Below are 57,671 nucleotides of genomic sequence, written 5' to 3' on the forward strand. Positions count from 1 at the left end.
CAGGACGCGCAGGGCACCAGCAGGGTGTCGGACATGGAGTCGGCTCCGGAATGGGCAATGCCCTTTAGGTGGAGCCGGGAAGGGGAGAAATCAACGGGGAAGGGCGAAGGCTGATCTGTTGGGGCAGCCCGTGCCAGGCGTTCCACCCTCTCCCCCCGCCCCTCTCCCATCAAGGGAGAGGGGAGCAGAGCGGCGCTCTGCACAGGTCATGAGCCCGCGCACGTCAACTCCCTCTCCCCTTGTGGGAGAGAGTTGGGGAGAGGGGGCAGACAGCCGTCAGCCCTTCGCCGCTTCCAGCGCCTGGGTCAGGTCTTCGAGGATGTCATCGATATGCTCGATGCCGATCGACAGGCGCACCAGGTCGCGGGACACGCCGGCGCGGGCCAGTTCCTCGTCGTTGAGCTGGCGGTGGGTGGTCGAGGCCGGGTGGCAGGCCAGCGACTTGGCGTCGCCGATGTTCACCAGGCGCACCACCAGCTTGAGGGCGTCGATGAACTTCGCCGCGGCGGCTTCGCCACCCTTGATGCCGAAGGACATGATCGATGCCGGTTGGCCGCCCATGTAGCGCTGCGCCAGGGCGTGTTCCGGGTGCTCCGCCAGGCCGGCGAACTGCACCCAGCTGACCTGCGGGTGGCCCTTGAGGAACTCGGCGACCTTCTGGGCGTTCTCGCAATGGCGCTCCATGCGCAGCGCCAGGGTTTCCAGACCCTGCAGGATCAGGAAGGCGTTGAACGGCGACAGCGCGGCGCCCATGTTGCGCAGCGGCACCACGCGGCAGCGGCCGATGAACGCCGCCGGGCCGAAGGCCTCGGTGTAGGTCACGCCGTGGTAGGAGACGTCCGGGGTGTTGAGCAGCGGGAAGCGCGCCTTGTTCTCGGCCCAGGGGAACGTGCCGGAGTCCACCACGATGCCGCCGATGCTGGTGCCATGACCGCCGATGTACTTGGTCAGCGCATGCACCACGATGTCGGCGCCGTGCTCGAACGGCCGGCACAGGATCGGCGTGGCCACGGTGTTGTCGACGATCAGCGGCACGCCATGGCGGTGCGCGGCGTCGGCCAGCGCCTGCAGGTCGATGATGTTGCCGGCCGGGTTGCCGATCGATTCGCAGAACACCGCCTTGGTGTTGTCGTCGATCAGCGCTTCCAGCGCGGCGATGTCGTCGTGGGCCGCGAAGCGCACCTCGATGCCCTGGCGCGGCAGGGTGTGGGCGAACAGGTTGTAGGTGCCGCCGTACAGCTTGGCCACCGAGACGATGTTGTCGCCGACGCCGGCGATGGTCTGGATCGCGTAGGTGATCGCCGCCATGCCCGAGGCCACCGCCAGCGCCGCCACACCGCCTTCCAGCGCCGCCACGCGCTTTTCCAGCACGTCGGTGGTGGGGTTCATGATGCGCGTGTAGATGTTGCCGGCCACCTTGAGGTCGAACAGGTCGGCGCCGTGCTGGGTGTCGTCGAAGGCGTAGGAGGTGGTCTGGTAGATCGGCACCGCCACGGCCTTGGTGGTCGGGTCCGGGCTGTAGCCGGCGTGGATGGCCAGGGTTTCCGCTTTCATGGGCGTTCCTTGTGACAGACGGGTTTTTTGTGGTGCGCAGCATGGCCAGAGCGCCCGGGACGGTCAATGACCCGGAGCAAGGGGGGCGCGCCGCAAACTAGATTGATTTGAGCTGGTTTAGAACACAGAGGAATAAATGTTGTAAGCGCTTATCGCGGTTATCAGCGCCCCGACGATGATCAACAGGGTGCGGGCCGGCAGCTTCTTGCACAGCAAGGCCGCGAACGGTGCTGCGAACAGCCCGCCGAACACCAGCCCGGCCACCATCAGCCAGGTGTTCGGTTCGCCGGCGAGGAGGATGAAGGAGGTGGCGCTGGCCAGGGTCAGGAAGAACTCGGCGAAGTTCACCGAACCGATGGTGGTGCGCGGGTCGCTGCCCGAACCGATCAGGCTGCTGGTCACCACCGGACCCCAGCCGCCGCCCCCGGCGGCATCCACGAAACCGCCGAACAGCGCCAGCTTGCCGACATGCCGGGGCGCCTTGCGCTGGAAAACCTGACGGCAGGCCTTGCACAGGATGTACAGGCCCATCAGCAGCAGGTAGGCGGAAATGAAAGGCTTCATCACCGCGCCATCGAATTGGGTGATCAACAGGGCGCCGAGGAAGGCGCCGAGCATGCCGGGCAGCAGCAGGCTGAGGAACAGCCGGCGGTTCACGTTGCCCAGCTTCACGTGGGAAACCCCGGACAGGCCGGTGGTGAACACCTCGGCGATGTGCACGCTGGCGCTGGCGGCTGCGGGGCTGGCACCGGCGCTGAGCAGGAAGCTGGTGGCGGTGATGCCGTAGGCCATGCCCAGCGCGCCATCCACCACCTGAGCGAGAAAGCCGACTGCCACCGCGCTCCAGAAGGTCGGGCTGTGCAGCGTGCGGTCGATGATCTCGAAGCCGCTGAGGCCGCCGTTGTCGCCGAAGAACAAGCGCCAGGCCAGGAAGCTCAGCAGACTGGCGAGAATGACCAGCGCCGCCCACATGGCGATGCGCAGGGCCGGGTGATTGTCCGGGTGGGTGATGGTGTCTTCGATGGGAGGCAGACCCAGCTGGGCATGCTCAGCGTTCAGGGTGGATTCGCTGAGATCGAGGGAGCGGATTTTCATGCGTGAGCCGGGGCCTGACGGTGAGTGATGGAACAGAGCCGGCAGTGACCTTATTTTTCGCGGCTTAGTACGTCCAAGACTGTTTCAGCTGAAACTTATGACGCGTAGTTCTAATGCGGGTGAAACAACCGTAACCTGTGGCGTGCAGAACGTGAGCGGTGCTCAAGAGCAGGCCGGCAGAGTCGATAAGATGCATGCGCTTGAGTCCCCACCGATTTCTCCCGGGCCTTTTGCCCTTCACTGTTCATAAGAGTCGAACGCATGAAAAAGACAGGGATAGCCCTTGCCATCCTGCTGGCCGCCGGTGTGGCGGCTACCGCTGGCGCCTGGTACACCGGCCAGCAGCTGGAAGGCGTGCTGCAGGACAAGATCGCCGAAGCCAACCAGGAGCTGGCGCGCCAGCTGCCGGGCAGCGGCGTCCAGGTCGCACTGGCCTCGCTGGAGCGCGGGGTGTTTTCCAGCGACGTGCGCTACCGGATCGAGCTGGGCGGGGTCGCCCAGGAGTGGCCGGCCTCCGAGCTGTTCCTGATCGAGCGTATCGAGCACGGCCCGCTGCCGTTGTCCCGGCTGCGCGAACTGCGGCTGCTGCCGGTCATGGCGCACAGCCAGGCGCGCCTGGAGGAAACCGCGCTGACCGCGCCGCTGTTCCAGCAGGCCCAGGGAGCCGAGCCGCTGCGCATCCAGACCACGCTGGGCTACGATCTGGAAGCCAGCGTGTGGCTGAACGTGGCGCCGATGCGCTATGCCGATGCCGAAACCAGCGTCAGCTTCAGCGGATTCGAGGGTGAATTCCAGGGCTCCGCCGAGCGTGTGGCGGGCAGCGGGCATTTCGAACGGCTGGAGCTTGTCGCGCTCGGCGCCGAGCCGATGCGCCTGGACCTGCAGGGCTTCCAGCTGACGGTGGACCGCCATCAGGGACCGTCCGGCCTGTTCCTCGGCGAGCAGTCGGTCGCGCTCGACAGGCTCGAGCTGCACTGGCCGGGTCTGGAGGCGCTGGTGCTGAGCAAACTGGCCCAGCGCGACCAACTGAGCCAGACGGACAACCAGCTGGCCGCCACGCTGAATCTGGAGGTGGGTGAACTGGCCTATGCGGGCCAGCCGCTGGGCGCGCTGCGCATGGACTGGAGTGCCAACGACCTGAACGCCGAAGCGGTTGTGGCGCTGGCGGACCTGATTGGCGGCTATGCCGAGACCCTGGAAAGCGATCCCGCGGTCGCGGGCTTCAGCCCCGAGCAGGAAGAGCAACTCAGGAGCGCGCTGGAAGTCCTGCTGGCTGGCAACCCCAGCCTGAACCTGGATCGCCTGTCGCTGAAAACCGCCAACGCGGAAAGCCGCCTGAGCCTCAAGGTCGGGCTGAGCAAACCGTCGATGGGCGAGGCGCTGCCGCCCGAAGCGCTGATCCAGCAACTGATCTCCCGCCTCAACCTGCAGCTGGACGTGCCCAAGGCCAGTATTCGCGATCTGGTGGGCTATCAGGCGTTGCTCGACGCCAGCCTCGACCCGCAGGCGGTGGCCATGGAAGCCGAGATGATGGCCGAGATGGCCGCCGACATGGCGGTGACCACGGAACTGGCCACCCTGCAGGGCGACAGCATCCAGACGCGTCTGGACTATACCGACGGCCAGGTGACCCTGAACGGCCAGACCCGGCCGCTGGAAGAGTTCCTCGCCATGCTGAGCCTGCTGGCGGGCGACGGTGTCGCAATCGAATAGGACTGGCGTGATCGTAGGGAGGTCAGCGCCTTTCTGGCCGCCCTACGTGACGGGACGCGTCACGACGAGCAACTGATCTCCAGATGCTTGCCCCATTCCGGCGGGCGCTCGGTGTAGCGCTCTTTGCCGGGCTGCTCCTCGAAGGGACGACTGAGCACCGCGTGCAGTTCGTGCAGCGGCGCGAAGTCGCCGGCCTCGGCGGCCTCGATGGCCTGCTGGGCCAGGTAGTTGCGCAGGCTGTAGCGCGGGTTCACCGCGTGCATGCGGGCCCGCCGCGCTTCGGCCGAGCCGCCCTCGCGCGCCACCCGGGCGCAGTAGTCGGCGCTCCAGGCATCGAAACCCGCCAGATCCACGAAGTCGTCGCGCAGCGTCTGCACCGCCGCCTCGGCAGGCTGCTCGCCCAGCGCGCGGAAGAAGTTCGGGTAATCCACCGCGCCGCCCTGCATCAGCTGCAGCAGGCGCTGGATCAGCGCCTCGTCGCCGTCCTCGGCGGTGGTCAGGCCCAGCCGGCGGCGCATGTGGTCCAGCCAGTGCGCCTGGTACAGCGGCAGGAACAGCGCCAGGCTCTCGCGCAGGGCCTCCACCGTTACGAACGGCGTCAGCGCCTGGGCCAGCGCCGAGAGGTTCCAGTGGGCGATGGGTACCTGGTTCTCGAAGCGGTAGCGCCCCGCGTCGTCCGAGTGGTTGCAGATGAACCCGGCGTCGAAGTCGTCCAGGAAGGCGTAGGGGCCGAAGTCGAAGGTCAGGCCGAGGATCGACAGGTTGTCGGTGTTCATCACCCCGTGGCAGAAGCCGTAGGCCTGCCAGGCGCCGATCATCGCGGCGGTGCGCTCGACCACCTGGCGAAACAGCGCGGCGTCGTCGGCGCAGTCGGGGAAATGATGGGCGCGGGTGAAGTCCAGCAGCTGGCGCAGCGCCGCGTGCTGGCGCGTGTAGTAGAAGTATTCGAAGTGGCCGAAGCGAATGTGGCTGGGCGCCAGGCGCAGCAGCATGGCGGCGGTTTCCTTGCGCTCGCGCCACACCGGGGTTTCCGAGGCCACCACGCACAGCGCGCGGGTGGTGGGAACGCCAAGGGCCGCCAGGTATTCGCTGGCCAGGAACTCGCGAATGGAACTGCGCAGCACGGCGCGGCCATCGCCCATGCGCGAATAGGGCGTCGAGCCCGCGCCCTTGAGGTGCAGGTCCCAGTGCTCGCCGGCGTCGTTGACCACTTCGCCCAGCAGCAGCCCGCGACCATCACCCAGGCGCGGGTTGTAGACGCCGAACTGGTGCCCGGAATAGACCATCGCCCGGGGCTCGGCGTCGCGCCACAGCGCATTGCCGGAGAACAGGCGGACGAACTCCGGCCGCTGTGCTTCGGCCGGGTCCAGATCGAGCAGCGCCAGGGCCGCCGCGCTGACGACGGCCAGCCGTGGCTCGGCGATGGGCTCGGGCTGCACGGCGGTGGAGAAGTCATCGCCCAGCCGCGCGAAACGGTTGTCGAAGTGCAGCTGGTCCAGGTGTTTCATGGGCAACCTCAGGGTTTGGCCGGCGGTGGAATCGGCTGCTCGGTGGCCGCGCCAGCGGCGCCCAGCACGGCCGTTTGGCCGATCTGCGCTTCCTGCCCCTCCAGGTTCTTCACGAACACGTCGACCTGGCGGAAGGCGATCTCGATGTCGTGCTCGCGGAACAACTGCTCGATGCGCCGGTTGATCTCGTCGGTGGCGCGGCCGCGATCGCCCAGTTCGCGCACATGGATGATCAGGTCGTGGTCCAGGGTGCTCTCGCCGAAGGTCTGGAACAGCACCAGCGGCTCGGGGTCGCGCATGACCCGCACGTTCTCCTGGGCCGCCTGATAGAGCAGGCGACGCACCAGCTCAAGGTCCGAGCCGTAGCCGACACCGACCTTGAGCACCAGGCGGGTGACGGTGTCGCTCAGCGTCCAGTTGATCAACTGGTCGGTGATGAAGGTCTTGTTGGGCACCACCACCACCTTGCGGTCGGCGTCGACGATGTGGGTGGCGCGGATGCGGATGCGGTTCACCGAGCCGGTGACATTGCCGATGGTCACCAGGTCGCCGATGCGCACCGGGCGCTCGAACAGGATGATCAGGCCGGAAATGAAGTTGGCGATGATCTCCTGCATGCCGAAGCCGATGCCCACCGACAGCGCCGCCACCAGCCACTGCAGCTTGTCCCAGCTGACCCCCAGGGTGGACAGCGTGGTGACGATGCCGAAGCCCATGATCAGGTAGGACAGCAGGGTGGTGGTGGCATAGGCGCTGCCCTGCGCCAGGCTCATGCGCGACAGCACCAGCACTTCCAGCAGGCCGGGCAGGTTGCGCGCCAGCACCAGGGTCAGTGCCACGATCAGCAGCGCGCCCAGCAGGTCGAGCAGGCTGATCGGCCGCAGGCTGGCGGTGGCGCCGCTGCCCTGGGTGAACTCGTAGAGGGTGACGTTATCCAGGTAGCTGAACACCGTCAGCAGGTCGGCCCAGACCCACCAGAGCACCGCCAGCAGGCCGGCGAACAGGCCCAGGCGGATCAGCCGCAGGGATTGCTGGTTGACCTGCTCGATGGCCAGCCCGGGCTCCTCGACGGGCGCCGCCATGCCGTCGACGCCCTCCGGCGTCTGCGCCTCGGTTTCGCGGCGGGCCTGCGCGCGCTGCCAGGCCAGGCGCCGGGCCGCCACCGCCAGGCCACGCGCCAGCAGGGCTTCCAGCAGCACCCAGAGCAGCAGGGCGTAGAGGGTGTCGATCAGCCGGCCGCTCAGCTTGAGCGCCGTGTAGTAGTAGCCGGCGAAGATCGCCGCCATCAGCAGCAGGGGCAGCAGGGCGACCAGCGCGCCCAGCAGCCGGCGCAGCGGCGGCGCCTCGCTGCTTTGCGGGCCCTGGAACATCAGGCGGGCCAGCAGCCAGCTCAGCAGCGCGAACCCGACCAGCAGCAGGAGCACGCCCAGCACGTCCTGGTCGAGTAAGCGCGGCTGGTTCTCGGCGAACGCCACCACGCCGACCAGGATCAGCAGCACAAGGCCCAGCCAGCGCATCTGCCGGTGCAGGAAGGACACCTGGGCGCGGCTCCAGCCGAAATGCCGCTCGGCCACTCCGCCCGGGGCGAGGATCTGATACGCGGTGTACAGCACCAGCCAGGCGCCGGCCATGGCATACAGCGCGGCGCCCAGGTGGACGTTCTGGCCGCGGGCGTCGATCTGCAGCGCATAGCCGCCCAGCGCCAGCATGAGACTGACGGGCAGGGCCTGCACCAGGCAGAACAGGATGGCCAGCGGTGTGTGGCGCTGGCTGTCGCGCCCCACCTGGCCGATGTCCTCATGCAGCGCCTGCAGCTTGCGTTGCCAGAACTGGCGCCGGGCGATCAGCAGGCCGCTGAGCAGCAGCGGCAGGAACACCCAGGGTCGGCTCAGCAAGCCGTTGGCCAGTTCGCCGAGGGCGCCCTGCCAGTCCAGGCGCGCCGCCTGCTCGACCAGCCGGCTGGGCAGGCGCTTCCACCAGTCCGGCTGCAGCGGCGGGTGGCTGGGAATCCAGAACAGCTGTTCTTCCAGCGTGTTGCTCAGGCGGCTGGCCAGGTCGCGCAGCTGGCGCTGGTTGAGCTGCAGGCTGACCGCTTCGCCCAGCAGCGCGTTGAGCTCGCGCGCCAGGCGGTCGGCCAGTTCGGCGCGACTGTCGATCAGTTCCAGCAGCGCGGCGCGCAGTTGCTCATTCCCGGGCTCGCCGCTATCGGCGAGCAGTCGATCGACGAAGGCGCGCGGATTGGCCAGCTGCTCGCGGCTCTGGTTGAGCTCGAACTGGTAGAGGCGGATGTCGGCAATCTCGTCCGCCAGCTTGCCATCCACCGCGACCTGCGGCAGGCGGCGCTTCTGTTCCATGAGGATCTGCGCCAGCAGCAGGCTGCCCTTGAGCGCCTCGATCTGCTCGCCGAGCACCTGTTCGCTCTGGGTCAGGCTTTCCAGGCGCTGGCGGGTGCGCAGATTGGTCTGAGTCACTTCGTTGCGGCGATCGGTGATGCGCAGCAGGTGATCGGTCAGTTGCAGGTTGCGTGCGGTTTCATGGGCAATCAGGCGATCCGGGCTGGCGCTGCGGGCTTCAAGGGTGGCCTGCTCGCGGGCCTGCTCGGATTGCGCCAGGCGCTTGGTGTTGATCAGTTCCTGCAGGGCGAGGATCTCCTGCTCCAGGCGCTCGATGCGCGTGGTGAGCAGCTCGCGGCGACGGCTGCCCAGGTCCAGCAGGGTGTCGTTGCCGGCCAGGGCGCGACGGCTGAATTCATTGCTGAGGGTCAGGGTGGCCAGCTCGGCCGTCAGCAGGTCGCGCTGTTCGGCGCTGAGCGCCTGGCCGTCCAGGCGGTCGTCCTTGAGGGCTGCCTGCAGTTTCTGCATGCGCGCCTGGTTGCCGCTGATCTCGGTCTGTGCCCGCTCTGGACGTGTCTGCGCATTGATGACCAGGCTGTTGGCGGCGGTCAACTCCTGTTGCCACTCGGTCAGCTGCTGGTTGCGCGCGTCGAGGATGATCTCCAGCTCGACGATCTGGGCGCCGGCCTGCTCCCGCGCCGGATCGCTCTGTGGCCGGGCCTGCAGTTCCTCATAGGCGCGGCGGGCCTCGCTGATCTGCTCGGGCGCGTCGGCCAGCTCCCGTTCCAGGGCGCTGATCCGCTCGCGCAACTCGTCCTGGCGGGCCAGCTGCGCGAGCGTCTGTTCCAGGGTCTGCTGCACCTGCAACTGCTCGCTCTCCGGCAGTTTGCGATCCGGCAGGGCCGCCAGGGCAGCCTCGACGGACTCCCGGCTGGGCGGTTCGGCAGCATGGAGGGGAAGGCAGACGAGTAGCAGGAGGAACAGCGAACGAATCAGGGGCATGGGCTGGTCGGTGAACGGCGGGCCGGCGCGCAATGCGCGCCGGCCTCTGGCTAGAAGGACGGCCCCGGCGGCAGGGATTTGCTGCCCTCGGGGAATTTCAGACCGATCTTGCGGATGCGCGGACCGTCCATCTTGGCGACGGTCCAGGTCAGGCCGTTCCATTCGACCTGATCGCCTACCACGGGTTCGCTGCCCAGGCGCCGGGCGATGAACTGTCCGAGCGGCATGTCGCCGGCCTCTTCACCCAGGTTCAGCCCGTACACGGCGGCGACCGCGCCCAGCTCGGCCGAGCCTTCGAGGATGAAGTCGCCGAAGAAGTGCAGGTCCTGGCCGCGCTTGGGCGGTTGGCTGAACAGATTGCCGAGGGTGGGCAGGTCTTCTTCCTGGCCGATCACGCAGAGGATGTCACCCACCTGCAGCGTGGTGCTGCCGCTGGGGTGCAGCAACTGCTGGCCACGGAACAGCGCCGCGATGCGGGTGCCGGCAGGCATGTTCAGCGCGCGCAGCGGCGCGCCGATGTACCACTTCTTCTCGCCCAGGCGATAGACGAACAGTTCCCAGGGGCTGGTGGGGTGTACTTCCAGGCCGGTACGGGAAATCGGCGACGGCGACGGCGGCACTTCCACCCGCGCCTTGCGGGCCGCCCACGGCAGGGTGCTGCCCTGCAGCAGCAACGACACCAGCACGATGAAGAAGGCCACATTGAAGAACAGCTGGGCATTTTCCAGCCCGGCCATCAGCGGGAACACCGCGAGAATGACCGGGACCGCGCCGCGCAGGCCGATCCAGGAGATGAAGCTGCGCTCACGCAGGTTGAAGCCCTTGAACGGCAGCAGGCCGATGAACACCGACAGCGGCCGGGCAAAGAAGATCATCCACAGCGACAGCGCCAGGGCCGGTACGGCGATGGGCAGCAGCTCGCTGGGCGTCAGCAGCAGGCCGAGCACCAGGAACATGCCGATCTGGCTTAGCCAGGCCAGGCCGTCGAACATGTGCAGGATGCCGTGGCGGTTGCGGATCGGCCGGTTGCCCAGCAGCAGGCCGCAGACGTACACGGCGAGGATGCCGCTGCCACCGATGGCGCTGGCGATGGCGTAGATCATGATGCCGCCGCTCACCGCCAGCAGCGGGTACAGGCCGCTGGCGATCTCGATGCGGTTGATCAGCTGCAGCAGCAGCCAGCCGCCGGCCAGGCCCAGCACGATGCCCAGGCCGAACTGCTGGATCAGGCTGACCAGGAAGCCGAGGCCGAAATCGGCTTCACCGGTGGCGATCATGGCGATCAGCGACACGGTGAGGAACATCGCCATCGGGTCGTTGCTGCCCGATTCGATTTCCAGGGTGGAGCCGACCCGCTCGTTCAGCCCCTTGCCGTTGAGCAGGTTGAACACCACCGCGGCGTCGGTGGAGCCGACGATAGCGCCGATCAGCAGGCCTTCCAGCAGGGTCAGGTTGAACAGCCAGGCGGCGGCGATGCCGGTCAGGCCGGCGGTGATCATCACCCCGACGGTGGCCAGCGACATGGCTGGCCACAACGCCACGCGGAAGGTGGCGGCGCGGGTGCGGATGCCGCCGTCCAGCAGGATCACCGCCAGCGCCAGGTTGCTGACCAGGTACGCCAGTGAGTAATCGTTGAAGACGATGCCGCCGATGCCGTCGACGCCGGCCAGCATGCCCACGGCCAGGAAGATGACCAGCACCGGGATGCCGATGCGGGTGGAGAACGAGCTCACCAGGATGCTGCTGGCCACCAGAAGCGCGCCAATGAAGAACAGGCCGTTGATGCTGCTGGCGTCCAAAGGCGTCGCTCCTTCTCGTCTGACTGTGTCGGGTTTCGAAGAGCGACGCTATGTCAATAAGCCCTCGAATATCAAGCGCTTAATGCAATTTGAGGGCCATGACGAAAATGCGCCTCAGCGGTCGAGTCCGCCCGCCAGCCGCTGTGTCAGTTCGGCCGCCGGCAACCCCTGCGTGTTGCCGACATGCTGACCGGCCCACAGCGGCGAACAGGCGTCGGATCCCTGGCGCTCCGCCGCGGCGCGCAGCGGGCCGATCGCATTGCCGGCCAGCGGGAACGGGGCAATGCCCTCGGGGCGCGGGCCCAGGGCCTGGATGAGACGGTTGACGATGCCGCGCGCCGGCCGGCCGCTGAACAGCGTGGTCAGCTCGGTGTAACGGGCCGCCGGACTGCCCAAGGCGGCCCGGTGCAGGGCGCTGGTACCGGCTTCCGGGCAGGACAGGTAGGCGGTACCCACCTGCACACCGGCGGCACCCAGGGCCAGGGCGGCGCGCACGCCGCGCGCATCGGCGATGCCGCCGGCGGCGATCACCGGCACGTCCAGGGCATCCACCAGTTGCGGCACCAGCGCGAAGATGCCGAGCTGACGACCCAGGTCCGCGGACAGGAAGTGGCCGCGATGGCCACCGGCTTCCAGGCCTTGGGCGATCACCGCGTCGACGCCGTGCGCCTGCAGCCACAGGCCTTCCTCCACCGTGGTGGCGCTGGACAGGATGCGCGCCCCGCTGGCCTTGACGCGATCGAGCAACTCGGGCGCCGGCAGGCCGAAGTGGAAGCTGACCACCGCCGGCCGATGGCGCTCGACGATGTCGGCCATCGCCGCGCTGAACGGCTGGCGTCCCGGGCCGTCGGGAATGCTCGCCGGATCGACGCCGAACTCGGCGTAGAAGGGCGCCAGCAGTGTGCGCCAGTGCTGCTCGCGCGCAGCGTCCGGGGCCGGTGGCGTGTGGGCGAAGAAGTTCACGTTATAGGGCTGATCGGTGAGCGCCCGGAGCTTGCCCAGCTCGGCATCCAGCGCCTCGGGGGCAAGCAGCGCCGCCGGCAGCGCGCCGAGGCCGCCGGCCTGGCAGACGGCGGCGGCCAGGCGGTGGTCCTGGGAGCCGGCCATGGGGGCCTGGAGGATCGGCAGTCGGCAGCCGAGCAGGGAAGTCAGGGCGTTCATCGTTGCAAAGCTCCTTGCGAGCGAAGGGTGGAAGGACCCGGCACCGCCCACATCCAGCCCAGCGACCAGATGAAGGCGCCCAGGCCCAGGGCAAAACTCTGCACCAGGGTGCCGCCGGCCTGCAGCCACAGCTCGGCCAGCCACGGGCCAGAGAGCTGCGCGCCGCCGTACAGGGCAATCAGCGCGGCCGACAGGCGCGGTCCCTGATGGGGCTGCAGGCTGCGCGCCAGGCGCTGGGTGAGCAGCACACTGCCGATGAAACCGCCGCCCACCAGCGCCGCGCAGAGCAGCACGCCGGTGGCGTTCGGCAGCAGCAGCGGCGCCGCGCAGCCGATGCCCTGCAGCACGTAGGTGCCGAACAGCGCGCCGCGATCGCCCAGGTGCGCGCCCAGGTAGTTCCAGGTCGGCACGGAGAGCAGGCAGGCGAAGGCGGTCCACAGCCAGACCTGGCCGATCAGCGGATCGCCCACCGGCAGCAACTGGTTGGCCAGCGTGGGCAAAAAGGTCATCGGCAGGATGTAGCCCAGCCCGGCGCCGGCGTAGGCCATGAACAGCGGCGTGCTGGCGCGGTCGAACAGCCGCCTCGACGGCGGGGTGGCATCGCCGCGCGGCGCGGCCGGCGGGATGTGCAGGCGCAGCAGCAACAGGCAGCTGAGCAGTGCCAGCGGCACCGCCAGTGCGGCCATCGGCCACCAGCGCGCCGCACCGCGCAGCCACTCGGCGGGCGCTTCGGCCAGCCAACTGGTGAGCAGCAGGCCGGCGGCGAAACCCAGGTACACCAGCCCGCTCAGGGTGGCGCGGCCACGTTGCGCCAGCCATTCCAGCACCAGCGCCGGGGCGAGCACGAACACCAGGCCGTTGCTGATGCCGTTGGCCAGGCGCAGCAGCAGCAGGCCGAACACGTCCTCGCAGGCGCCCTGCGCCAGGGTGATGGCGGCGTTGCCGAGCAGTGCCAGCGGCAGCGCAATGCGCAGGCGCTGTGGCGCGGCCAGCAGCAACGCGAGCAGCGCGCCGAGCAGGTAGCCGATGTAGTTCCAGGTGGCCAGCCGCGCGCCCTGTTCCAGGCTCAGCAGGCCATCGGCGAGCAGGTGGGGCAGCAGCGGGGTGTAGGCGAAACGGCCCAGGGCATGGACAACGACCAGGGCGGCGCTGCCGGCGAACAGGGCGAGGAAAATCTGGCGGGGAGAAGCGGCTGGCATGTTCTTGTACTTCCTTGGGGCAACCACGGCCATCACCTTAGCCGTTGCCCAAGGCGGATCGTTAGTGAAAAATCCTGAGCCTTGCTTTCACTCCGGATGAAACCCCTTGGCTACCTGGGAACGCCTCAACCCCTATCTGCTGCGGCACTTTCTGGCCATCAGTCGTGCCGGCTCGCTGAGCGGCGCGGCCAAAAGCCTGCATTGCGTGCCGTCCAACGTCTCGGCCCGCCTGCGCCAGCTGGAGGAGCAACTCGGCGTCAGCCTGTTCCGCCGCCAGGCCCAGCGCCTGAGCCTGACGCCGGCCGGTGAGCGCCTGCTGCCGCACGCCGAGCAGCTGGAACAGCTGTGCCGGCAGGTGTGGAGCTGCGTGCACGAGGATCCCTGGAGTGGCGAGCTGCGCCTGGGCTCCATGGAAACCACCGCCGCCGTGCGCCTGCCGGAAGTGCTGGCCGCCTTCCACCGCGAGGCGCCGCGGGTCAGCCTCAGCCTGCTGACCGGGGCCAGCCGGCAACTGATCGACGAGGTACTGGCCGGACGCCTGGACGCCGCGCTGATCGGCGGGCCCTACAGCCATCCGCACCTGCTCGGCGAAGAGGTCTGGCGCGAGGAGCTGGTGCTGGTGCTGCCGGCCCGGGCCCGTCTGGACACGCTGGCGCAGGCGCCGGTGACCCTGCTCGGCTTTCCCAGCGGCTGCCACTATCGCGAGCGGCTGGAGCGCTGGAGCGAGCGGCAGTCGCTGCAGATCGCCGCGCGGCAGAGCTACGGCTCGATCGACGCGATCCTCGGCGGCATCGCCGCCGGCATGGGCATCGGCCTGTTGCCGCGCAGCCTGTTGCAGAGCCATGCGCGCGGCCAACTGGTGGCCTGGCAGCCGATCGATGCGGAACTGGCGGCGGCGCCGACCCTGCTGGTGCGCCGCCGTGACGCTGCTCCCCATCCGGCCCTGGAGAGGCTGCGCGAGCTGCTGCACGGGCGCTAGGCCTGCACGGACCTGTAGGAGCGAATTCATTCGCGAGCTTTTGGCTGGCGCCCGCCACCGAAACAGCTCGCGGACAAGTCCGCTCCCACAGAAGCGGCGCCTGACTTGTGGGAGCGGCTTCAGCCGCGAGCTTCTGGGTTCGGCTTGCAGGGCAACATAGAATCTCCCACCAAAGCGGCTGCGGTGCCTAGGCGCTGCCGACCTGGAACTGACCGACCAGACGCGTCAGGTGTTCCATCTGGTCGCGGATCTCGCTGGCCGCGCCGACCGTCTGCCGGGCGGCACGGGTGCTTTGTCCGGCGACCTCGGCGATGGTGTCGATGTTGCGCTGCATGTCGGTGGTAACGCTGGCCTGTTCCTCGGCGGCGGTGGCGATCTGCCGGGTCATGTGGCTGATGGTGCTCACCGCCGCCGCGATGCGTTCCAGCGCGGCATTGGCTTCGCGGGTGCGCTCGACGCTCTGCCCGGCCTCGCGGTGGCTGACCGACATGCCGCCGACCGCCTGGCGGGCCTGCTCCTGCAGATGAACGATCATGCTGCGGATCTCCCCGGTGGACGTGCTGGCCCGCAGCGCCAGGTCGCGCACCTCGCCGGCGACCACGGCGAAGCCGCGGCCCTGCTCGCCGGCCCGGGCCGCCTCGATGGCCGCGTTGAGCGCCAGCAGGTTGGTCTGCTCGGCAATCTCGTTGATCACGTCCAGCACCCGGCCGATGTCGTCGCTGTCGTTCTGCAGGGCGCGGATGACGCCGGCGGAGGTTTCGATCTCCGCGGCCAGCAGGCTGATGCCCTCGGCCATCTGTACCACCACCGCCCGGCCGCTGTCCGCCTCGCTGTGCCCGTCGCGGGCGGCCTGGGCGGTCTCGGCGGTGTTGATGGCGACTTCCTGGACCACCGCGACGATCTGCGTCATGGCGGTGGCCAGCTGGGTGAGCGACTCGCGCTGCTGGCTGACGCCGCGTTCGGTTTGCGTGGCGGCGGCGGCGACCTGGCCGGCACCGAGGCTGACCTCCTGAGTGGCGTCGCGCACCGCGCGGATCAGCTCGCTGAAGCGCGCCAGCATGGCGTTGTAGGCACGCCCCAGCAGCGCCAGTTCGTCGCGGCCGCGCTCGTCGAGCCGCAGGCTCAGGTCGTTGCTGTGTTCGGCCTGCTGGATCAGGCTCACCGCCTGGTGCAGGCGCCGGGCGACCATGCGCACCAGCACGGACAGCACCAGGGTCAGCACCACCACGCCGGCCAGCAGCACCAGGGAGAACCACAGGTTGTAGCGGGTCTCGGCGGCGGCGGAGTCGGTGTCGGCCGCCGCGCTGCGGCTGATCGCCAGGCCCAGGGCCAGCAAACTGTCGATGCCGGCGGTCGATACCGTCAGCCATTGCTGGTCGTCGAGTCCGTAGGCGCCACTGTCGACACCGGCGTACACCCGTTCGCGCGCCGCGCCGAAGCGCTCGACGAACTCGCTCTGCACCTGCGCCCAGGCGCTGTCGATGCCCCTGTCGGCGCCCTGGCGCAGCACGGGCAGGCCGACGTCGTGCAGGTAGGCCAGCTGCCGATCGACGATGCTGCGAAAGCCGAGCAGTTCCTGGCGAATGCCGGCGGGCAGGGGTTGCCCGCTGGTGATCGCCATGGCCAGCTGGGCGCGTTCGCGACCGGCGTATTCGGAGGCGAGCCAGACCGCCTGCTTGAGCTGGGTGTTCTTGAACGCGGCGCTTTGCAATGGGGTGCTCGGCAGGAAGGGCGTGTCGCGCAGCTGGGCTGTGCTGTCGATCAGCGCGGTCATCGCCGCCACCCATTCGGCCGGCGGGATGGCCAGGTTGCCCGGGCCGCTGCGCTCGACCCGCTGGCGCGCCTCCAGCGCCGTGCTCCAGGCCGCGCGCACCTGCTCCAGGCTGGTGCGTAGCGAGCCGTCCGGAGCCTCGTCGACCGCCAGTTCATCGCCCAGCGCCAGGGCCGCTTCGAGGGCCGCATCGCCCTGGGCGCGCAGCCCCGGCAGGCGCTCGAGCAGGGCGGGATCGCTGCCGCCCTCGGCGTAGCGGCTGAGCAGCGCGGCGCCCAGGCCGCGTTCGCGGGCCTGCTCGGCGGCGGCGGCCAGCAGGTGGTCGGCCATCTGGTTGGCAGTGCCATAGGTGGCAGCCATGCGCGAGGCCGGCTGGTTGACGAAGGCCAGTTGCCAGAGGATGACCAGGATCAGCAGCGTGGAAATCAGCATGACCGGCACGGAGAGGGTCAGGCGCAGGGGCAGGAATCGCAGCAGTGCGAGCATTGGATGTCTCCCTTCTTCTTGTTGTTATGCGCGACGCTGAGGCAGCTCCGGATGCGCCGGGCGCGGCGGCGGCCTGTTAAACTGCGCCACCGCAGGAGTCCCGACCCATGAACTACCGTCACGCCTTCCACGCCGGCAACCATGCCGATGTGTTCAAACATGTCACCCTGACGCGGCTGATTGCCTTGATCGCACGCAAGGACACGCCGTTTGCCTATGTGGATAGCCATGCCGGCGTGGGCCTCTACGACCTGCGCGGCGACCAGGCCAGCCGCACCGGCGAATGGCTGGAAGGCATCGACCGCCTGTGGCTGGCCGAGGATTCACCGGCGCTGCTGGACGACTATCTCGGCGTGCTGCGGGCCATGAATCCCTCCGGCGAGCTGCGCCATTACCCCGGTTCGCCCGAGCTGGCGCGGGTGCTCAGCCGCGAGCAGGACCGCCTGCACCTCAACGAGAAGCATCCCGAGGACGGCGAGCTGCTCAAGGACAACATGCGCGGCGATCGCCGCGTCGCCGTGCACCGTGGCGAAGGCTGGCACGTGCCGCGTGCCTTGTTGCCGACCCGCGAGAAGCGCGTGCTGCTGCTGATCGACCCGCCCTTCGAGCAGCCCGACGAGCTGGAACGCTGTGTGCAGGCCCTCGACGAGGCCCATGGGCGCATGCGCCAGGCTGTCGTGGCGATCTGGTACCCGATCAAGGACCGCCGCCAGCTCAAGCGGTTCTACCAGCGCCTGGAGAAGAGCGCCGCGCCCAAGCTGCTGCGCGCCGAGCTGTACGTGCACAGCCCAGACGACGCCGAGCGCCTGACCGGCTCGGGGCTGGTGATCAGCAACGCGCCCTGGGGCCTGGAGGACGAACTGCGCGAGCTGCTGCCCTGGCTGGCGCAGACCCTGGCGCAGAGCCAGGGTGGCTGGCTTCTGGATTGGTTGATTGCCGAACGGTAAGGACGAGATGACAAGCGACTATTCGATCTATCGGGAACTGGTGGCCGCGATGATGCGCGGCGAGGAAACCCTGCCCAGCCTGCCGCAGCTCACCTTGCAGATCCGCGCGGCGTTGGCCCGTCCGGATACCAGCCAGACCGAGCTGGAGCACCTGATCAGCCGGGATCCCGGGTTGGCTGCGCTGCTGGTCAAGCATGCCGGTGGGGCGCTGTACCGACGCGCCCGGCCGGCCAAGACCCTGCGCGAGGCCATTGACCTGCTCGGCCTGCGCCAGGTGGGCAGCATCACCCTGGCGCACAGCCTGAAGAGCCTGTGCGCTCCGCGCAGCGCGGCCTACAAGCTGTTGTACCTGGATGCCTGGCGCAACCAGGTACTCAAGGCCAGCACCTGCGCGGTGCTGGCCCGCGAGCTGGGCGGCGTGGTGCCCGAGCAGGCGCTGCTGGCCAGCCTGCTCAGCGGCGTGGGCAGCCTGGTGCTGCTGTCGGCGTTCATGGAAGACCGCGAGCCGGTCAGCCTGGAGCATTACCGCGCGCTCTGCGAGGAGTACGCTCAGAAGCTGGGCGTACTGCTGCTCAAGCGCTGGGATCTGGAACCGGCGTATATCGATGTGGTGCGCCAGGCGGGTGACTGGCAACTGGATGCCGGGCCGCGCCTGCAGGCCATCGATCTGGTGAACCTGGCGCTGTATCACGCCACGCTGCAACGCGAGCCGAACCGGTCACTGCCGCCGCTGAGCGAGCTGCCGGCCTGGCGCAAGCTGCCCAGCCCGGAAAACCAGCTGGACGACCGGGGCCGGCTGGCGCTGATCGACCAGCAGCGCGAGCAGATCCAGAGTCTGGCGCGCAGCTTCGGCGGCTAGGGCAGGCACACCCCGGTGCCGCGCAGCCCGCAATACCCATAGGGATTGCGCTCCAGATACTGCTGGTGTTCGGGCTCGGCGTAGTAGAACGCCGGTGCCTCGATGATCTCGCTGCTGACCGGCCCGTAGCCGGCTCCGGTCAGCGCCTTGGCATAGGCGTCGCGGCTGGCCAGCGCGGCCTCCAGCTGCGCGGGGCCGTGGCAGTGGATTACCGAGCGGTACTGGGTGCCGATGTCGTTGCCCTGGCGCATGCCCTGGGTCGGGTCGTGGGATTCCCAGAACAGGCGCAGCAGGCTGTCGTAGTCGATTCGCTGCGGGTCGAACACCACCAGCACCACTTCCGCATGGCCGGTCAGCCCGCTGCACACTTCCTCGTAGGTGGGATTGGGCGTCAGGCCGCCGGCATAGCCCACCGCGGTGCTCCACACGCCGGGCTGCTGCCAGAAGCGCCGCTCGGCGCCCCAGAAACAGCCCATGCCGAATACCGCCTGCTGCAGATAGTCCGGGAACGGACCGCGCAGGGGATTGCCCAGCACCCGATGGCGTTCCGGCACCGGCATGGGCGTGGTGCGACCGGGCAGAGCCTGTTCGGGGGTGGGCATGGAGAGGGAGTGGGCTGGCATGGCGCGGTACCTCATGAACTCTGTGATAGACAACCTAAGCCGGCTGGCGCGGAGAGTGAACCCGGCACCCTACGCCACTTCGGGGGAGGCGCGGTCGCCGCCGATCAGCGCTTGCCGAGCCGCTGATCCAGTCCGGCCAGCAACCGCTCCAGGGCCCCCTGGTTGGCCCTTAGTACGCCAAGCCCGCCATCACGCATGGCCTGGGCCTGCTCGGGCTGCTCCAGCAGCGTGCCGACCGCCAGCGCCAGGCCGGCGGCATCGCTGACTTCGCGCAGCGCCCCGGCATCGCACAACTGCTGGGAGATCTCCAGGAAATTGAACAGGTGCGGGCCGCTCAGCACCGGCTTGCCCAGCGCCGCCGGCTCCAGCAGGTTGTGACCGCCGTTGGCCACCAGGCTGCCGCCGACGAACGCCACATCGGCCAGCGCATAGAGAAACAGCAGCTCGCCCATGGTGTCGCCGAGCAGCAGGTTGTGCTCGGCGGTCACCGATTCGTTGCCCGAGCGCCGGCAGGTGGCGAAACCCTGCTTGCGGCACAGCTCGAAGACATCCGCGAAGCGCTCCGGATGGCGCGGCACCAGGATCAGCAGCGCGTCGGGATGGCGTTCCAGCAGCTTGCGATGGGCGATCAGGATCACCTCGTCCTCGCCGCCGTGGGTGCTGGCGGCAATCCACACCGGCCGTTCGCTGGCGGCCCACTGGGCACGCTGCGCGGCGGCGCGTTCCACCAGGGCCGGGTCGATGCGCAGGTCGAACTTGATCGAACCGGTGACGCTTACCCGCTCCGCGCGGGCACCCAGTCGGCGGAAGCGCTCGGCCTCCGTCTCGGTCTGCACCGCCAGCCAGTCCAGTTCGGCGAGCATCGGCGCGGTCAGCTTCCTGAAGCGTGCATAACCGCGCGCCGAGCGCTCGGACAGCCGCGCGTTGGCCAGCACCACGGGGATGCCGCGCCTGGCGCACTGGTGGATGTGGTTGGGCCACAGCTCGGTTTCCATCACCACCGCCAGTTTCGGTTGCAGGCGATCAAGGAAACGCGCCGCCGCCCAGGGCAGGTCGTAGGGCAGGTAGCAGTGCTGCACCTGGTCGCCGAACAGCGCGCGGATGCGCTCCGAGCCGGTCGGCGTCATGCAGGTCACGGTGATCGGCAGCCCGGGATGGCGGGCCATCAGCGCGCGGATCATCGGCGCGGCGGCGATGCTCTCGCCGACGGAAACGGCATGCACCCAGATGCCGCCGGGACGGAAGGCCGGCAGGCCGAGGGAGAAGCGCTCGCCGGTGCGCCGGGCATAGGCCGGCGCCTTGCGCGCGCGCAGCAGCAGGCGGATGGCCACCAGCGGCAGGCCGAGATGAAGCAGCAGGGTATAGAGGAGTCGGTTCATGGCGCGCAGCTTAACAAAGCGCACCGCTGGGGCGTGAGAGGGGCACCGGCGCCGCACGTGCCTGTCCATACCGGCACAGGAAACTGGGAGCCCCGCACGCCATGCCAGACACGCCGCTCAGCCTCGCCTACTACCTGCCGCAGTTTCATGTCATTCCGGAAAATGACGCCTGGTGGGGCGCCGGATTCACCGAATGGCGCCACTTGAAGAATGCTCGAACCCATTACCGCTGGCAGCGCATCCGTAGGCCGGTTCCGCCCCTTGGGGAATACAGCCTGCTGAGCGGCGATGCCATCGAGCTGCAGTACCGTATCGCCAGCGCGCATGGCATCAGCGGCTTCCTGATCTGGGATTACTGGTTCGGCGATGGAAAGCGACTGCTGGAAACGCCCGCGCAACTGATGCTCGATCTGGACCTGAAGGTGCGCTACTGCTTCGCATGGGCGAACCATGACTGGCTGGACAAGAGCAACGGACGCCTGTTGCAGGCTCAGCATTACCTGGGGCGCAACGACTACCGGCGCTACTTCTACGCGAACCTGTCGCATTTCCAGCGTGAGAATTACATCCGGGTCGACGGGCGCCCGGTGCTGGCCATTTTCAAGCCCGCCGACATTCCAGATCTGCCGGTGCTGGTGGAAACCCTTCAGGAGCTGGCGATCCGCGAAGGCTTCGCGGGCCTCTACCTGCTGGCCGACCACACCGCACCCGACCGTCCCTACACCCGCTGGTTCGACCGCCATTACGACTCCTCGGCCTTCCTGCAACGCGAATGCCTGCATGGTCCCCTCGACCGGGTGCGCAGTCATCTGGCGCGGCGCTGGCGCCGGCACTGGCTGGGGCCGGTGAACTACGACTACCTGAAGATGATCGATGCCCTGGATAAGCCGCATCCCCGGCAGTTGCCCATCCTGTTGACCGGCTGGGATACCACACCTCGCCATAAGCAGCGTGGCGTAGTGTCACGCAACTTCGACGTGGCGGGGCTGCGCCAGCACCTGCAACGCATCGGGCAACGGCTCGCGGATCAGTCCGGGCCGCCGATGCTGATCATCAAATCCTGGAACGAGTGGGCCGAGGGCAACCTGCTGGAGCCGGACGACCAGTTCGGCTTCCAGTTGCTGGAGGCCTACCGGGACTGGCTGGCCGCCGGGTTCGAGTCGGCAGCGGCTGAAGACCGGTGTGGGGCCGGGTTGATCCCGGCCGGGGGTGTTTCGACCGACTCTTAAAGGGCGGCCGGCGTAAAGCCGGCCCTACAGGTTACGAGGGTGATGATTCCCCCGGGTCCTTCGCGGCTGAAGCCGCGCCCACACCGGTGGGCACGGTTTATACTGCCGGCCCGTTTCGATCACGAGCCCGCACCATGTCCGAAGCCCTGAGTACCGATGTCCTGATCGTTGGTGGCGGCATTGCCGGCCTGTGGCTGAATGCCCGGCTGCGGCGCGCCGGCTACGCCACCCTGCTGGTGGAGAGCGACCGGCTGGGCGGCGGGCAGAGCGTCAAGTCGCAGGGCATCATCCACGGTGGCACCAAGTACGCCCTGCACGGCGCGCTGACCGGCTCCTCCGAGGCCATCGCCGACATGCCGGGCCGCTGGCGCAAGGCACTCAACGGCGAGGGCGAGCTGGATCTTTCCGGCGTGCGCCTGCTCTCCGACGCCCACTATCTATGGTCGCCCGGCAGCCTGGCCGGCAACCTGACCAGCTTCTTCGCCAGCAAGGCCATGCGCGGCCGGGTCGACGCGGTGAAGGGCGAACAGCTGCCGCCGGCGCTGCAGCACCCGCAATTCAAGGGCAAGGTCTACCGGCTGGCCGAACTGGTGCTCGACGTGCCCAGCCTGATCACCCGCCTGGCCGAGCTGGCCGCCGACGGCCTGCTGGCCGCCGAGCGTATCGAGGCGCTGCACGAGGACGGTGCGCTCACCGGCCTGCGCGTCGATGGTCGCGAAATTCGTGCCCGGCGCATCGTGCTCAGCGCCGGCGAAGGCAATGCCGCGCTGCTCGCCGCGCTCGGTCTGGAGCAGCCGAAGCAGCAACTGCGCCCGCTGCACATGGTGCTGGTCAAGGGGCCGAACCTGAAGCCGATCTACGCCCACTGCCTGGGCGGCGGACCCAAGCCGCGCGTCACCATCACCACGCACCCGGCCGCCGATGGCCAGTGGGTCTGGTACCTGGGCGGCGACCTGGCCGAAGCCGACGGCGTGGCCCGCGACGAGGCCGCGCAGATCGCCGCGGCGCGCAAGGAAATCGCCGACCTGCTGCCCTGGGTCGACCAGCAGGCGCTGCGCTGGGCCACCTTGCGCGTGTCGCGCGCCGAGCCGGCACAGTCCGGCCTGGTGCGCCCGGACAACGCCTTCCTCGCCGAGCAGGGCCGCCTGCTGGTCGGCTGGCCGACCAAACTGGCGCTGGCGCCGGACTTCGCCGACCGCGTATTCGCCAGTCTGGAGCGCGACGGCGTTCGGCCGTCGGCGCAGTCCGCCTTGCCGGCGTTGCCGCGCCCGGCGGTGGCCCGCCCGGTCTGGGAGGAACTGCTGCCGTGAGCGATCTCAAGCAGCTGCATGATCTGCATCGCCCGCTGGGCAGCACCGGCCTGACCGTTTCACCGCTGGGGCTGGGCACCGTCAAGCTGGGCCGCGACCAGGGCGTGAAATACCCCAACGGCTTTCGCATTCCCGACGATGCCGAGGCTCGCCAGCTGCTGGCGCTGGCCCGCGAGCTGGGCATCAACCTGATCGACACCGCGCCAGCCTACGGCACCAGCGAGGAGCGCCTCGGCCCGCTGCTGCGTGGCCAGCGCGACCAGTGGGTGATCGTCAGCAAGGTGGGCGAGGAGTTCGAGAACGGCCAGTCGCGCTTCGACTTCTCGCCGGCGCATACCCGGTTGTCGGTGGAGCGCAGCCTCCAGCGGCTGGAAACCGAGCATATCGACCTGGTGCTGGTGCATTCGGACGGCAACGACGTGGCCATCCTGCGCGACAGCGGGGTCTACGAGACCCTGGCCGAGCTCAAGCGCGAGGGCAAGATCGGCGCCTTCGGCATCTCCGGCAAGACCGTGGCGGGCGGCCTGCTGGGGCTGGAACGCGGCGATTGCGCGATGGTCACCTACAACCTCAACGAACAGGCCGAAAAACCGGTGCTGGACTACGCTGCCAGTCACGCCAAGGGCATCCTCATCAAGAAGGCCCTGGCCAGCGGCCATGTCTGCCTGGCGCCGGGGACGGATCCCGTGCGCGCCAGCTTCGAGCTGCTGTTCGGTCACCCGGGTGTGTGCAGCGCCATTGTCGGCACCATCAACCCGCTGCACCTGGCCCACAACGTCGCGACGGCTGCCGCCGTCATCCGTTCCATCCGCTAAGGCCGCAATCGCGGCCGCTTCCCCGCAAGGAGGCACCATGCCGCGAACCCTGCTCAGCAAACTTCCCGGTGACTTCAAGACCCTGCCGCTGCGGGTCGAGGCCAGCAGCGAGGGGTTGCGTTACCAGAGCCTCGGCCTGCCGCTCAACTTCGGCCAGATGCTGGCCCGCCGGCGGCCGGTCGCCATCGATGACCCGCATTGCTTCAGCGTCGAACTGGCCAACCTCGGCGTCTCGGTACGCCTGACACTGCACTGGCAGGGCCGCGATTACTGGATCCTGGTGCGCCAGCAGCGCGCGGATCGCCAGGACGACGTGCTCAAGCTGATTTCCGGCTACGTGCCGGCCCACGAGCTGGGCCTGCCGCTGTTTACCGCCATGCAGGAAATCGCCGAGGAGTGTCTGATCGAGCACGCCGATGGCTGGCTGGCCGGGCGCTTCGCCGATGCCTGGCTGCCCATGCCCTACCGCGACAGCCTGCGTTACCTGGCCAACAGCCATTTCAGCCTGCAGGCGCTCGGCGGTGGTGACAGTCCGGTGCGTTGCGGCGCGTTGTGCCTGGCCGGCGAGCCCCACGCCTACGTGCACCAGCCCACCGCGTCGCTGCAGCTGGTTTACGACCTGCGCCTGAAACTGCCGGACGATTGCCAGCGGCCCAGCCTCTACCACGTGGACGAGTGCCTGGAGGAGGATCGCCTGGTGGCCCGCCTGGACCGCGACCGCCCGGACATCTACCTGCTGGAACCGCTCCACGGCGAACTGCACAGCCTGCGTAACGGCCGCCTGCAGTCGGTGGACACGCGCGATCTGTGGCTTTCGGAAAGCTTTGCGGTCCAGGAAGGCTGGCTGATCCGTGACGAGCGGGTGGCGTTCGAGCAGTGGCGCGCGCAACGCCAGGCGGCGAGTTAGCCAGAGCCAACCGTGCAGGCCTTGCCTGAAAGCTCGCGAACAAATTCGCTCCCACGGGATTAGTGCGGGTTCTTTTGTGGGAGCGGACTTGTCCGCGATTTGCGGTTCGTCAGGCGTTCACGGTGTAGCCGCGCAGGCGCTCCAGCAGCTCGCGGCCGTCGATGGGCCGGTCGAACAGGTAGCCCTGGCCGGTGTCGCAACGCTGGCGGCGCAGGAAATTCAGCTGCTCCTGGGTCTCGATGCCTTCGGCCACCACGCGCAGGCGCAGCTTGTGGGCCATGGCGATCACTGCGGCGGTGATTTCCATGTCGTCCTGGTTGCCCGGGATGTCCTTCACGAAGCTGCGGTCGATCTTGATGGTGTCCAGCGGAAACTTCTTCAGATAGCTGAGCGAGGAATAGCCGGTGCCGAAGTCGTCCATGGCCAGGGTGAAGCCCAGCGCCTTGAGCTGATGCAACTGCTCGTGATTGGCCTGGCTGGCGTCCAGCAGCAGGCTCTCGGTCAGCTCCAGCTCCAGGCGCGACGCCTCGATGCGCTCCTGCGCGAGAATGTCGCGCAGCGCGTTGACCAGTTCGGTGTCGTGGAACTGGCGGGGCGACAGGTTGATGGCGATGCGCACCTCGCCCATGCCGGCGGCGTCCAGGCGGTGCAGCATGCGGCAGGCCTCGCGCACCACCCATTTGCCGATCGGCACGATCAGCCCGGTTTCCTCGGCCAGGCCGATGAAGGCGTCCGGCGGGAACATGCCCTCGGTGGGATGCTGCCAGCGCAGCAGCGCTTCCAGGCCGGTCAGGCGGTCGGTCTTCAGGCACAGCTTGGGCTGGTAATACAGCAGCAGCTCGTTGCGCTCGATGGCGTGGCGCAGGTTGTGCTCGATGAACTGGCGGCGATGGGCTTCGGCATCCAGCTCCGGGGTGAACATCTGCCAGCGGTTCTTGCCGCTGGTCTTGGCCTTGTGCAGCGCCAGGCCGGCTTGTTGCATCAGCTGCTGGGCATGGCCGTCGGGCTCGATATTGCGCACCAGGCCGATGGAGGCGGTGACGTTGATCAGCTGGTTGGCCACGAACAGCGGGCGGCTGAGCAGGTGCAGCAGTTGCCGGGCCACTTCCTCGGCATTCATGTCGGCGGCGTCGAGCAGGGCGGCGAACTCGTTGCTGGCGAAGCGCGCCAGACAGGCCTTGGGCCCCAGCGCGTTGCGCAGGCGCCGCGACAGGCTGGTCAGCACCTTGTCGCCGGTCTCGTGGCCGAGGGTCTCGTTGATGCGTTTGAAGTTGTCGATGTCCATCAGCAGCAGGCTGAAGGGCGCGTCTGGCGCTTCGCTCAGCTGCTGCTCGAGGCGATCGATGAAATAGGGGCGATTGCCCAGCCCGGTGAGGCTGTCGCGCAGGGTCTGCTGTGCCTGGCGCTGATAGTTCAGCTTGTTGAGCGTGACGTCCTCGCACAGGCCGAGCAGGTGGGTGGTGACCCCTTCGGCGTCGCGGACCCGGGACACCCACATGTGTCCCCAATAGGGTTCCAGGCTCTTGCGCTGGCTGCGGAACTCCACCTGCCAGCTGTCGTTGTCCGGCTTCTGGCGCAGCGCGGTGCGCACCAGTTCCGGCAGGCTGGCCAGGGCGGGAATTTCGTCCAGCAAGCGACCCTGCAGTTCGCTGGGACTGTACTGGGTGATGGCCTCGAAGCGCGCGTTGGAGAAGACCACGCGCCCGTCGATGTCGACCAGCAGGAAGGCTTCGGCGCTCTGTTCCAGGGCGCGACGACACAGGTCGGCGGTGGTAGTCACGGCGTCACCTGGGTGAAACGCAGGGCGGGGAGAGACAAGATCAGATCCATACGATCCATGAGATGCGAACGATTCCCTAGTGTAACGGCTGAGCGCGTTACTGGCACGTGGCCATTATCCCGCTCCCGGCCGGCAAAGGCATAGCGTCGGATACGGGCGAGCGTGCTGCGAATCACAAAACGGGAGATGGCCGGCCGCGTGGCGGCGGCAAAAAAAAGCCCCGCCTTGCGGCGGGGCTGGAGAGACGAGCGTGGCGTGCTCGTTTGAGGAAAGCGGCCGGGCCAAAGCCCGGCGAAGGGTTACAGCAGCAGCGTGCGGATATCGGCGAGCAGCTCGGACAGGCGCTTGGTGAAGCGCGCGGCGGCGGCGCCGTTGATCACGCGGTGGTCGTAGGACAGTGACAGCGGCAGCATCAGGCGCGGCTGGAAGGCCGCACCGTCCCATACCGGCTGCAGGGTGGCCTTGCTGACGCCGAGGATCGCCACTTCCGGCGCGTTGACGATCGGCGTGAAGCCGGTGCCGCCAATATGGCCGAGGCTGGAGATGGTGAAGCAGGCGCCCTGCATGGCGTCGGCGCCGAGCTTCTTGTTGCGCGCCTTGTCGGCCAGCTCGGCGGCCTCGCCGGCCAGCTGCAGCAGGCTCTTCTGGTCTACGTCGCGGATCACCGGCACCAGCAGGCCGTCCGGGGTGTCCACGGCGAAACCGATGTGCACGTACTTCTTGCGGATCAGCGCGGCGCCACTGGGCGCCAGCGAGCTGTTGAAGTCCGGCATTTCCCTGAGCAGGTGCGCGCAGGCCTTGAGTAGCAGCGGCAGCACGGTCAGCTTCACGCCGGCCTTTTCCGCCGCCGCCTTCTGCGCGGTGCGGAAGGCTTCCAGTTCGGTGATGTCGGTCGACTCGAACTGGGTCACGTGCGGCACGTTCAGCCAGCTGCGGTGCAGATTGGCGGCACCGACCTGCATCAGGCGGGTCATGGCCACTTCTTCGATTTCGCCGAACTTGCTGAAGTCCACCGCCGGGATCGGCGGGATGCCCGCACCACCAGCAGCCGTGGCCGGCGCGGCCTGGGTCTGCTGCATCATCGCCTTCACATAGCCCTGCACGTCTTCCTTGAGCACGCGGCCGTGCGGACCGGTCGGGGTGACACGGGCCAGGTCGATGCCGAACTCGCGGGCCAGTTGGCGCACCGCCGGACCGGCATGCACCTGGGAGGCGGGCCGCCTGGGCGGCTCGACCAGCGGGGCGATGCTGGCCAGCGGCGGGTTGTCGCCGCTGGCGCTGGGCGCCGGTGCTTGCGCAGGCTTCGGCTGTTCAGCCGCCGCCGGAGCAGGCGCCTTGGCAGGTGCTTGCGTGGCGGCTGCTGGCGCCTCGGGTTGTGCCGCCGCAGCCGGCGCGGCGCCTTCCACCTTGAGGGTGAGGATCAGGTCGCCGGTGCCGACTTCGGCATCCAGCTGCACGGCAATGGCTTCCACCACGCCGGCGGCCGGCGAGGGGATTTCCATGCTGGCCTTGTCGGACTCCAGGGTGATCAGCGACTGCTCGGCGCTCACCGTGTCGCCGGCCTTGACCAGCACTTCGATGACGCGCGCCTTGCCGGCCGAACCGATGTCCGGCACGCGGATTTCCTGGCTGCTGGCCGGTGCCGGCGCGGCGGCGGGTGCCGTGGCTTTCTCGGCGGCAGGCGCGGCGGCCGGCGCTGCCGGTGCAGCGGCCTCGGCCTTGGCGGCGGCGGCCGGCTCGGGAGCCGGCGCGCTGGCGCCGGCATCGTCGCTATCCAGCTCCAGCAGTTCGTCGCCTTCCTTGAGGCGGTCGCCCAGCTTGACCTTCAGGCTCTTCACCACGCCGGCCTTGGGCGCGGGAATCTCCATGCTGGCCTTGTCGGATTCCAGGGTCAGCAGGCTCTGCTCGGCCTCGATGCGGTCGCCCACCTTGACGAACAGCTCGATGACTTCGCCTTCGCCGCTGCCGATGTCCGGGACACGAATCAGTTCACTCATGGTTCGCTCCTCAGCAGTCCAGCGGGTTGGGCTTGTTGGTGTCGATGCCGAAACGGGCGATGGCTTCGGCCACCACCTTGCGCTCGATCTCGCCACGGTCGGCCAGGGCTTCCAGCGCGGTCAGCACGACCCAGTTGCGGTCCACTTCGAAGAAGTGGCGCAGCTTCTCGCGGGTGTCGCTGCGGCCGAAGCCATCGGTGCCCAGCACCTTGTATTCCTTGACCGGCACCCACTGGCGAATCTGGTCGGCGAACAGCTTCATGTAGTCGCTGGAGGCGATGACCGGGCCCTTGCGGCCGCCCAGGCACTGCTCAACGTAGGTCTGCTGCGGCTTCTGCTCCGGGTGCAGGCGGTTGTGGCGCTCCACCGCCAGGCCTTCGCGGCGCAGCTCGTTGAAGCTGGTGACGCTCCACACGTCGGCGCCGACCTTGTACTCCTCGCGGAGGATCTTCGCCGCTTCGCGCACTTCGCGCAGGATGGTGCCGCTGCCGAGCAGCTGCACGTGACAGGCGGCTTCCTTCTTGTCCTCTTCGAGCAGGTACATGCCCTTGATGATGCCGTCCTCGACGCCCTCGGGCATGGCCGGTTGGGTGTAGGACTCGTTCATCACCGTGAGGTAGTAGAAGACGTTCTGCTGCTCCTCGGTCATCTGGCGAATGCCTTCGCGGATGATCACCGCCAGCTCGTAGCCGTAGGTCGGGTCGTAGCTGCGGCAGTTGGGGATGGTGCTGGCCAGGATGTGGCTGTGACCGTCCTCGTGCTGCAGGCCCTCGCCGTTGAGCGTGGTGCGTCCGGCGGTGCCGCCGACCAGGAAGCCGCGCGCGCGGCTGTCGCCGGCGGCCCAGGCCAGGTCGCCGATGCGCTGGAAGCCGAACATCGAATAGAAGATGTAGAACGGCAGCATCGGCTGGTTGTGCGTGCTGTAGGCGGTCGCGGCGGCGATCCAGCTGGACATGGCGCCGGCCTCGTTGATGCCTTCCTCGAGGATCTGGCCCTTCTTGTCCTCGCGGTAGAACATCACCTGGTCCTTGTCGACCGGCTGGTACAGCTGGCCGACGGAGGAGTAGATGCCGAGCTGACGGAACATGCCTTCCATGCCGAAGGTACGCGCCTCGTCCGGCACGATGGGCACGATGCGCGAACCGAGGTCCTTGTCCTTGACCAGCTGCGCCAGGATGCGCACGAAGGCCATGGTGGTGGAGATCTCGCGATCGCCCGAGCCGTCGAGGATGGCCTTGAGGGTCTCCAGCGGCGGGGTCGGGATGCTGAAGCTCTTGGCGCGCCGCTGCGGTACCGGGCCGCCGAGCTTTTCACGGCTCTTGAGCAGGTACTTCATTTCCGGGCTGTCCAGCTCGGGCTTGAAGAACGGCAGGTCCTCGAGCTGGTCGTCGGGGATCGGCACACCGAAGCGGTCGCGGAACACCTTCAGGCTGTTCAGGTCGACCTTCTTCACGTTGTGGGCGATGTTCTGCGCCTCGCCCGAGCCGGTGCCGTAGCCCTTGATGGTCTTGGCCAGGATCACCGTCGGCTGGCCGGTGTGGTGCACCGCCGCGTGGTAGGCGGCATACACCTTGAACGGGTCGTGGCCGCCGCGATTGAGCTTCCAGACCTCGTCGTCGGAGAGGTCTTCGACCATCTTCAGCAGCTCGGGGTTGGCGCCGAAGAAGTGCTGGCGCACGAAGGCGCCGTTGTTGGCCTTGTAGTTCTGGTAGTCGCCGTCGACCACCTCGTCCATGCGCCGCTGCAGGATGCCGTCCTGGTCCTTGGCGAACAGCGGGTCCCACAGGCGGCCCCAGATCACCTTGATGACGTTCCAGTCGGCGCCGCGGAAGTTGCCTTCCAGCTCCTGGATGATCTTGCCGTTGCCGCGCACCGGGCCGTCCAGGCGCTGCAGGTTGCAGTTGATGACGAAGATCAGGTTGTCCAGCTTCTCGCGGCCGGCCAGGGAAATGGCGCCCAGGGATTCCGGCTCGTCGGTCTCGCCGTCGCCCAGGAAGCACCAGACCTTCTGCTTGCCGGCGGGGATGAAGCCACGGCTCTCCAGGTACTTCATGAAGCGTGCCTGGTAGATGGCCTGGATCGGGCCCAGGCCCATGGACACGGTGGGGAACTGCCAGAAGTCCGGCATCAGCCAGGGGTGCGGGTAGGAGGACAGGCCGTTGCCGTCCACCTCGCGGCGGAAGTTGTTCAGCTGGTCTTCGGTGATGCGGCCTTCCAGGAAGGCGCGGGCGTAGACGCCGGGCGCGGCGTGGCCCTGGAAGTAGATCAGGTCGCCGCCGTGTTCTTCGGTCGGGGCCTGGAAGAAGTAGTTGAAGCCGATGTCGTACAGGGTGGCGCTGGAGGCGAAGGTGGAGATGTGACCGCCCAGGCTGGAGTCCCGCTTGTTGGCTCGCGCCACCATGGCCAGTGCGTTCCAGCGCACCAGCGAGCGCACGCGGCGCTCCATGAACAGGTCACCGGGCATGCGCGCCTCGTGGGTGACCGGGATGGTGTTGCGATAGGGCGTGGTGATCGCGTAGGGCAGCTGCGTGCCGCTGCGCGAGGCCCGCTCGCCCATGCGGGTGATCAGGTACTTGGCGCGGTCCTCGCCTTCTCGGTCGAGGACCGATTCCAGGGCGTCCAGCCACTCCTGGGTTTCGATGGGATCATGGTCTTGCATGGCTTGCTCCAGGACTCCAGGCGACCTTTTGAGTCGCCCCGATGACACCGCTGCGTCGTGGCTGCGGGGTCTTTTGTTGTTCATTGTGTACCGGGGACAATCGGCGCTTGTAGTTTTACTACAAAAATCGCTGACCCAACAGTCATCGCGAAAATTATGTAGCTCAACTACACGAGTGACCGCCGTCCCTGGACAGGTCCTGTCCGCGAAAGGGAAGCATAGCCGGGATGCCCGCGGATGGGCCGGGCCACTGTCTGTGCAGGAGGGCTTCGGCCGCGAGTTGTTGCGTGACGCCCCCCGCATGTGCGCTTCTTGCTTGCGACCGCGCGCCGCTTGACTAACCCCCCCGCGATGCCCTCTGCTGGCGCCCTGTTCGTCCCCTCGCACAAGGAATCCCCCATGAGTCTGCCCTCCCTGGTTGCCATCCCGGCGTCGCTGGCCGATCTCGCCGAGCGGCCAGCTGCCGCGCTGCGTGCCCGCCTGGCTGAGCGAGGGCGGGCGGACGACTGGCCGGCGGCGCGCCGGGAGGCCTTCGCCCGCGCCTGCGCGGCCAGCGATTTCGTCGCCGAGCAGGCGCAGCGGGATGTCGAGGCGCTGCTCGAGCTGGCGGAGTCCGGCGAGCTGGAGCGCAGCCTGCGTCCCGGTGAGTTGCGCGCTCAGCTGCAGACGCTGTTGGCCGACTGCGAGCAGGAAGACGACTTGGCCCGCCGCCTGCGACGTTTCCGCAACCGCCAGCAGCTGCGCATCATCTGGCGCGATGTGAATCGTCTGGCCGACTTGGGTGAAACCTGCCGCGACCTCTCCGATCTGGCGGACGCCTGCATCGACCTGGCCTACCACTGGTTGTACCCGCGGCATTGCGAGCAGTTCGGCACGCCGATGGGGCGCCGCTCCGGCACGCCGCAGCAGATGGTGATCCTCGGCATGGGCAAGCTGGGTGCCCACGAACTGAACCTGTCCTCGGACATCGACCTGATCTTCGGTTTCCCCGAAGGCGGCGAAACCGAAGGGGTGCGCCGTTCCCTCGACAACCAGGAATTCTTCAATCGCCTCGGCCAGCGGCTGATCAAGGCGCTGGATGCCATCACCGTCGACGGCTTCGTGTTCCGCGTCGACATGCGCCTGCGTCCCTATGGCTCGGCCGGCGCGCTGACCCTGAGCTTCGCCGCGCTGGAGCAGTACTACCAGGACCAGGGCCGCGACTGGGAACGCTACGCGATGATCAAGGCGCGCGTGGTCGGCGGCGACCAGCTCGCCGGCGCGCAGCTGCTGAAGATGCTGCAACCCTTCGTTTACCGGCGCTATCTGGATTTCTCGGCCATCGAGGCGCTGCGCAGCATGAAGCAGCTGATCCAGCAGGAGGTGCGCCGCAAGGGCATGAGCGAGAACATCAAGCTCGGCGCCGGCGGCATCCGCGAGGTGGAGTTCATCGCCCAGGCCTTCCAGCTGATCCACGGTGGTCGCGACCTCAGCCTGCAGCAGCGACCGTTGCTGCCGGTGCTGGCCGTGCTGGAGGCCGAAGGCTACCTGCCGGCGCCGGTGGTGGCCGAGCTGCGCGACGGCTACCGCTTCCTGCGCTACGTCGAGCACGCCCTGCAGGCGCTGGCCGACAAGCAGACGCAGATGCTGCCCGAGGATGCCCGCGAGCGGGCGCGGGTCGCCTTCATCATGGGCTTCGATGACTGGACATCCTTCATGGCGCGTCTGGAGCAGTGGCGCGAGCGCATCGACTGGCATTTCCGCCAGGTGATTGCCGACCCGGACGAGGACGCCGAGGAGCAGGCCGGCGGCGGCGAGTGGCTGGCGCTGTGGCAAGGCGATCTGGAGGAGGACAGCGCCATCCGCCAGCTGGCCGAGCTGGGCTTCGCCGGCCCGGAACACGCCTGGCGACACCTGCACGACCTGCGCGGCGGCAGCCAGGTGCGCAGCATGCAGCGCCTGGGCCGCGAGCGGCTGGATGCCTTCATGCCGCGTCTGCTGGCGCAGGTGGCCGAACAGGACGATCCGGACCAGGTACTGGAGCGTGTCATGCCGCTGGTGGCGGCGGTGGCGCGGCGCTCGGCCTACCTGGTGCTGCTGTCCGAGAACCCCGGCGCGCTGACCCGGCTGCTGCAGCTGTGCGCCGCCAGCCCGCTGGTCGCCGAGCAGATCGCGCGCTTCCCCCTGCTGCTCGATGAGCTGCTCAACGAAGGCCGCCTGTACAGCCCGCCGCAGGCCCCGGAGCTGGCCGCCGAATTGCGCGAGCGGCTGATGCGCATTCCCGAGGACGACCTCGAACAGCAGATGGAGGCGTTGCGCCACTTCAAGCTGGCGCACAGCCTGCGCGTGGCCGCCTCGGAGTTCGCCGGCACCCTGCCGCTGATGAAGGTCAGCGATTACCTGACCTGGCTGGCCGAGGCGATTCTCGAACAGGTGCTGGCGCTGGCCTGGCGGCACACGGTGGCCCGGCACGGCACACCCAAGCGCGCCGATGGCGGCGACTGCGACCCGGACTTCATCATCGTCGGCTACGGCAAGGTGGGCGGCATCGAGCTGGGTCACGGCTCGGACCTGGACCTGGTGTTCATCCACGACGGCGACCCGCAGGCGGAAACCGACGGGGCCAAGCCCATCGACGGCACCCAGTTCTTCACCCGCCTGGGGCAGCGCATCATCCACCTGCTGACCGCGCAGACCACCTCCGGCCAGCTCTACGAGGTGGACATGCGCCTGCGTCCCTCGGGCGACGCCGGGCTGCTGGTCAGCTCGCTGGCGGCTTTCGAACGCTACCAGCAGCAGGAAGCCTGGACCTGGGAGCACCAGGCGCTGGTGCGCGCCCGGGTGCTGGTGGGCAGCCCGCGGGTGGCGCAATGCTTCGAACAGGTGCGCGGCGAGGTGCTGGGCCGCGCCCGCGATCTGGACAAGCTGCGGGCCGAAGTCAGCGAAATGCGCGCCAAGATGCGCGACAACCTGGGCACCCGCGCCACCGATGCCGGTCGCGGCGAAAACGCCTTCGACCCCGCGCAGAGCTTCGATCTCAAGCAGGATGCCGGTGGTATCGTCGATATCGAATTTATGGTGCAATACGCGGCCCTGGCCTGGTCGCACCAGCATCCGGAGCTGCTCCGCTACACCGACAACATCCGCATTCTGGACGGCCTCGGCGCGGCCAACCTGCTGCCCGAAACGGACGTCCAGCTATTGCAGGAGGCCTACAAGGCCTACCGAGCCGCAGCCCACCGCCTGGCCCTGCAGAAACAACCCGGCAAGGTGCCGGGCGATCAGTTCCCCGACTCGCGCCGCCTGGTACAGCGCATCTGGCAGGAACTGGGACTGAACTGACTTCACGCAGGCGGCCGTGGGCCGCCTCACTTGACCTTTGAGGAATGCAACGATGTCGATGGCTGACCGCGACGGTGTGATCTGGTACGACGGCAAACTGGTGGAATGGCGCGGCGCGACCACCCATGTGCTGACCCACAGCCTGCACTACGGCATGGGCGTGTTCGAAGGCGTGCGTGCCTACGAGACCCCGCAGGGCACCGCGATCTTCCGTTTGCAGGCGCACACCGACCGCCTGTTCGATTCGGCCCACATCATGGGCATGAAGATCCCCTACACCAAGGAAGAGATCAACGAAGCCACCAAGGCGGCGGTGCGCGAGAACGGCCTGGCCAGCGCCTACATCCGTCCGCTGGCGTTCTACGGTTCCGAAGGCATGGGCATCCGCGCCGACAACCTGAAGGTGCACGTGATCGTCGCCGCCTGGCACTGGGGCGCCTACATGGGTGAGGAGGCGCTGGAGCGCGGCATCAAGATCCGCACCAGCTCGTTCACCCGTCACCACGTGAACATCTCCATGACCCGCGCCAAGGCCAGCGGCCACTACATCAACTCGATGCTGGCCCTGCAGGAAGCCGTTTCCGCCGGCGCCGACGAGGCGCTGCTGCTGGATCCGGAAGGCTACGTGGCCGAGGGTTCGGGCGAGAACATCTTCCTGGTCAAGGACGGCGTGATCTACACCCCCGAGGTGACCGCCTGCCTGAACGGCATCACCCGCAACACCGTGCTGACCCTGGCCCGCGAGCTGGGCGTGGAGATCGTCGAGAAGCGCATCACCCGTGACGAGGTGTACATCGCCGACGAGGCCTTCTTCACCGGCACCGCCGCCGAAGTGACGCCGATCCGCGAGCTGGACGGCCGGCAGATCGGCATCGGCCGCCGCGGTCCGGTCACCGAGAAGTTGCAGAAGGCCTACTTCGACCTGGTCACCGGCAAGACCGACGCCCATCCCGAGTGGCGCACCCTGGTCAAGTGATTCACCAGCGTAGGGTGGGTTAGACCGCAGGTCGTAACCCACTATCCGGCCCGCAGGGGCGGCCAACGGATGCCTGGCGACATCCTTGGTGGGTTACGCCGCGAGCGCGGCTGACCCACCCTACGGGGACAATTCCTAGTATGAACATTCTGATCATCGGACCCAGCTGGGTCGGCGATATGGTGATGGCCCAGACGCTGTTCACCTGTCTGAAACAGCAACACCCCGATTGCGCCGTCGACGTGCTGGCCCCGGAGTGGAGCCGGCCGATCCTCGAGCGCATGCCCGAGGTGCGCGAAGCGCTGAGCTTCCCGCTCGGCCATGGCGTGCTGGAACTGGCCACCCGCCGGCGCATCGGCAAGTCCCTCAAGGGGCGCTACGACCAGGCGATCCTGCTGCCCAACTCGCTGAAGTCCGCGCTGGTGCCGTTCTTTGCCGGCATCCCCAGACGCACCGGCTGGAAGGGCGAGATGCGCTATGGGCTGCTCAACGACATCCGTGTCCTCGACAAGCAGCGCTATCCGCTGATGATCGAACGTTTCATGGCGCTGGCCTACGCGCCGGGCGCCGATCTGCCGCAGCCGTATCCGCGCCCGTCGTTGCAGATCGACGAGGCCAGCCGCGCCGCCGCGTTGCAGAAGTTCGGCCTGACCCTGGATCGTCCGGTACTGGCGCTGTGCCCTGGCGCCGAGTTCGGCGAGGCCAAGCGCTGGCCGGCCGAGCACTACGCCAAGGTGGCGGAGGTCAAGATTCGCGAAGGCTGGCAGGTCTGGTTGTTCGGTTCCAAGAACGACCATCCCGGCGGTGAGACCATCCGCGAGCGGCTGATTCCCGGCCTGCGCGAGGAAGTCAGCAATCTGGCCGGCGAAACCAGCCTGGCCGAGGCCATCGACCTGCTGTCCGCCGCGTCCGCGGTGGTCTCCAACGACTCCGGCCTGATGCATGTGGCGGCGGCGCTGAATCGTCCGCTGGTGGCGGTGTACGGCTCCACCTCGCCGCAGTTCACTCCGCCGCTGGCCGAGCAGGTGGAAATCGTGCGCCTCGGCTTGGAGTGCAGCCCGTGCTTCGAACGCACCTGCCGCTTCGGTCACTACGACTGCCTGCGCCAGCTCAAGCCGCGTGCGGTGATCGAGGCGCTCGATCGCCTGGTGCCGCAGCCGGTCGAGGTGAAATGAGTGAAGGTGCTGCTGATCAAGACGTCGTCCATGGGCGACGTCATTCACACCCTGCCGGCGCTCACCGATGCCGCGCGCGCCATTCCCGGCATCCGCTTCGACTGGGTGGTGGAAGAGGGCTTCGCCGAGATTCCCGCCTGGCACCCGGCGGTGGATCAGGTGATTCCGGTGGCGATTCGCCGCTGGCGCAAGAACCTGTGGAAAACCTTCAAAAATGGCGAGTGGCGCCAGTTCAAGCAGCGCCTGCGTGAAGGCAATTACGATCTGATAATCGACGCCCAGGGCCTGCTGAAAAGCGCCTGGCTGACCCGCTACTCTCGCGCGCCGGTGGCCGGCCTGGACCGCGACTCGGCCCGCGAGCCGCTGGCCAGCCGCTTCTACGACCGCACCTTCCACGTGCCGAAGGAGCAGCACGCCCTCGAGCGGGTGCGACAGCTGTTCGCCCAGGCGCTGGGTTATTCGCTGCCCGACTCGATTGGCGATTACGGCCTGAACCGCGCCGCGCTGGCCGAACCGTCCGCCACTCCCTATATCGTGTTCCTGCACGGCACCACCTGGGCCAGCAAGCACTGGCCGGAAGCCGACTGGCGCGCCCTGGCCGAACGGCTGAGCGCCGACGGCTGGGCGATCCGCCTGCCGTGGGGCAACCCCGGCGAAAAGGCCCGCGCCGAACGCATCGCCGCCGGCCTTTCCGGCGTCGAGGTGCTGCCCAAACTGAACATCGTCGGCGTCGCCCGCGTGCTGGCCGGCGCCCGCGCCTGCGTGGCGGTGGACACCGGCCTCGGCCACCTGGCCGCCGCGCTGGACGTGCCGAGCATCTCCCTCTACGGCCCGACCCGCCCCGGCCGCGTCGGCGCCTACGGCAAGGGTCAGGTGCACCTGTGCGCCAGCGGCCCGAACGCCGGCAGCGGTGACCGCGAAAAGCCCTGTTTCGAGGGGCTGGGTGCGGAAAGGGTGTATCCCGAACTGCAGCGCCTGTTGGCGGCACCCGCCTGACAAAGCGAGTGGCGGCGCGCAATGCGCCGCCGGTTTCACTCTTTCACCTGCCAAGGCATGACTCGTTTCGCAGACGGTCCGGGTTCCGGGGTGCGACTGTGTCTGCCGATCCTGGCATGAGCCGAGTGGGGTCCTGCGGCGAACCTCCGTGATTGTGACAATTGGCCTGTCGATGCGCGTGTATCGCAAAGCGGGATACTGTATCGTTTCGCGCCTCGCAGAACTTAAGCTTCGCTTGCTGATCTAGGCACGGATGCCCTTAACCGCAGGCAGGGCTGTATCGGAGGTGGAGATTTGATGAACCTGTTTCTTGCCGAACCACTATCGACCCTCTGGGCCGGCAAGGATCCTTTCGCCGAGGTCGAAACGCTGCAGGGTCCCGTCTACCGGCAGAAGGAAGGCCGGAAAGTGTTCCGGGTGGAGCTGTTCGGTCGCGGCTATTTCGTCAAGCTGCACCGTGGGGTGGGCTGGGGCGAGATCTTCAAGAATCTGCTGAGTTTCCGGCTGCCGGTGCTGGGCGCCCGCCAGGAACTGAGTGCCATTCGCCGTCTGGAACAGGCCGGCATCGCCACGCTCAACCCGGTGGGTTTCGGCCAGCGCGGATTCAATCCGGCCCGGCAGTTCTCCTTCCTGATTACCGAGGAGCTGGCTCCCACCATCAGCCTGGAGGACTTCTGCCAGGACTGGGCGCGGACCCCGCCGCCCGTTGCGCTCAAGCGGGCGCTGATCGGTCGGGTGGCGCAGATCGTGCGCGACATGCACGCCGCCGGCCTCAACCACCGCGACTGCTACCTGTGCCATTTTCTGCTGCATACCGACAGCCCGCCCACGCCCGATCACCTGCCGCTGTCGGTGATCGACCTGCATCGCTCGCAGGTGCGCACCCGGGTACCGCTGCGCTGGCGCGACAAGGATCTGGCCGGGTTGTACTTCTCGGCGCTCGGCATCGGCCTGACGCGCAGTGATAAGCTGCGCTTCCTCAGGGCCTACTTCGGGAAGCCGCTTCGCCAGGTGCTGGTCGAAGAAGCTTCGGTACTGGCCTGGATGGAACGCAAGGCGGCGCGCATACAGGCGCGCGATCAGCGCAAGATCGCCGAGGGCGAGCAGAGATGAGGGGTAGCCGGTGGAGTTGCATGAACTGGTGCGGGTTGGCAGCGAAGGGCCACTGCCAGCGACCATAGAACTGGCGGACTGTGCCGGCTCGCAGGTGCGCTTGCAGGTATGTGAGTGGCTGCATGTCACGCCGGCCCGTCATGATGTGCTGGCTCGCTGGGGTGACCGCTACGTATTGGCGCGTTTCCTGACCGGCCCGGATTCGGGTCTGAGTCTGGAGCGTGAGAAAACCGGTGCGCGCCAGTTGGCCGCGCAGGATCTGCCCAGGCTGGTTTTGCTCAGGGAAGGCCGGACGCCGGATTTGAATGCCTGGCTGCTGTATGAGGCTGGCGATGACGCGCAGAGCCTGGACGTGGTCTGGCGCGACCTGGCCAGCCTGCCGCCACTGGCCGATGCCCAGCAGGCGCTGATGGGTGAAGCCCTCGGTGCGCTGGGCAGCCTGCACGGCAAGGGGCTCTGGCCGGCTGATCCGGAGCTTCGGAACTTCATTCGCTATCAGGGGCAGGTCCATCTGCTCGATGCCGGCACACTGTGCAGCGAGACCCCCGGCTCGCCTCTGGGGCGAGACAAGGTCCTGGTCAATCTCGGCCAGTTCTTCGCCCAGTTTCCGGCTCGCTTCGAACCCTGGTACGAGGAGTTGCTGGTCTACTACCTGCTGGCCAATGGCGAGCATGCGCTGCCTCTTGAGGCGCTCCTCAAGGAGGTCGCCAAGGCCCGCGAGCAAGGCATGCGCCAGCAACTGGCTCAACTGGACCGGGAAAGTCCTGTCTGCGTAGCGAAGCGTGGCGCTGGAATGCTGCGGGTAGTGCTGCGCAGCGAGGAGGCGCGACTGCGGGCCATCATGGCCGATCCGGAGGCTGCCATTCGTCGTGGCGTTCCAAGCGAAGCCGGTGGCGATGTGCTCGCTGTTCGGCTGGAAACCTCCGCAGGGCCTGTGCGACTGATCCGCTGCCCAGCCCCAGCCGGGTGGCGGCGTCTGCTCGCCAGCCCGGCCTGGCGGGCCTGGATCAATGGGCAGCGCCGTTACCTGCTCGGCGAAACAACCAGGCGCCCACTGGCCGTGCTGGAGCAGCGCCGCTTCGGCCTGCGCGGCGCGAGCTACCTGATTACCGAGGCAGACACAGAGGATCGAGGATGAAAATCGTCTTCGTCGGCGAGGCGGTCTCCGGATTTGGCGGCATGGAAACCGTCATTCGCACGCTGGTGCGCTGTTTCCGCGAGGATGCAGTGCCGGTGGATTGCGCGATCTATTTCTTCTGCCGCGATGAGCGGATGGACAAGGGCTGGCTTGCAGGCCTCGACGCTGCCTATTCCTATTCGCGCAACCGGATTGCCTACCTGCGCAACCGAACCCATGTTCGACGCTTCTCGCGCTTTCTCCGGGAGGAGCGCCCGGATGTCGTCATCTCGATCGATCCGATTTCCTGCCTGCTGGCGGCTCGCGCCCGAAAGGCGGCGAAGCTGGCCTTGCCGCTGTACTCCTGGGTGCACTTCTCGCTGGACCACAAAAAGCACGCGGATTGCATCGTCCATGCGGATTACCACCTGGCGATCAGCTCCGGCATCAAGGCGCAGATTGCCGCCCGAGGGGTCGATCCACAACGGATCTTCACGGTATTCAACCCGGTCGAGCCGCAGGCGCAAACCATCCCGCACCCAGCGCCGGGCGAAGAATGCGTGTTTCTCTACATGGGGCGGATGAAGTTCGAAGGACAGAAGCGCATCAAGGATCTGCTGGACACATTGGCGCAGGTCAAGGGCGCATGGCGGCTGCATATGGTCGGCGACGGCTCGGACATGGAGCGCTGCCAGGCGTATGGCCGAGAGTTGAGGATCGATGAGCGCATCGTCTGGCATGGCTGGCAGGCCGAACCGTGGGGGTATGTGCGGGAGCGGATTGGTCCGGTGTCCGCGCTGCTGCTGACGTCAGCCTTCGAGGGATTTGGGATGACACTGGTCGAAGCGATGTCGTATGGGATTTACTGCATCAGCTCCGATTGCCCGTCGGGACCGGCGGATATCATTCGTGAGGGCGTAAACGGCAAGCTGTACGCTCCGGGTGATCTGCGGACTTTCCAAGGGTTGTTGCAGCAGGTAATCGATACTGGTGTGCAGGTCGATCAGGAAGGGATCAAGCGGGCGATCGATGGTTTTTATGTGGATAGATATTATCGAAATTTCAGAGGTTTTTTTGAATCAACTGCCAAGCGTGGTTGAGCCGCTTAATTGCTGCGAATCTCGTATTGGCTGTGCCTGCAAACCTCTTGCTGCGGTGGACAGCAACCCAGTATCCCGCTCATGAGCTAAGCGGTCCTGCGCGCGACGCTCCTCCATTGTTAGCTCTATGCGGATGTGAGCTTCGTTTTGGTATCTTCTCTCCTGCGATTTCTCTATAAAATGGCTGGCAGGCCGTAGCTTCTTCGGGTAAATTTCTGAGGAAAATTAACCCGGTCGATCCTTTTGATTTCTAAGGGATACTTTGGGGCTCGGCGGGGCTTTGAAATAGCGGAGTTTTGTGTGGAAAACGTCAGGCCGTTGGTTTCGATAATCATCCCTGTTTATCGTGTTGAAGAATATATAAGGCGCTGTATCAATTCGGTTGTTGGGCAGACTTATAGGAATGTTGAGGTCATCCTTGTTGATGATGGCTCGCCAGACCGCTGTGGCGAAATTTGTGATGAGTATGCTTTGCAAGATTCCCGAGTACAAGTTGTTCATCAGAAAAATGGTGGGGTGAGTGCGGCGCGTAACATAGCGCTTGATAGGGCTTCGGGTGCTTATGTAATGTTTGTGGATGCGGATGACTATATTGATGCGTCTTTGGTCGAGGTTTTGGTCGATAAGGCGGATGAGTTACAGGCGGAAATACTGTTATTTGACCACTGTGAGGTTAATGCAAAGGGTATAAAGCCATTTTTTAATGACTGGTACCCTGGGATATCAGCTGAAGAGCTGAAGCGTCGGATTGTTCGGGATACGGTCTATAATTCTCCGTGGGGGAAGTTTTTCAGGAAAGAGCTTTGGGGTGATGTCAGATTTCCGGTGGGTCAGCTTTATGAGGATCTTTATGTAATGCCCTCGGTTGTAATTCGGGCAAATAATTTGGCTTATGTGAAACTATCGCAGGTTGGTTATTATTATAATAGGGTTAATGTTGACTCAATTACTGCTGCCGTTAGGGATAGGGGAGCGTTAAACAGGTTTTACAGGGCTTTGGCTGTCGAGGAACACCGAAGGATAGCGGAGCAGATGGGTTGGGCTGATATTGCAGGCTGGGCGGAAGCTAAAGTTGTGCAGGAGATGATTCGATCTCTGTATGCGAACTCGAGGGCTCCGGAGCTTTCTGTTGATAAGCTGAATGTTGTTTTCGATTACCTCGGCACGCATAGAGAGGCTGTCAGAAGTTTAAGTTTGAAATACAGGGTGCTGTTCTGGTCGATTTTTTCATTCCCGTTGCTTGCTAAATTATACGGGCGAGTCCGATTTAAATTTAATTGAATATTTGCTGGTGCTGTTTGGAAGTATTTCCGCAGCTAGCTGCTCTAGGTTGAAGGGAATTTTAGCTTGTGGAGTGATGTATGAAGGTTGGATTCTTGGTTTTGGGGCGGCAAGATGGCAAGGGTGGCTTGGAGAATGTGCTCTTGCATGTGGTGGAGGGTTTGAAAGCTCGGGATATTGAGTCTATTGTTTTTTTTCTACAGCCTTTCAAGGATAGGGGTTATAAAAAAAATTTTGAGAGCTATTATGAGTTTTCGATGCCTCCTATTCTGCGAGATAAAAATTTTTTTCGTCCCAGGGTGCTGTATAACTTGTTTTTGAGGTTGGGGGTTAGAGATATATTAAAAAGGGTTTCTCATTCCTGTGATGCGTTAGTGATCCTTAACGTTGAGCCTGTACTGTATAGGCTTAGAAAAGAGTTTGTACTTTTTAGGGAGGAAAATCCTGCGATCCCTCTATTTTCATGGCCCCATGGTACGCTTTCCATAGATAGTGGTGATGTGGTCTCTGCAGCTTTGGATTTATTCGATGAGCATTTGGCAATTAGCAAAGGGCTCATGACCGAGCTTTCAGTTGGTTTTAACCGGCAGAATGTAACGTTTGTTGGGAATCCTATTCGGGAGGCTCAGCTTATACCGAGGGATGCTCGTAGATTTATTTACGTTGGGCGGACCGATCCGGAGAAGCGGGTATTGGATCTGATCGGAATGCTCGCAGGCCTGAGGGGAGAGTGGACGCTTGATTTGATTGGTGGCTCTATGACAAGAGGGCGAGATGATGAGTTAAAGCGCCTGGTTATAGAGAAAGGGTTGGTAGATAGGGTTAGATTGCATGGCTGGCAGGAGGATCCTTGGAGTTTGGTCGATTCTGCAGGGGTTTTATTGCTTAATTCTAAGTACGAGGGATTTGGCCTGGTTATTGCTGAGGCAATGATGCGGGGGATTCCGTGTGTTTCAAGCAATTGTCCAGTGGGTCCTGCGAGTATTATTAGGGAAGGGGTTAATGGGTGGTTGTTTGAATTGGATGATCAAAGTCGTTGTCTAGGGATTTTGCAGAGTATTCTAGATGGGGAAACCTCTCTGCCTAGTAGAGAGTCGGTAAGAGATTCTGTTGTTGAGTTTTCGGTCGACAGGGTTGTTGATCGCTTTCGAGATGCGCTGCAGGAGGCAAAAAGTTTTTCCGGTCAGAATAAATGACAAGGAGCTGATGGTGGCTTGGTCTTTCGGTGGAAACTCTGCCGTGTCTGCCGTGTCTGCCGTTCATACGGACATATTGCCTCCGCTCGTCGAAATCCAGCCATTCCGGTGGTGGCGAAGTGTTGCTGTGGGGGAGTTCGTTCAAGCGTGCTCGGACGCCCTGTCGCCGAGCCCATGCTAGAATCCGCCCCCTGCCGTCCCGGACCCCTGTGCATGAGCCATTCCGACCCGCGCGCCGCCGGCGCCTCCAGCTTCAGGATCTATCTGCGCCTGCTGGGCTATGTGAAGCCTTATATCGGCTATTTCGCCCTGAGCATCCTGGGCTTCGTGATTTTCGCCTCTGGCCAGCCGATGCTGGCTGGCATCCTCAAGTACTTCGTCGATGGCCTGGCCAACCCGGAAGCCGCGATGTTCCCGGGCGTCCCGCTGCTGCAGGATTTCAAGCTGCTGGAAATCGTGCCGCTGATGATCGTGGTGATTGCCGCGTGGCAGGGCATCGGCTCCTTCCTTGGTAACTACTTCATTTCCAGGGTCTCCCTCGGGCTGGTCCACGACCTGCGGGTCGCGTTGTTCAACAGCCTGCTGGTGCTGCCCAACCGTTATTTCGACGAGCACAACTCGGGTCATCTGATCTCGCGCATCACCTACAACGTGACCATGGTGACCGGCGCGGCCACCGAGGCGATCAAGATCATGATCCGCGAAGGCCTGACAGTGATCTTCCTGTTCGCCTACCTGCTGTGGATGAACTGGAAGCTGACCCTGGTGATGGTGGCCATCCTGCCGGTGATCGGGGTGATCGTTGGCATCGCCGGCAAGAAGTTCCGCAAGCAGAGCAAGCGCATCCAGGTCTCGATGGGCGATGTTACCCATGTGGCCTCGGAAACCATCCAGGGTTACCGCGTGGTGCGCAGTTTCGGCGGCGAGTCGTATGAGTCGCGGCGTTTCCTGGAGGCCAGCGCCAACAATACTCACCGGCAACTGCGCATGACCCGTACCAGTGCCATCTACACGCCGACCTTGCAACTGGTGACCTATAGCGCCATGGCGGCGGTGCTGTTCCTCGTGCTGCTGTTGCGTGGCGAGGCGACGGTGGGCGAGCTGGTCGCCTACATCACCGCTGCTGGCCTGCTGCCCAAGCCGATCCGTCAGCTCTCGGAAATCAGCTCGACCATCCAGAAGGGCCTGGCCGGCGCCGAAAGCATCTTCGAGCAACTGGACGAAGCGCCCGAGCCGGATCGCGGCACCCAGGAGCGCGAGCGGGTGACCGGGCGGCTCGAGGTGCGCAACCTGAACTTCCGCTACCCAGGCAGCGACAAGGCGGTGCTCAGCGACATCAGCTTCACCGCCGAGCCGGGACAGATGGTGGCGCTGGTCGGGCGTTCGGGCAGCGGCAAGTCGACTCTGGCCAACCTGATTCCGCGCTTCTATCAGCACGAGCAGGGGCAGATCCTGCTCGACGGCATGCCGGTCGAGGACTACCGGTTGCGCAATCTGCGCCGCCACATCGCCCTGGTCACCCAGCAGGTCACCCTGTTCAATGGCACCGTCGCCGATAACATCGCCTACGGCGATCTGGCCGGCGCGCCCCGCGAGCAGATTGAGCAGGCCGCCGAGGCGGCCTATGCGCGGGAGTTCATCGATCGTCTGCCGGAGGGCTTCGACACCGACGTCGGCGAAAACGGCGTGCTGCTGTCCGGCGGCCAACGCCAGCGCCTGGCCATCGCCCGGGCGTTGCTGAAGAACGCCCCGGTGCTGATTCTCGATGAAGCGACTTCGGCGCTGGACACCGAGTCCGAGCGGCATATCCAGGCTGCGCTGGATCGGGTGATGAGCGGGCGCACCACGCTGGTGATCGCCCACCGGTTGTCCACCATCGAGAAGGCCGACTTGATCCTGGTGATGGATCAGGGGCGCATCGTCGAGCGTGGCAACCACGCCGAGCTGCTGGCCCAGCAGGGCTATTACGCCCGGTTGCATTCCCACCAGTTCAAGGACGAGGACGCCGAGGCCTGAGTGGCTAGCTGAAGTCCAGCCCCTTGGACTTCAGCCGCTTGCGGATCAGGGCCAGGATGCGGTCGGCTTCGGCGGCAGAGTCGGCATAGCGGTCGAGAAACAGCCGAAAGGGCTCGGGACTCTGCGCGAACTGGGTCAGACGCAGGCCCAGGTTGGCCAGGCTGCGTTCCTGCTGGTGCCGGCGCAGCCATGCTGGGCTGCGCCGGGTGCGGTCATTGTCGAACAGGATCAGACGCCCCTCGTCGGTGAACGCCAGGTTGTACGGCGTACAGTCACCATGCACGAAGCCGGCCCGGTGGAAGCGGCGCAGCTCGTCGGCGGTCGAGGCCAGCACGGCCCGGGTTGCCTCGGCATCCGGCGCGGTATCCAGCCGTTGCGCCAGGTTGGTGCCCAGGCGCTCATAGCTGATGAACAGTTCGGTCGGCCAACCCCAGGATGAACGACGCCGGGCGGCAAGGATCGGCAGCGGACAGACGAAGCCCTCGGCCAGCAGGGCCTGCGAGACACGCAGGATCGCCAGGGCCCGCGAGGGGCGCAGGTACCATTTCAGGTCGCTGACCCAGCGGCGCGGGCCGTGCGCGTCGCCGCCGCTGCGCAGGATCTTCACGTACACCCGTCCCGCCGGGGTTTCGACCCGGCGCACCTGCCGCGAAGGGAAGTCGACCACCGACTCGCCGGGATTCAGCGTCAGCCAGCCATCCACATCCTCCAGCAGCGACTGCCAGCCGTTGGCGATGCGGCCGTGCCAGCCCTGCGAGTGGTAAGGGACATAGAACGTCATGGGTTGGAGGAGGCTCCGGTCAGGTGGGGAATGTGGCCGGTCCGTCAAGCGTAGTCCAGGCCTGCTACGGGCTGAGTGTGCCGCTATGGCCGTTTCCGCGCTGTGTTAGAATCCGCGCATTTTTCGCCTGCCTCCGGAGTGTCCATGCACCTGTCCATGCCCCGTTTTGACCAGGCCGCCGTGCTGGTGGTCGGTGATGTCATGCTCGACCGCTACTGGCATGGCGGCACCTCGCGCATCTCGCCCGAGGCGCCGGTGCCGGTGGTCAAGGTCGAGCACCGAGAAGATCGCCCGGGTGGCGCGGCCAACGTGGCGCTGAACATCGCCGCCCTGGGCGCGCCGGTCCGCCTGGTCGGTGTCACCGGCGAGGACGAGGCGGCCCACTGCCTGGACCAGAGCCTGACGGCCGCCGGCGTGGTCACCTGCTTCCAGCGCATCGGCGACCAGCCGACCATCGTCAAGCTGCGCGTCATCAGTCGCAGCCAGCAGCTACTGCGCATGGACTTCGAGGAACCCTTCAATACCGACACCGCCGCGCTGGCCGCCGAGGTCGAGCGGCAGCTAGCCGGCGTGAAGGTGCTGGTGCTGTCCGACTACGGCAAAGGCGCGCTGCAGAATCACCAGGCACTGATTCAGGCCGCCCGCGCGCGCAACATCCCGGTGCTGGCCGACCCCAAGGGCAAGGATTTCTCCATCTATCGCGGTGCCAGTCTGATCACCCCCAACCTCTCCGAGTTCGAGGCGGTCGTCGGCCACTGCGCGGACGAGGCCGAGCTGGTGGCCAGAGGCAGCCGGCTGATGGCCGAGCTGGAGCTGGGCGCGCTGCTGGTGACCCGCAGCGAGCATGGCGTGACCCTGCTGCGTCCGGATCAGCCGGCGCTGCACCTGCCGGCGCGTGCCCGCGAGGTGTTCGACGTCACCGGCGCCGGCGACACGGTGATCTCCACCCTGGCCGCCGCGCTGGCGGCCGGCGAGGAGCTGCCCCAGGCCACGGCGCTGGCCAACCTGGCGGCCGGCATCGTGGTCGGCAAGCTGGGCACCGCCGCCATCAGCGCACCGGAACTGCGTCGCGCCGTCCAGCGCGAGGCGGGTTCCGAGCGCGGCGTGCTGTCCCTCGACCAGTTGAAGCTGGCCATCGAGGATGCCCGCGCCCAGGGCGAGAAGATCGTCTTCACCAACGGCTGCTTCGACATCCTGCATGCCGGCCATGTGACCTACCTGGAACAGGCCCGCGCCCAGGGCGACCGCCTGATCGTCGCGGTCAACGACGACGCCTCGGTGACCCGCCTCAAGGGGCCGGGCCGCCCGATCAACGCCGTCGACCGGCGCATGGCCGTGCTGGCCGGCCTGGAAGCGGTGGACTGGGTGACCAGCTTCGCCGAGGACACGCCGGAGAACCTGCTGCGCGAGCTGTTGCCGGATGTGCTGGTCAAGGGCGGCGACTATGGCATCGAGGGTGTGGTCGGCGCCGACATCGTCCGCGCCCATGGCGGCGTGGTGAAGGTGCTGGGGCTGGTGGAAAACAGCTCGACCACCGCGATCGTCGAGAAGATTCGCCAGAAGTGATCGCCAGCCTGGAATGCCGGTAGGCTTTCGGGCGGGCCGCAGCCAGAAGCTCGCGGACGAGTCCGCTCCCAGGAGTTCGTGCGGGGGCTTGCTGGCCATTGTGGGAGCGGACTTGTCCGCGCTGCCTTGCCGCGCATGCCGATCCGCCAGCCGCTGCCGGCGCCAGGGTCATAGGCTGCCTCCGGCTCCCTGAGCATCATCCCGGTTCCGCGCCGAATCGGGACGATACCCATGACCACCACGCTCCAGGGCCACGCCCTGGCCCTGCTCAATCGCCTGGCCCGCGCCGACTGGCCGGACCGATTCAAGTTACGCAAACCGCTGGAAGGCCTCCTGCTGCGTGGCAGTCGTGCCGGCTTCCGGCTGGCCACCCGCCGGCCATCCCTCGTGCCCACCCGGCCGCTGCTGAGCGGGCCGGCGGAGCTGTTCGACCTGTCGCTGAGCGAGGAGCAGCAGCTGCTACGCGACCTGCTCGCCCCGTTCGCCGCCGAGGTCATGCGTCCGGCGGCGCTGGAAGCCGATGCTCAGGCTGCCCTTCCCCCGGCGCTGCAGGCGCAGGCAGCCGTCCTCGGGCTGGCGCATTACGGCGTGCCGGAGTCCATGGGCGGGCTGGCCGGTGGCCCCACGGCGCTGACCACGGCCTTGCTGGCCGAGACCCTGGCCCATGGAGATCTGTCCCTGGCCGCCGCCTTGTTGCAGCCGCTGTCGGCGGCCCATTGCCTGCGCCGTTGGAGCAGTGCCGAGCAGCAGCAACGCTGGTTGCCGGCCTTGCTGCAGGAAGATGCACCGCACTATGCCCTGGCCATCAACGAGCCGCAGGTACTGGCCGATCCCGCACGGCCCGCCACCCGCGCGCGCAAGCGCGGCGGGCAGTATCGGCTCGATGGCGAGAAGTGCCTGGTGCTGCAGGGTGGGCACGCCGAGTACCTGATCGTCTCGGCCCAGTGCAGCGACGGCCCGGCGCTGTTCCGGGTGCCGACCGACGCTGACGGGCTCTCGCGCCGGCCGGAGCCCGCCATGGGGCTGAAGGCCTGCGCCACCACCCGCATCCGCCTGCATCGGGTGAAGGTGGAGCGCGATGCCCGGCTTGCCGGGCGCGGCTTCGATCATCGGGCTTTCCTCGATCTGTCCGCCCTCGGCTGGTGCGCCCTGGCAGTGGGCACCTGCCAGGCGGCTCTCGATTACGTAATCACCTACTGCAACGAACGCCACGCCTTCGGTGAGCCAATTAGCCATCGCCAGGGGGTGGCGTTCAGCATCGCCGACCTGGCCATCGAACTGGAGGGTATGCGCCTGATGCTCTGGCGGGCCTGCGCGCGTGCCGACCGGGGGCTGGATTTCCAGGAGCAGGCCTGGCGTGCCCGGCTGTTCTGCGGCGAACACGCCCCGCGCATCGGCAGTGCGGCGGTGCAGCTGCTGGGTGGGCACGGCTTCACCCAGGAACACCCGGTCGAGCGCTGGTACCGGGATCTGCGCGCCGTGGGCGTGCTCAACGGCGCCATGCAGCTCTGAGGATCGGCCATGTATCTGGAAACTCCGCGAAAATTCCGCGCGCTGGTCAACCAGGCGCACCAGGTGGCGGCAAACTACCTGCGTCCGCTGTCGCGCACCTACGACCGCGCCGAGCATGCCTATCCCAAGGAATTGGACATGCTCGCCGCCTTGCTCGACGGCATGAATGCCGCCTCGCCGGATGCCGTGGGAGCGGGCGCGGCGGGCAAGCGTAGCGAGGGCGCTGCCGACGGCGTACGCAATGGCGGCAACCTGTCCGCCTGCCTGGCGGTGATGGAAATGTGCTGGGGCGATGTTGGCCTGCTGCTATCCATGCCGCGCCAGGGGCTGGGCAATGCCGCCATCGCGGCGGTGGCCAACGAGGAACAGCGCCAGCGCTTTGCCCATGTCTGGGCCGCCATGGCCATCACCGAGCCCGGCTGCGGCTCCGACTCGGCGGCGATCCGCACCACGGCGATCCGCGACGGCGACCACTATGTACTCAATGGCGAGAAGATCTTTGTCACCGCCGGCGCGCGGGCCGATGCGGTGGTGGTCTGGGCGACCCTGGAGCGCAGCCAGGGGCGGGCGGCGATCAAGTCCTTCGTGGTGGAAAAGGGTACGCCGGGCATGAGCGTCACCCGGCTGGAGAAGAAGCTCGGTATCAAGGCCTCGGACACCGCGTCGATCAGCTTCCAGGATTGCCGGGTGCCCGCTACCAACTTGCTCGGCAGCCCCGAGATCGATGCGCAGAAGGGCTTTGCCGGGGTGATGGAGACCTTCGACAACACCCGGCCGCTGGTCGCCGCCATGGCGGTGGGACTGGCGCGGGCATCCCTGGATCGCAGCCGCGCGCTGCTGGAACAGGCCGATTGCCGCTTCGATCACCGGCGCCCCCTGCTGGAGCTGAAACACGCCGAGGCCTGCTGGCATCGCTACGAAGCGGAGTGGGAGGCGGCGCGGCTACTCACCCTCAAGGCGGCGTGGATGGCCGATAACCGCCTGCCGAACTCGAAGGACGCCTCGATTGCCAAGGCCAAGGCGGGCCGCATGGTGGGCGAGGTGACCCTTGGCTGCGTGGCGCTGGTGGGTGCGCTGGGCTATGGCGAGGATGAGCTGCTGGAAAAGTGGGCGCGCGACGCGAAGATCCTCGACATCTTCGAGGGCACCCAGCAGATCCAGCAACTGATCATTGCGCGCCGGCTGCTCGGCAAGAGCTCCGCCGAATTGAAGTAGGGCCACGTAGGATCGTTGTTCCTGGCCGCCAGGAGCCTGCGCACGGCGGCCGGAAAGGCGCCGACCGTCCTACGGATCGGCGCCGGGCGTAGGGTAGTCAACGCAGCGCGTTGGCCACCCTGAAGAGCACTGCAACGGTGACCGGCAATGGGCGGCGCCGGCCCTCGCGGCCCAGCCTTAGAACCGATAGATCTCCACGTCGGTGCGGATCGGCTCGACGGTGGGGATCTGCGGTGCCTGCGGCTCGCTCGGGCGTACCTTGCGGGCGGCGACGATCTGCCGCGACAGCGGTTCGATGGCGCCGGCGAGCTGCTCGGCCAGTTGCTGCAGCAACTGGCTCTGGGCGCGGATCTGGTCGGCGGTGCTGCCCTGGTGGGCCGCCTCCAGGCGCACCAGGCGGCTGTCCCGCAGCTTGCCGCTGCGGTCCAGCAGCCGCCACTGGCCCTCCAGCACGGCCGGCTTGTCCGGGCCGGAGTCCAGCCGGGAAATGCTCAGGCGTACCTCGATGTCCGGTTCGAAGCCGGCGGCCGGTTCCAGGGCGACGCGTTGGCCGCTCAGCCGACCGGCCAGGCGTTGCAGCATGACGTTGTCGATGTTGTCGCCCAGGTTGCCGGCCCAGCGGGCGTCCCGGTCGGGCATCAGGGTGCCGTCGAGCTGACGTTGCAGCACGGCATCGCTCTGGTTGAGGTAATCGGCAATGTCCACCGGTTCGAGCAGGACCATCAGCCCGGAGGACTTTTCCTTGAGTGTCGGACTGCCGCTGTCCAGCTGATAGAGCACGGGCGGTCGGCTGATACAACCGCCCACCGTCAACAGCCCCATCACCAGCGACAGCGCCGCAAAGCGCATGTACTTCATCATTCACCCGCAGGCCGCCAAGGGGCGGCCGGATTGGCAGCAGCTGGGCCGGCTGGTTCGCCGGCCCGTGATTCTAATGTGCGGTCAGGTCGCCTCACGCACAGGGCGTGTACGGCGCGCGCCGCTTGGTGCGGCGCATTCTCCCAGCACTACCCTCAGATTTCCACCTGCAGTGCGTCGACCCGCTGGAACCCGCGCGGCAGCTTGTTGCCGCGTCGGCCCCGTTCACCCTGGTAATGGGCCAGATCCTCGCCCTTGAGCGTCAGGGTGCGCTTGCCCGCCTGCAGCACCAGGTTGGCGCCTTCCGGCAGCACGGCCAGCGCGGTGATGTACTCCTCGCGGGACGCCACGCGGTCGGCGGGAATGCTGATCAACTTGTTGCCCTTGCCCTTGGGCAGCTGCGGCAGTTCGGCGATGCGGAACAGCAGCAGACGGCCATCGGTGGTGGCCGCCGCCAACCAGTCCTGCTCGCGATTGGTCAGCGGCAACGGCGGCAGTACCTTGGCGCCAGCCGGCAGGGTGAGCAGCGCCTTGCCGGCCTTGTTCTTGGCCTGCAGGTCGTCGCCCTTGGCCACGAAGCCGTAGCCGGCATCCGAGGCCAGTACATACAGCGCCTCGTCTTCCGGCAGCATCACGCATTCGAAGCTGGCGCCGGGCGGCGGGGTGAGGCGACCGGTGAGCGGCTCGCCCTGGCCGCGTGCGGAGGGCAGCGAGTGGGCGGCCAGCGAATAGCTGCGGCCGCTGCTGTCGATGAACACCGCGTACTGGTTGGAGCGGCCCGGCGCGGCGGACTTGAAGCTGTCGCCGGCCTTGTAGGACAGCCCAGCGGCATCCACCTCGTGGCCCTTGGCGCAACGCACCCAGCCCATTTCGGAGAGCACCACGGTGACCGGCTCGGACGGCAGCAGCTCGGTTTCCGACAGGGCGCGGGCCTCGGCGCGTTCGATGATCGGCGAACGGCGCGCGTCGCCGTAGGTCTCGGCGTCCTCCAGCAGTTCCTTGCGCACCAGCTTCTTCAGCTTGGTCTCGCTGCCCAGCAGGGCCAGTAGCTTGTCGCGTTCCTTGGCCAGCTCGTCCTGCTCGCCACGGATCTTCATTTCCTCCAGACGGGCCAGCTGGCGCAGCTTGGTGTCGAGGATGTAGTCGGTCTGCAGGTCGCTGAGGCCGAAGCGTTCCATCAGCACCGCCTTGGGCTGGTCCTCGCTGCGGATGATGGCAATCACTTCGTCGAGGTTGAGGAAGGCGACCAGCAGGCCTTCCAACAGGTGCAGGCGCTTCTCGACCTTGTCCAGGCGGAACTGCAGGCGGCGGCGCACGGTGCCGATGCGGTAGGTCAGCCATTCGCTCAGCAGGGTGCGCAGGTCCTTGACCTGCGGGCGGCCGTCCAGGCCGATGACGTTCATGTTCACCCGGTAGCTGGATTCCAGCTCCGTGGTGGCGAACAGGTGACGCATCAGGTCTTCCACGTCCACGCGGTTGGAGCGCGGAATGATGACGATGCGGCAGGGGTTCTCGTGGTCCGATTCGTCGCGCAGGTCGGCGACCATCGGCAGCTTCTTGGCCTGCATCTGCGCGGCGATCTGCTCCAGCACCTTGGCGCCGGACACCTGGTGCGGCAGCGCGGTGATCACCACGTCGCCGTCCTCGACCCGGTACACGGCTCGCATACGCACCGAGCCGCGGCCGGTTTCGTACATCTTCAGCAGGTCGGCGCGCGAGCTGATGACCTCGGCCTCGGTGGGGAAGTCCGGGCCGGGCACGTGTTCGCACAGCTGCGCCACCGTGGCGTTCGGCTCGTCGAGCAGGCGCACGCAGGCGGTGGCCACTTCACGCAGGTTGTGCGGCGGCACGTCGGTGGCCATGCCTACGGCGATGCCGGTGGTGCCGTTGAGCAGCAGGTTGGGCAGGCGCGCCGGCAGTACGGCCGGCTCGTCGAGGGTGCCGTCGAAGTTGGGCACCCAGTCGCTGGTGCCCTGGCCCAGTTCGGACAGCAGCACCTCGGAATAGCGCGACAGGCGCGCCTCGGTGTAACGCATGGCGGCGAACGACTTGGGATCGTCCGGCGCGCCCCAGTTGCCCTGGCCGTCCACCAGCGTGTAGCGGTAGCTGAACGGCTGGGCCATCAGCACCATGGCCTCGTAGCAGGCCGAGTCGCCGTGCGGGTGGTACTTGCCGAGCACGTCGCCGACGGTGCGCGCCGACTTCTTGTGCTTGGAATCGGCGTTCAGGCCCAGTTCGCTCATGGCATAGACGATGCGGCGCTGCACCGGCTTGAGGCCGTCGCCGATGTGCGGCAAGGCCCGATCCATGATCACGTACATGGAATAGTTCAGATAGGCCTGTTCGGTGAACTCGGCGAGGGAGCGGCGCTCCACGCCATCCAGGCTGAGGTCGAGGGTTTCGCTCATAGTCGGGCCCTAGTTTGAAAAGTACTGGCGCAGCAGCAGGGTGCCGTCGCGCTGCGTGAATTCGAGTTGGCGCAGGGCGCTCATGCCCAGCAGCACCTGGTCGTTGCCCATGCCCGGCGCGATCAGCGCGCGCACGTCGGTGAGCACGATGTCGCCCAGTTGCAGGCGTTCCAGGCGCGTGCGATTGCCGGTGGCGCGGCCGTTGGCGGTGAGCAGCTCGATGGGCGCGCCGCGCTCCAGGCCGAGTTGCTCGACCAGCGATTCGGGCACAGCCACGTCGGTGGCGCCGGTATCGAGCAGGAACAGCACCGGCTGGCCGTTGATGCGCCCGCTGGCGCGAAAATGGCCCTGACCGTCGCCCTGCAGGCTCACCTCGATATGGTTGGCGCTGTGCAGCGAGGCCGGCGCCGGATTGGGGTTGTAGCGCGATTCCTCCCACTGGGCGAAGAAGCGCGTGGCCAGCAGCATGCCGGCGCCCCAGGCGAGCAGCAGCATGATGCGCCCGAGGCGCTTGCCGGGCGGTGCGCCGCTCATGGCGTCGCCTCCCAGCCGCCTTCCGGCGCGGCGAAGTACCAGAGCAGCGGACGGCGCTCGCCGTCGCCACGCGCCAATTCGCCGTTGTCGATCAGCACCCAGGCGCCCTTGGCGTCCAGCCACAGGCCTTCCGCCACACCGTGCGGTGCACCATAGCGGCGCTGCTCGCCGAGCGTGACATCGGCGAACGACCAGCAGCGCTCGGCCTGCCCGGTATACAGCGAACGGCGGCAGATCTGGTGGGCCATGCGCTCCAGGGTGAACAGGCGTTCCTGATGGAAGGCCAGGTCGCTGAAGTCCAATGGCTGCGGACGGGTCAGGCCGCTCTGTGGCGGTGGCGGCTCGAAGCCGCCCTCGCTGAGCAGCAGGCAGCCGCCGTTGCAATGCCAGTCCGCCTGCTGGCGATGCAGCACCAGCAGACCGCGCCGCTCGCGCTCGGCGGCCAGCCACAGGCGCTGGCTGGCCGGGTCCACGGCGATGCCTTCGAGAAACGCGTTGTGGCGCTGCAGCAGGCCGGCGCCGCGCGCCTGGTCGATCAGCGCCGGCGGCAGCTTCAGCCAGCGGGGCGGGCCGACCGGGGGAATCCGCAGCACACCCAGGCGGCTTTCGCTGAGCAGGTAGCGATTGCCGCTGCCGTCGCAGCTGATGCCCTCGAAATCCAGCATGCCGCCGCGCACCCAGCCGATCAGCAGCTGGCCCTGGCGCAGACCCCAGGGCAGGCCGGAGGGCGGTGGCGGTGGGGCGCTGAAGCGTTCCTCCTCGACGGACCAGCTCTGCTCGCCGGGCACCAGGCGATACAGGCGATCGTCGTCGCGGTCGGAGACCGTCCAGAAACCATCGCCGCACCAGGCCAGCCCGGACAGGTTGCCGTGCGGCACGCCATCGACGGGATGTTCGGCCTGCAGTCGCAGCTGTTCGAGTCCGCCGGCCTGGGCGCCGGTGGCCAGCAGCAGGCCGGCGAGCAGCCAGTCGCGGATCAAGCCACGACCTCGGCCAGGTTGCCCTTGGCTTCCAGCCAGTTCTTGCGGTCGCTGGCGCGCTTCTTGGCCAGCAGCATGTCCATGATTTCGCTGGTCACGGCAAAATCGTCCAGGGTCAGCTGCACCAGGCGCCGGGTGTTGGGGTCCATGGTGGTTTCGCGCAGCTGCGGCGGGTTCATCTCGCCCAGGCCCTTGAAGCGGGTGACCTGCGGCTTGCCGCGGCGCTTCTCGGCGGAGAGGCGTTCAAGGATGCCGTCACGCTCGGCCTCGTCGAGGGCATAGAACACCTCCTTGCCCAGATCGATGCGGTACAGCGGCGGCATCGCCACGTAGACATGCCCGGCCTCCACCAGCGGGCGGAAGTGCTGGACGAACAGCGCGCACAGCAGGGTGGCGATGTGCAGGCCGTCGGAGTCGGCGTCGGCGAGGATGCAGATCTTGCCGTAGCGCAGCTGCGACAGGTCGTCCGAGCCCGGGTCGAGGCCGACGGCCACGGCGATGTTGTGCACTTCCTGGCTGGCCAGCACTTCGCCGCCATCCACTTCCCAGGTGTTGAGGATCTTGCCGCGCAGCGGCAGGATCGCCTGGAACTCCTTGTCGCGCGCCTGCTTGGCGCTGCCGCCGGCGGAGTCACCCTCCACCAGGAACAGTTCGGCGCGCTTCGGATCCTGGCCGGCGCAATCGGCCAGCTTGCCGGGCAGCGCCGGGCCCTGGGTGATCTTCTTGCGCTCGACCTTCTTGCTGGCCTTCAGGCGCCGGCCGGCGTTGCTGATGGCCAGTTCGGCCAGTTGCAGGCCCTGCTCGGGATGGGCGTTGAGCCACAGGCTGAAGGCGTCCTTGACCACCCCGGAGACGAAGGCGGCGGCCTCGCGGGACGACAGGCGTTCCTTGGTCTGCCCGGAGAACTGCGGCTCCTGCATCTTCATCGACAGCACGAAGGCGATGCGCTCCCAGATGTCCTCGGGGGCCAGCTTGACGCCGCGCGGCAGCAGGCTGCGGAACTCGCAGAACTCGCGCATGGCGTCCAGCAGGCCCTGGCGCAGGCCGTTGACGTGGGTGCCGCCCTGCGCGGTGGGGATCAGGTTGACGTAGCTTTCCTGCACCGCGTCGCCGCCTTCGGGCAGCCACAGCAGCGCCCATTCCACGGCTTCGCGTTCGCCGGCCAGGTTGCCGTAGAACGGTTCCTCGGGCAGGCGCAGGAACTCACTGACCGCGTCGCTCAGGTAGGTGCGCAGGCCGTCCTCGTAGCACCATTCGATGCGTTCGCTGGTGTTGCGGTCCTCGAAGACCACCGACAGGCCGGGGCAGAGCACCGCCTTGGCCTTGAGCACGTGCTTGAGGCGGCTGACCGAGAACTTCGCCGAGTCGAAGTACTTGGCATCCGGCCAGAAGTGCACGCTGGTGCCGGTGTTGCGCTTGCCCACCGTGCCGATGATCTCCAGGTCGCTGGCCTTGAAGCCCTCGGCGAAGGTCATGCGGTACTCGTTGCCGTCGCGGCGCACCCGCACCTCCACCTGGGTGGAGAGCGCGTTCACCACGGAAATGCCCACGCCATGCAGGCCGCCGGAGAACTGGTAGTTCTTGTTGGAGAACTTGCCGCCGGCATGCAGCTTGGTGAGGATCAGCTCCACGCCGGGCACACCTTCCTCCGGGTGGATGTCCACCGGCATGCCGCGCCCGTCGTCGATCACCTCCAGCGAGTTGTCGGGGTGCAGGATGACCTGCACCGATTTCGCGTGGCCGGCCAGCGCCTCGTCGACGCTGTTGTCGATGACTTCCTGGGCCAGGTGGTTGGGGCGGGTGGTGTCCGTGTACATGCCCGGGCGCTTGCGCACCGGATCGAGGCCGGAAAGGACTTCAATGGCGTCGGCGTTGTAAGTGGCCATGGGCTCTCTTGTTCGTCAAAGATCGGAAAAGTCGTGGTCGCGCCACAGGCTCGAAGCGAAGCCGGCGAAGGCGAACAGGGCCGGCAGTTGTTGGGAAAACCCCTGATAGCTGTGGTCGCCGCCGGGCTGGATGCGCAGCGCGCAGGCCCGGTACCAGGCCTGGGCCTGGCGGTAGTCGAGGGTCTCGTCGCCGGTCTGCAGCCACACCTGGAAACGTTGCGGGTCCTGCGGCGGGGCGACCTCCAGTTCGGCCAGCGCCTGGATGTGCTCGTGGGTCAGCTGCCAGGTTTCGCCGCTGTACAGGTTCTGCTGCGCGCCCAGGTAGCCGTCGAAGCGCGTGTGGGGCAACACGGCGGGGTTGATCAGCAGGGCCTTCAGCCCGTGGCGCTCGGCCAGGTGCGTGGCGTAGTAGCCGCCCAGCGAGCTGCCGATCAGCAGCGGCGCGCCCAGTTCGGCGATGGCCTGTTCGCACTGTGCGATGGCCAGGCGCGGGTGGTGATGCAGGGCTGGAACCCGCAACTGCTCGGCGATGCCC

The 57,671-nt window shown here is 66.9% G+C and carries 41 protein-coding genes and 2 pseudogenes (2 of these 43 running past the window's edge); 21 read left to right on the top strand and 22 right to left on the bottom strand.

Features of this window, described 5'->3' with window-relative positions:
- From trxC to VL129_RS04920, 3 genes are all read right to left on the bottom strand, one after another.
- A protein-coding gene (gene trxC / locus VL129_RS04910; protein WP_325410673.1) for a thioredoxin TrxC crosses the window boundary here: on the bottom strand, window positions 1-35 show its start. 400 nt of this gene lie to the left of the window's left edge; 35 of the gene's 435 nt are visible here — the first part of the coding sequence; it begins with the start codon at window positions 33-35; its stop codon lies beyond the left edge, outside the window.
- A gap of 241 nt (window positions 36-276) precedes the next feature.
- Window positions 277-1,554, bottom strand: coding sequence for a bifunctional O-acetylhomoserine aminocarboxypropyltransferase/cysteine synthase (locus tag VL129_RS04915; RefSeq protein ID WP_325410675.1), 1,278 nt, complete (start codon window positions 1,552-1,554; stop codon window positions 277-279).
- Window positions 1,555-1,671: 117 nt separating this feature from the next.
- A complete protein-coding gene (locus VL129_RS04920) occupies window positions 1,672-2,649 on the bottom strand; it encodes a sulfite exporter TauE/SafE family protein (RefSeq protein ID WP_325410677.1) in 978 nt (325 codons plus the stop codon).
- A 261-nt stretch (window positions 2,650-2,910) separates the two neighbouring features.
- Here VL129_RS04920 and VL129_RS04925 point away from each other — a divergent pair, with 261 nt between their 5' ends.
- Complete coding sequence (locus tag VL129_RS04925; RefSeq protein WP_325410679.1) at window positions 2,911-4,362, top strand: YdgA family protein; 1,452 nt, start codon at window positions 2,911-2,913, stop codon at window positions 4,360-4,362.
- Window positions 4,363-4,421: 59 nt separating this feature from the next.
- Here the strand turns inward: VL129_RS04925 and selO are convergent, their stop codons facing one another.
- The 5 genes from selO to VL129_RS04950 all read right to left on the bottom strand — a co-directional run bounded on the left by selO (window position 4,422) and on the right by VL129_RS04950 (window position 13,364).
- The gene (gene selO, locus VL129_RS04930; protein WP_325410681.1) at window positions 4,422-5,870 is read right to left on the bottom strand and encodes a protein adenylyltransferase SelO; all 1,449 of its coding nucleotides are present in this window, start codon (window positions 5,868-5,870) and stop codon (window positions 4,422-4,424) included.
- A gap of 8 nt (window positions 5,871-5,878) precedes the next feature.
- The gene (gene mscK / locus VL129_RS04935) at window positions 5,879-9,205 is read right to left on the bottom strand and encodes a mechanosensitive channel MscK (protein ID WP_325410683.1); all 3,327 of its coding nucleotides are present in this window, start codon (window positions 9,203-9,205) and stop codon (window positions 5,879-5,881) included.
- Window positions 9,206-9,255: 50 nt separating this feature from the next.
- Window positions 9,256-11,004, bottom strand: a complete 1,749-nt coding sequence (locus VL129_RS04940) for a potassium/proton antiporter (RefSeq protein WP_027591663.1) — start codon at window positions 11,002-11,004, stop codon at window positions 9,256-9,258.
- Between the two features lie 114 nt (window positions 11,005-11,118).
- Complete coding sequence (locus tag VL129_RS04945; RefSeq protein ID WP_325410685.1) at window positions 11,119-12,165, bottom strand: NAD(P)H-dependent flavin oxidoreductase; 1,047 nt, start codon at window positions 12,163-12,165, stop codon at window positions 11,119-11,121.
- Entirely contained in the window at window positions 12,162-13,364 is a 1,203-nt protein-coding gene (locus tag VL129_RS04950; RefSeq protein WP_052199658.1) for a YbfB/YjiJ family MFS transporter, read from the bottom strand. Before VL129_RS04950 ends, VL129_RS04945 begins: the two co-directional genes overlap by 4 nt.
- Before the next feature lie 106 nt (window positions 13,365-13,470).
- Here VL129_RS04950 and VL129_RS04955 point away from each other — a divergent pair, with 106 nt between their 5' ends.
- Window positions 13,471-14,343: a LysR substrate-binding domain-containing protein gene (locus tag VL129_RS04955; protein WP_325410688.1), complete on the top strand. Its 873-nt coding sequence runs from the start codon at window positions 13,471-13,473 to the stop codon at window positions 14,341-14,343.
- A gap of 187 nt (window positions 14,344-14,530) precedes the next feature.
- Here the strand turns inward: VL129_RS04955 and VL129_RS17125 are convergent, their stop codons facing one another.
- A complete protein-coding gene (locus tag VL129_RS17125; protein ID WP_414705136.1) occupies window positions 14,531-15,403 on the bottom strand; it encodes a methyl-accepting chemotaxis protein in 873 nt (290 codons plus the stop codon).
- Window positions 15,404-16,600 (bottom strand): annotated as a pseudogene (locus VL129_RS17130) (nitrate- and nitrite sensing domain-containing protein); the annotation flags it as partial.
- Between the two features lie 107 nt (window positions 16,601-16,707).
- Here VL129_RS17130 and VL129_RS04965 point away from each other — a divergent pair.
- Both VL129_RS04965 and VL129_RS04970 read left to right on the top strand, forming a co-directional pair.
- Complete coding sequence (locus tag VL129_RS04965; RefSeq protein WP_325410692.1) at window positions 16,708-17,547, top strand: 23S rRNA (adenine(2030)-N(6))-methyltransferase RlmJ; 840 nt, start codon at window positions 16,708-16,710, stop codon at window positions 17,545-17,547.
- Complete coding sequence (locus VL129_RS04970; protein WP_325410694.1) at window positions 17,534-18,406, top strand: HDOD domain-containing protein; 873 nt, start codon at window positions 17,534-17,536, stop codon at window positions 18,404-18,406. The genes VL129_RS04965 and VL129_RS04970 overlap by 14 nt, the downstream gene beginning before the upstream one ends.
- Here the strand turns inward: VL129_RS04970 and msrA are convergent.
- Both msrA and waaA read right to left on the bottom strand, forming a co-directional pair.
- Window positions 18,403-19,029: a peptide-methionine (S)-S-oxide reductase MsrA gene (gene msrA, locus VL129_RS04975; RefSeq protein ID WP_414705134.1), complete on the bottom strand. Its 627-nt coding sequence runs from the start codon at window positions 19,027-19,029 to the stop codon at window positions 18,403-18,405. The genes VL129_RS04970 and msrA overlap by 4 nt on opposite strands.
- A 104-nt stretch (window positions 19,030-19,133) precedes the next feature.
- A complete protein-coding gene (gene waaA, locus VL129_RS04980) occupies window positions 19,134-20,408 on the bottom strand; it encodes a lipid IV(A) 3-deoxy-D-manno-octulosonic acid transferase (protein ID WP_325410698.1) in 1,275 nt (424 codons plus the stop codon).
- A 101-nt stretch (window positions 20,409-20,509) separates the two neighbouring features.
- Here waaA and VL129_RS04985 point away from each other — a divergent pair, with 101 nt between their 5' ends.
- From VL129_RS04985 to VL129_RS05000, 4 genes are all read left to right on the top strand, one after another.
- Complete coding sequence (locus VL129_RS04985) at window positions 20,510-21,637, top strand: glycosyltransferase WbsX family protein (RefSeq protein ID WP_325410700.1); 1,128 nt, start codon at window positions 20,510-20,512, stop codon at window positions 21,635-21,637.
- Between the two features lie 134 nt (window positions 21,638-21,771).
- Window positions 21,772-22,947, top strand: a complete 1,176-nt coding sequence (locus VL129_RS04990; protein WP_325410702.1) for an NAD(P)/FAD-dependent oxidoreductase — start codon at window positions 21,772-21,774, stop codon at window positions 22,945-22,947.
- Complete coding sequence (locus tag VL129_RS04995; protein ID WP_325410704.1) at window positions 22,944-23,762, top strand: aldo/keto reductase; 819 nt, start codon at window positions 22,944-22,946, stop codon at window positions 23,760-23,762. Before VL129_RS04990 ends, VL129_RS04995 begins: the two co-directional genes overlap by 4 nt.
- Before the next feature lie 37 nt (window positions 23,763-23,799).
- Window positions 23,800-24,669 (top strand): metal ABC transporter ATPase, encoded by an 870-nt coding sequence (locus tag VL129_RS05000; RefSeq protein WP_325410706.1) that lies wholly within the window; start codon window positions 23,800-23,802, stop codon window positions 24,667-24,669.
- A gap of 109 nt (window positions 24,670-24,778) precedes the next feature.
- Here VL129_RS05000 and VL129_RS05005 read toward each other — a convergent pair.
- The 3 genes and pseudogenes from VL129_RS05005 to aceE all read right to left on the bottom strand — a co-directional run.
- A pseudogene (locus tag VL129_RS05005) lies at window positions 24,779-26,446 on the bottom strand (putative bifunctional diguanylate cyclase/phosphodiesterase); the annotation flags it as partial.
- A gap of 302 nt (window positions 26,447-26,748) precedes the next feature.
- Window positions 26,749-28,446 carry a dihydrolipoyllysine-residue acetyltransferase gene (aceF, locus tag VL129_RS05010; protein WP_325410708.1) on the bottom strand — a complete coding sequence of 566 codons (1,698 nt, stop codon included), beginning with the start codon at window positions 28,444-28,446 and terminating at the stop codon, window positions 26,749-26,751.
- 10 nt (window positions 28,447-28,456) lie between these two features.
- Window positions 28,457-31,105, bottom strand: a complete 2,649-nt coding sequence (gene aceE, locus VL129_RS05015; RefSeq protein ID WP_325410710.1) for a pyruvate dehydrogenase (acetyl-transferring), homodimeric type — start codon at window positions 31,103-31,105, stop codon at window positions 28,457-28,459.
- Between the two features lie 399 nt (window positions 31,106-31,504).
- Here aceE and glnE point away from each other — a divergent pair, with 399 nt between their 5' ends.
- The 10 genes from glnE (at window position 31,505) to msbA (ending at window position 45,396) form a co-directional block, all read left to right on the top strand.
- Window positions 31,505-34,426, top strand: coding sequence for a bifunctional [glutamate--ammonia ligase]-adenylyl-L-tyrosine phosphorylase/[glutamate--ammonia-ligase] adenylyltransferase (gene glnE, locus VL129_RS05020; protein WP_325410712.1), 2,922 nt, complete (start codon window positions 31,505-31,507; stop codon window positions 34,424-34,426).
- A gap of 52 nt (window positions 34,427-34,478) precedes the next feature.
- The gene (locus VL129_RS05025) at window positions 34,479-35,402 is read left to right on the top strand and encodes a branched-chain amino acid transaminase (RefSeq protein WP_027590168.1); all 924 of its coding nucleotides are present in this window, start codon (window positions 34,479-34,481) and stop codon (window positions 35,400-35,402) included.
- A 140-nt stretch (window positions 35,403-35,542) separates the two neighbouring features.
- Entirely contained in the window at window positions 35,543-36,577 is a 1,035-nt protein-coding gene (gene waaF, locus VL129_RS05030) for a lipopolysaccharide heptosyltransferase II (RefSeq protein ID WP_325410715.1), read from the top strand.
- On the top strand, window positions 36,578-37,573 hold the full coding sequence (rfaC, locus tag VL129_RS05035; RefSeq protein WP_325410717.1) for a lipopolysaccharide heptosyltransferase RfaC: 996 nt from the start codon (window positions 36,578-36,580) through the stop codon (window positions 37,571-37,573).
- A 297-nt stretch (window positions 37,574-37,870) separates the two neighbouring features.
- Entirely contained in the window at window positions 37,871-38,686 is an 816-nt protein-coding gene (gene rfaP / locus VL129_RS05040) for a lipopolysaccharide core heptose(I) kinase RfaP (RefSeq protein ID WP_325410719.1), read from the top strand.
- A 10-nt stretch (window positions 38,687-38,696) separates the two neighbouring features.
- Window positions 38,697-39,824, top strand: a complete 1,128-nt coding sequence (locus VL129_RS05045; RefSeq protein WP_325410721.1) for a BUD32 family EKC/KEOPS complex subunit — start codon at window positions 38,697-38,699, stop codon at window positions 39,822-39,824.
- Window positions 39,821-40,903, top strand: coding sequence for a lipopolysaccharide 1,6-galactosyltransferase (gene waaB, locus VL129_RS05050; RefSeq protein ID WP_325410723.1), 1,083 nt, complete (start codon window positions 39,821-39,823; stop codon window positions 40,901-40,903). Before VL129_RS05045 ends, waaB begins: the two co-directional genes overlap by 4 nt.
- Window positions 40,904-41,203: 300 nt before the next feature.
- Window positions 41,204-42,184 carry a glycosyltransferase family 2 protein gene (locus VL129_RS05055; protein WP_325410725.1) on the top strand — a complete coding sequence of 327 codons (981 nt, stop codon included), beginning with the start codon at window positions 41,204-41,206 and terminating at the stop codon, window positions 42,182-42,184.
- A gap of 80 nt (window positions 42,185-42,264) precedes the next feature.
- On the top strand, window positions 42,265-43,380 hold the full coding sequence (locus tag VL129_RS05060; protein WP_325410727.1) for a glycosyltransferase: 1,116 nt from the start codon (window positions 42,265-42,267) through the stop codon (window positions 43,378-43,380).
- Window positions 43,381-43,593: 213 nt separating this feature from the next.
- Window positions 43,594-45,396 carry a lipid A export permease/ATP-binding protein MsbA gene (gene msbA, locus VL129_RS05065; protein ID WP_325410729.1) on the top strand — a complete coding sequence of 601 codons (1,803 nt, stop codon included), beginning with the start codon at window positions 43,594-43,596 and terminating at the stop codon, window positions 45,394-45,396.
- A gap of 4 nt (window positions 45,397-45,400) precedes the next feature.
- Here msbA and VL129_RS05070 read toward each other — a convergent pair whose 3' ends face one another.
- Window positions 45,401-46,177, bottom strand: a complete 777-nt coding sequence (locus VL129_RS05070; RefSeq protein ID WP_325410732.1) for a lipopolysaccharide kinase InaA family protein — start codon at window positions 46,175-46,177, stop codon at window positions 45,401-45,403.
- Between the two features lie 144 nt (window positions 46,178-46,321).
- Here VL129_RS05070 and hldE point away from each other — a divergent pair, with 144 nt between their 5' ends.
- The 3 genes from hldE to VL129_RS05085 all read left to right on the top strand — a co-directional run bounded on the left by hldE (window position 46,322) and on the right by VL129_RS05085 (window position 50,470).
- Window positions 46,322-47,743 (top strand): bifunctional D-glycero-beta-D-manno-heptose-7-phosphate kinase/D-glycero-beta-D-manno-heptose 1-phosphate adenylyltransferase HldE, encoded by a 1,422-nt coding sequence (gene hldE, locus VL129_RS05075; protein WP_325410734.1) that lies wholly within the window; start codon window positions 46,322-46,324, stop codon window positions 47,741-47,743.
- A gap of 231 nt (window positions 47,744-47,974) precedes the next feature.
- Window positions 47,975-49,255, top strand: a complete 1,281-nt coding sequence (locus tag VL129_RS05080; RefSeq protein ID WP_325410736.1) for an acyl-CoA dehydrogenase family protein — start codon at window positions 47,975-47,977, stop codon at window positions 49,253-49,255.
- A gap of 9 nt (window positions 49,256-49,264) precedes the next feature.
- On the top strand, window positions 49,265-50,470 hold the full coding sequence (locus tag VL129_RS05085) for an acyl-CoA dehydrogenase family protein (protein WP_325410738.1): 1,206 nt from the start codon (window positions 49,265-49,267) through the stop codon (window positions 50,468-50,470).
- Window positions 50,471-50,647: 177 nt separating this feature from the next.
- On the opposite strand, the gene VL129_RS05090 is transcribed toward VL129_RS05085, so the two are convergent.
- From VL129_RS05090 to VL129_RS05115, 6 genes are all read right to left on the bottom strand, one after another.
- A complete protein-coding gene (locus VL129_RS05090; RefSeq protein WP_325410753.1) occupies window positions 50,648-51,328 on the bottom strand; it encodes a PqiC family protein in 681 nt (226 codons plus the stop codon).
- 155 nt (window positions 51,329-51,483) lie between these two features.
- A complete protein-coding gene (parC, locus tag VL129_RS05095; protein ID WP_325410740.1) occupies window positions 51,484-53,736 on the bottom strand; it encodes a DNA topoisomerase IV subunit A in 2,253 nt (750 codons plus the stop codon).
- Window positions 53,737-53,745: 9 nt separating this feature from the next.
- The gene (locus VL129_RS05100; RefSeq protein WP_325410742.1) at window positions 53,746-54,270 is read right to left on the bottom strand and encodes a retropepsin-like aspartic protease family protein; all 525 of its coding nucleotides are present in this window, start codon (window positions 54,268-54,270) and stop codon (window positions 53,746-53,748) included.
- Window positions 54,267-55,223 (bottom strand): esterase-like activity of phytase family protein, encoded by a 957-nt coding sequence (locus tag VL129_RS05105; RefSeq protein WP_325410755.1) that lies wholly within the window; start codon window positions 55,221-55,223, stop codon window positions 54,267-54,269. Before VL129_RS05105 ends, VL129_RS05100 begins: the two co-directional genes overlap by 4 nt.
- A gap of 23 nt (window positions 55,224-55,246) precedes the next feature.
- Window positions 55,247-57,136: a DNA topoisomerase IV subunit B gene (gene parE, locus VL129_RS05110; protein WP_325410743.1), complete on the bottom strand. Its 1,890-nt coding sequence runs from the start codon at window positions 57,134-57,136 to the stop codon at window positions 55,247-55,249.
- Window positions 57,137-57,151: 15 nt separating this feature from the next.
- Window positions 57,152-57,671, bottom strand: partial view of a YqiA/YcfP family alpha/beta fold hydrolase gene (locus VL129_RS05115; RefSeq protein WP_325410744.1) — the 3' portion only. 86 nt of this gene lie beyond the right edge of the window; 520 of the gene's 606 nt are visible here — the last part of the coding sequence; its start codon lies beyond the right edge, outside the window — the gene reads right to left on this strand; it ends in the stop codon at window positions 57,152-57,154.

This window comes from Pseudomonas sp. (assembly GCF_035497915.1).
Taxonomy (GTDB): domain Bacteria; phylum Pseudomonadota; class Gammaproteobacteria; order Pseudomonadales; family Pseudomonadaceae; genus Serpens.

Coding starts and splice junctions, on each gene's coding strand:
- VL129_RS04915 (WP_325410675.1), bottom strand. CDS start 1,554: ATGAAAGCGGAAACCCTGGCCATCCACGCCGGCTACAGCCCGGACCCG.
- VL129_RS04920 (WP_325410677.1), bottom strand. CDS start 2,649: ATGAAAATCCGCTCCCTCGATCTCAGCGAATCCACCCTGAACGCTGAG.
- VL129_RS04925 (WP_325410679.1), top strand. CDS start 2,911: ATGAAAAAGACAGGGATAGCCCTTGCCATCCTGCTGGCCGCCGGTGTG.
- selO (WP_325410681.1), bottom strand. CDS start 5,870: ATGAAACACCTGGACCAGCTGCACTTCGACAACCGTTTCGCGCGGCTG.
- mscK (WP_325410683.1), bottom strand. CDS start 9,205: ATGCCCCTGATTCGTTCGCTGTTCCTCCTGCTACTCGTCTGCCTTCCC.
- VL129_RS04945 (WP_325410685.1), bottom strand. CDS start 12,165: ATGAACGCCCTGACTTCCCTGCTCGGCTGCCGACTGCCGATCCTCCAG.
- VL129_RS04950 (WP_052199658.1), bottom strand. CDS start 13,364: ATGCCAGCCGCTTCTCCCCGCCAGATTTTCCTCGCCCTGTTCGCCGGC.
- VL129_RS17125 (WP_414705136.1), bottom strand. CDS start 15,403: ATGCTGGCGCGCTTCAGCGAGCTGATCCGCGCGGTGCGCGACGCCACT.
- VL129_RS04965 (WP_325410692.1), top strand. CDS start 16,708: ATGAACTACCGTCACGCCTTCCACGCCGGCAACCATGCCGATGTGTTC.
- msrA (WP_414705134.1), bottom strand. CDS start 19,029: ATGCCAGCCCACTCCCTCTCCATGCCCACCCCCGAACAGGCTCTGCCC.
- waaA (WP_325410698.1), bottom strand. CDS start 20,408: ATGAACCGACTCCTCTATACCCTGCTGCTTCATCTCGGCCTGCCGCTG.
- VL129_RS04985 (WP_325410700.1), top strand. CDS start 20,510: ATGCCAGACACGCCGCTCAGCCTCGCCTACTACCTGCCGCAGTTTCAT.
- VL129_RS04990 (WP_325410702.1), top strand. CDS start 21,772: ATGTCCGAAGCCCTGAGTACCGATGTCCTGATCGTTGGTGGCGGCATT.
- VL129_RS05000 (WP_325410706.1), top strand. CDS start 23,800: ATGCCGCGAACCCTGCTCAGCAAACTTCCCGGTGACTTCAAGACCCTG.
- aceF (WP_325410708.1), bottom strand. CDS start 28,446: ATGAGTGAACTGATTCGTGTCCCGGACATCGGCAGCGGCGAAGGCGAA.
- aceE (WP_325410710.1), bottom strand. CDS start 31,105: ATGCAAGACCATGATCCCATCGAAACCCAGGAGTGGCTGGACGCCCTG.
- glnE (WP_325410712.1), top strand. CDS start 31,505: ATGAGTCTGCCCTCCCTGGTTGCCATCCCGGCGTCGCTGGCCGATCTC.
- VL129_RS05025 (WP_027590168.1), top strand. CDS start 34,479: ATGTCGATGGCTGACCGCGACGGTGTGATCTGGTACGACGGCAAACTG.
- waaF (WP_325410715.1), top strand. CDS start 35,543: ATGAACATTCTGATCATCGGACCCAGCTGGGTCGGCGATATGGTGATG.
- rfaP (WP_325410719.1), top strand. CDS start 37,871: ATGAACCTGTTTCTTGCCGAACCACTATCGACCCTCTGGGCCGGCAAG.
- waaB (WP_325410723.1), top strand. CDS start 39,821: ATGAAAATCGTCTTCGTCGGCGAGGCGGTCTCCGGATTTGGCGGCATG.
- VL129_RS05060 (WP_325410727.1), top strand. CDS start 42,265: ATGAAGGTTGGATTCTTGGTTTTGGGGCGGCAAGATGGCAAGGGTGGC.
- msbA (WP_325410729.1), top strand. CDS start 43,594: ATGAGCCATTCCGACCCGCGCGCCGCCGGCGCCTCCAGCTTCAGGATC.
- VL129_RS05070 (WP_325410732.1), bottom strand. CDS start 46,177: ATGACGTTCTATGTCCCTTACCACTCGCAGGGCTGGCACGGCCGCATC.
- hldE (WP_325410734.1), top strand. CDS start 46,322: ATGCACCTGTCCATGCCCCGTTTTGACCAGGCCGCCGTGCTGGTGGTC.
- VL129_RS05080 (WP_325410736.1), top strand. CDS start 47,975: ATGACCACCACGCTCCAGGGCCACGCCCTGGCCCTGCTCAATCGCCTG.
- VL129_RS05085 (WP_325410738.1), top strand. CDS start 49,265: ATGTATCTGGAAACTCCGCGAAAATTCCGCGCGCTGGTCAACCAGGCG.
- VL129_RS05090 (WP_325410753.1), bottom strand. CDS start 51,328: ATGAAGTACATGCGCTTTGCGGCGCTGTCGCTGGTGATGGGGCTGTTG.
- parC (WP_325410740.1), bottom strand. CDS start 53,736: ATGAGCGAAACCCTCGACCTCAGCCTGGATGGCGTGGAGCGCCGCTCC.
- VL129_RS05100 (WP_325410742.1), bottom strand. CDS start 54,270: ATGAGCGGCGCACCGCCCGGCAAGCGCCTCGGGCGCATCATGCTGCTG.
- parE (WP_325410743.1), bottom strand. CDS start 57,136: ATGGCCACTTACAACGCCGACGCCATTGAAGTCCTTTCCGGCCTCGAT.